28 protein-coding genes, 1 tRNA gene and 5 pseudogenes are annotated in these 52581 nt (G+C 71.2%); 22 read left to right on the top strand and 12 right to left on the bottom strand.

Annotated elements, in window-relative coordinates; translation table 11 throughout:
* Window positions 1-14: 14 nt before the first annotated feature.
* From ACFXPL_RS24730 to ACFXPL_RS24700, 7 genes are all read left to right on the top strand, one after another.
* Complete coding sequence (locus ACFXPL_RS24730) at window positions 15-10208, top strand: amino acid adenylation domain-containing protein (protein ID WP_384923477.1); 10194 nt, start codon at window positions 15-17, stop codon at window positions 10206-10208.
* Between the two features lie 79 nt (window positions 10209-10287).
* Window positions 10288-11499 (top strand): cytochrome P450, encoded by a 1212-nt coding sequence (locus ACFXPL_RS24725; protein ID WP_384923474.1) that lies wholly within the window; start codon window positions 10288-10290, stop codon window positions 11497-11499.
* 333 nt (window positions 11500-11832) lie between these two features.
* Window positions 11833-11979: a hypothetical protein gene (locus ACFXPL_RS24720; protein ID WP_384923471.1), complete on the top strand. Its 147-nt coding sequence runs from the start codon at window positions 11833-11835 to the stop codon at window positions 11977-11979.
* Window positions 11980-12045: 66 nt separating this feature from the next.
* The gene (locus ACFXPL_RS24715) at window positions 12046-15258 is read left to right on the top strand and encodes an amino acid adenylation domain-containing protein (RefSeq protein ID WP_384923468.1); all 3213 of its coding nucleotides are present in this window, start codon (window positions 12046-12048) and stop codon (window positions 15256-15258) included.
* Window positions 15255-16877 (top strand): condensation domain-containing protein, encoded by a 1623-nt coding sequence (locus ACFXPL_RS24710; protein ID WP_384923465.1) that lies wholly within the window; start codon window positions 15255-15257, stop codon window positions 16875-16877. The genes ACFXPL_RS24715 and ACFXPL_RS24710 overlap by 4 nt, the downstream gene beginning before the upstream one ends.
* A complete protein-coding gene (locus ACFXPL_RS24705) occupies window positions 16874-18361 on the top strand; it encodes a lyase family protein (RefSeq protein WP_384923462.1) in 1488 nt (495 codons plus the stop codon). The genes ACFXPL_RS24710 and ACFXPL_RS24705 overlap by 4 nt, the downstream gene beginning before the upstream one ends.
* Complete coding sequence (locus ACFXPL_RS24700; protein WP_384923459.1) at window positions 18358-19290, top strand: kinase; 933 nt, start codon at window positions 18358-18360, stop codon at window positions 19288-19290. The genes ACFXPL_RS24705 and ACFXPL_RS24700 overlap by 4 nt, the downstream gene beginning before the upstream one ends.
* A 91-nt stretch (window positions 19291-19381) precedes the next feature.
* On the opposite strand, the gene ACFXPL_RS24695 is transcribed toward ACFXPL_RS24700, so the two are convergent.
* Entirely contained in the window at window positions 19382-20806 is a 1425-nt protein-coding gene (locus tag ACFXPL_RS24695; RefSeq protein WP_384923456.1) for a tryptophan 7-halogenase, read from the bottom strand.
* Between the two features lie 530 nt (window positions 20807-21336).
* On the opposite strand from ACFXPL_RS24695, the gene ACFXPL_RS24690 reads away from it, so the two are divergent.
* Complete coding sequence (locus tag ACFXPL_RS24690) at window positions 21337-22542, top strand: cytochrome P450 (RefSeq protein WP_384923453.1); 1206 nt, start codon at window positions 21337-21339, stop codon at window positions 22540-22542.
* A gap of 111 nt (window positions 22543-22653) precedes the next feature.
* Here ACFXPL_RS24690 and ACFXPL_RS24685 read toward each other — a convergent pair whose 3' ends face one another.
* The 3 genes from ACFXPL_RS24685 to ACFXPL_RS24675 all read right to left on the bottom strand — a co-directional run bounded on the left by ACFXPL_RS24685 (window position 22654) and on the right by ACFXPL_RS24675 (window position 29382).
* A complete protein-coding gene (locus tag ACFXPL_RS24685) occupies window positions 22654-25491 on the bottom strand; it encodes an AAA family ATPase (RefSeq protein ID WP_384923450.1) in 2838 nt (945 codons plus the stop codon).
* Between the two features lie 366 nt (window positions 25492-25857).
* Window positions 25858-28623, bottom strand: a complete 2766-nt coding sequence (locus tag ACFXPL_RS24680) for an AAA family ATPase (protein ID WP_384923506.1) — start codon at window positions 28621-28623, stop codon at window positions 25858-25860.
* Window positions 28624-28782: 159 nt separating this feature from the next.
* Complete coding sequence (locus tag ACFXPL_RS24675; protein WP_384923447.1) at window positions 28783-29382, bottom strand: TetR/AcrR family transcriptional regulator; 600 nt, start codon at window positions 29380-29382, stop codon at window positions 28783-28785.
* Between the two features lie 566 nt (window positions 29383-29948).
* On the opposite strand from ACFXPL_RS24675, the gene ACFXPL_RS24670 reads away from it, so the two are divergent.
* Together ACFXPL_RS24670 and ACFXPL_RS24665 are read left to right on the top strand one after the other, a co-directional pair.
* Window positions 29949-30155, top strand: coding sequence for an MbtH family protein (locus ACFXPL_RS24670; protein ID WP_384923444.1), 207 nt, complete (start codon window positions 29949-29951; stop codon window positions 30153-30155).
* A 125-nt stretch (window positions 30156-30280) separates the two neighbouring features.
* Window positions 30281-32515 (top strand): pyridoxal-phosphate dependent enzyme, encoded by a 2235-nt coding sequence (locus ACFXPL_RS24665; protein ID WP_384923441.1) that lies wholly within the window; start codon window positions 30281-30283, stop codon window positions 32513-32515.
* An 80-nt stretch (window positions 32516-32595) separates the two neighbouring features.
* On the opposite strand, the gene ACFXPL_RS24660 is transcribed toward ACFXPL_RS24665, so the two are convergent.
* The 4 genes and pseudogenes from ACFXPL_RS24660 to ACFXPL_RS24645 all read right to left on the bottom strand — a co-directional run bounded on the left by ACFXPL_RS24660 (window position 32596) and on the right by ACFXPL_RS24645 (window position 37057).
* A complete protein-coding gene (locus tag ACFXPL_RS24660) occupies window positions 32596-35058 on the bottom strand; it encodes an ATP-binding protein (protein ID WP_384923438.1) in 2463 nt (820 codons plus the stop codon).
* Between the two features lie 489 nt (window positions 35059-35547).
* A complete protein-coding gene (locus ACFXPL_RS24655; RefSeq protein ID WP_384923436.1) occupies window positions 35548-35805 on the bottom strand; it encodes a hypothetical protein in 258 nt (85 codons plus the stop codon).
* A 419-nt stretch (window positions 35806-36224) separates the two neighbouring features.
* A pseudogene (locus ACFXPL_RS24650) lies at window positions 36225-36398 on the bottom strand (toxic cation resistance protein); the annotation flags it as partial.
* 293 nt (window positions 36399-36691) lie between these two features.
* Window positions 36692-37057 carry a hypothetical protein gene (locus ACFXPL_RS24645; RefSeq protein WP_384923433.1) on the bottom strand — a complete coding sequence of 122 codons (366 nt, stop codon included), beginning with the start codon at window positions 37055-37057 and terminating at the stop codon, window positions 36692-36694.
* Between the two features lie 657 nt (window positions 37058-37714).
* On the opposite strand from ACFXPL_RS24645, the gene ACFXPL_RS24640 reads away from it, so the two are divergent.
* Window positions 37715-37864 carry a hypothetical protein gene (locus tag ACFXPL_RS24640; protein WP_384923430.1) on the top strand — a complete coding sequence of 50 codons (150 nt, stop codon included), beginning with the start codon at window positions 37715-37717 and terminating at the stop codon, window positions 37862-37864.
* Between the two features lie 162 nt (window positions 37865-38026).
* Here ACFXPL_RS24640 and rph read toward each other — a convergent pair whose 3' ends face one another.
* Complete coding sequence (rph, locus tag ACFXPL_RS24635; RefSeq protein WP_384923427.1) at window positions 38027-40633, bottom strand: rifamycin-inactivating phosphotransferase; 2607 nt, start codon at window positions 40631-40633, stop codon at window positions 38027-38029.
* A 1053-nt stretch (window positions 40634-41686) separates the two neighbouring features.
* Here rph and ACFXPL_RS24630 point away from each other — a divergent pair.
* Both ACFXPL_RS24630 and ACFXPL_RS24625 read left to right on the top strand, forming a co-directional pair.
* Window positions 41687-41863 (top strand): hypothetical protein, encoded by a 177-nt coding sequence (locus ACFXPL_RS24630; RefSeq protein WP_384923424.1) that lies wholly within the window; start codon window positions 41687-41689, stop codon window positions 41861-41863.
* A 141-nt stretch (window positions 41864-42004) separates the two neighbouring features.
* Window positions 42005-42081 (top strand) — tRNA-Met (locus ACFXPL_RS24625).
* A 431-nt stretch (window positions 42082-42512) separates the two neighbouring features.
* Here the strand turns inward: ACFXPL_RS24625 and ACFXPL_RS24620 are convergent.
* Complete coding sequence (locus ACFXPL_RS24620; protein WP_384923503.1) at window positions 42513-43904, bottom strand: FAD-dependent oxidoreductase; 1392 nt, start codon at window positions 43902-43904, stop codon at window positions 42513-42515.
* A gap of 254 nt (window positions 43905-44158) precedes the next feature.
* Between ACFXPL_RS24620 and ACFXPL_RS24615 the strand changes: the two genes are divergently transcribed.
* Complete coding sequence (locus tag ACFXPL_RS24615) at window positions 44159-44425, top strand: hypothetical protein (protein WP_384923512.1); 267 nt, start codon at window positions 44159-44161, stop codon at window positions 44423-44425.
* Here ACFXPL_RS24615 and ACFXPL_RS24610 read toward each other — a convergent pair.
* Window positions 44418-45184, bottom strand: a pseudogene (locus ACFXPL_RS24610) (helix-turn-helix domain-containing protein); the annotation flags it as partial. The gene ACFXPL_RS24615 and the pseudogene ACFXPL_RS24610 sit on opposite strands and share 8 nt — an antisense overlap.
* Before the next feature lie 253 nt (window positions 45185-45437).
* Between ACFXPL_RS24610 and ACFXPL_RS24605 the strand changes: the two are divergent.
* The 4 genes and pseudogenes from ACFXPL_RS24605 (at window position 45438) to ACFXPL_RS24590 (ending at window position 47042) form a co-directional block, all read left to right on the top strand.
* Window positions 45438-46094 carry a hydrolase gene (locus ACFXPL_RS24605; protein ID WP_384923421.1) on the top strand — a complete coding sequence of 219 codons (657 nt, stop codon included), beginning with the start codon at window positions 45438-45440 and terminating at the stop codon, window positions 46092-46094.
* Window positions 45979-46266, top strand: a pseudogene (locus ACFXPL_RS24600) (ABC transporter substrate-binding protein); the annotation flags it as partial. The gene ACFXPL_RS24605 and the pseudogene ACFXPL_RS24600, both read left to right, overlap by 116 nt.
* Before the next feature lie 72 nt (window positions 46267-46338).
* Window positions 46339-46839, top strand: coding sequence for a hypothetical protein (locus ACFXPL_RS24595; RefSeq protein WP_384923509.1), 501 nt, complete (start codon window positions 46339-46341; stop codon window positions 46837-46839).
* Window positions 46840-46907: 68 nt separating this feature from the next.
* Window positions 46908-47042 (top strand): hypothetical protein, encoded by a 135-nt coding sequence (locus ACFXPL_RS24590; protein ID WP_384923418.1) that lies wholly within the window; start codon window positions 46908-46910, stop codon window positions 47040-47042.
* 578 nt (window positions 47043-47620) lie between these two features.
* Here ACFXPL_RS24590 and ACFXPL_RS24585 read toward each other — a convergent pair.
* Entirely contained in the window at window positions 47621-48742 is a 1122-nt protein-coding gene (locus tag ACFXPL_RS24585; protein ID WP_384923415.1) for an NADH:flavin oxidoreductase, read from the bottom strand.
* A 154-nt stretch (window positions 48743-48896) separates the two neighbouring features.
* Between ACFXPL_RS24585 and ACFXPL_RS24580 the strand changes: the two genes are divergently transcribed.
* The 4 genes and pseudogenes from ACFXPL_RS24580 (at window position 48897) to ACFXPL_RS24565 (ending at window position 51754) form a co-directional block, all read left to right on the top strand.
* A complete protein-coding gene (locus tag ACFXPL_RS24580; protein ID WP_384923413.1) occupies window positions 48897-49346 on the top strand; it encodes an RrF2 family transcriptional regulator in 450 nt (149 codons plus the stop codon).
* A 911-nt stretch (window positions 49347-50257) separates the two neighbouring features.
* A pseudogene (locus ACFXPL_RS24575) lies at window positions 50258-50540 on the top strand (AraC family transcriptional regulator); the annotation flags it as partial.
* Window positions 50540-51214 carry a glyoxalase gene (locus tag ACFXPL_RS24570; protein ID WP_384923410.1) on the top strand — a complete coding sequence of 225 codons (675 nt, stop codon included), beginning with the start codon at window positions 50540-50542 and terminating at the stop codon, window positions 51212-51214. The pseudogene ACFXPL_RS24575 and the gene ACFXPL_RS24570, both read left to right, overlap by 1 nt.
* A 142-nt stretch (window positions 51215-51356) precedes the next feature.
* A pseudogene (locus ACFXPL_RS24565) lies at window positions 51357-51754 on the top strand (iron chaperone).
* Window positions 51755-52581 lie beyond the last annotated feature (827 nt).

Genomic DNA, 52581 nt, shown 5'->3' with positions numbered 1-52581 from the left:
CGCGGTTCGGGCAGGTGGATGGGGAGCCGTATCAGGTGGTGGTGCCGGTGTCGGAGGCGGTGGTGGAGCTGCCGGTGGTGGCGGTGTCGGAGGCGTTGGTGGAGGGGCGGATCGAGGAGGCGTGTGGTCATGTTTTCGATCTGGCCGGTGAGCTGCCGTTGCGTGCGTCGTTGTTGAGGGTGGGTGAGGAGAGTTCTGTTCTGGTGTTGGTGGTGCATCACATCGCGGGTGACGGGTGGTCGATGGCGCCGTTGTGGCGGGATGTTTCGACGGCTTATGCGGCACGTCGGGAGGGCGGGGCGCCGGACTTCGCGCCGCTTCCGGTCCAGTACGCCGACTACACCCTCTGGCAGCAACGGCTGTTCGGCGACCGGGACGCCCCCGACAGTCTGCTCGCCGCGGAGGTCGAGCACTGGAGGGCCGCACTCGACGGCATTCCCCGAGAACTCGCCCTCCCGTTCGACCGGCCCCGCCCGGCGGTGCCCGGACGCGGCGGCGGCTGGGCCGGCATCGACGTTCCCGGGGAGTTGCACGGGCGGCTGGCGGAGCTGGCGCGGGCCGAGGGTGTGACGATGTTCATGGTGTGGCAGGCGGCGGTGGCGGTGCTGCTGTCCCGGCTGGGCGCGGGTGAGGACATTCCTTTGGGCAGTCCGGTCGCGGGCCGTACCGACGAATCGCTGGAGGACCTGGTCGGGTTCTTCGTCAACACCCTGGTGCTGCGCACCGACCTGTCCGGCGACCCGACGTTCACCGAAGTCCTCGCCCGGGTGCGCACCTCCGCGCTGGACGCCCTCGACCACCAGGAGGTCCCCTTCGACCGCCTCGTGGAGGAACTCGCACCCGCCCGCTACACCGACCGCGCCCCCTTCTTCCAGGTCATGATGGCCGTGCAGAACGTGCCCCAGGCGGACGTCGCGCTGCCCGGCCTCGTCGTGGACGCCCGCCCCGGCGAGCCCAACACGGCCAAGGTCGACCTCGACTTCCAGGTCGTCGAACTCCCTGACGAGGCCGATGCGCCCGGCGGCATGACCGGCGGCCTCACCTACGCCACCGACCTCTTCGACCACACCACCGCCGAGGCCCTCGTCGGCCGGCTGCTGCGCGTCCTGGACGCCGTCACCGCCGACCCCGCCCGGCCCGTCGCCCGTATCGACCTCCTCGACCACGCCGAGCGGCACCGTCTGCTCACCGAGTCGAACGGCGCCCGCAGCGACACCCTGGCGCTCACCGTCCCCGAACTGTTCGGCATCCGCGCGTCCCGCGCCCCCAAGGCCGTCGCCCTCGTCTCCGGCACCGAGCAGGTCACCTACGGCGAACTGGACACCCGCTCCAACCGGCTCGCCCACCACCTCGTCCACCTCGGCGTCGGCCCGGAATCCCCGGTCGGCGTCGTCATGGACCGCTCCCCCGACCTGGTCACCACCCTGCTCGCCGTCCTCAAGGCGGGCGGCGTCTACGTCACCGTCGACCCCGCCCAGCCGGCCTCCCGCACCGCCGAGACGCTCCACCGCGCCGGAGTCGACGTGTGCCTGACCGACGGCCGCCACACCGACGTGGTGCGCGCACACGTCGCCACCGTCGTCGTCGCCGACGCGGGCGACGCGGAGTGGGCCGGCCGGCCCACCACCGCCGTCGCCGGCCGCACCCTGCCCGACCAGCTCGCCTACATCATGTTCACCTCCGGCTCCACCGGCGAGCCCAAGGGCATCGGATGCACCCACCGCGATGTCGTCGACCTCGTAGGCGACCGCTGCTGGCAGTTCCCCGGCACCGCCCGCGGCTGGTTCGCCGCGCCCCACACCTTCGACGGCTCCACCGTCGAGCTGTGGGTACGACTGCTCAACGGCGGCGAACTCGTCATCGCCCCGCCCGGCCGGATCGACGCCGCCCGGCTGCGTACCCTGGTCACCACCCACGGACTCACCCACGTCCACCTGACCGCCGGCCTCTTCCGGGTCATCGCCGAGGAGGACCCCGGCGCCTTCACCGGCGTCCACGACGTGCTCACCGGCGCCGACGTGGTGCCCGGTAACGCGGTCCGCCGGATCATGCGGGCCGTCCCCGGCATCGTCATCCGCAGCAGCTACGGACCCACCGAGGCGACCGTCATCGCCACCCAGATCCCCCTGACCGACCCCGACGCCTTCGGCGAGAGCGTCCCCATCGGCCGCCCACTGGACAACACCGGCGTGTACGTCCTCGACACCGCCCTCGACCCCGTCCCGGTGGGCGTCACGGGCGAGCTGTACATCGCCGGCGCCGGACTCGCCCGCGGCTACGTCGGACGGGCCGGCCTGACCGCGGAACGGTTCGTCGCCTGCCCGTTCGAAGGCGCCGGCGCGCGCATGTACCGTACCGGCGACGTGGTGCGACGGCGCGCCGACGGCGCGCTGGAGTTCGTGGCCCGGGCCGACGACCAGGTGAAGATCCGCGGGTTCCGGGTGGAGCCCGGCGAGGTCGAGGCGCTGCTCGCCACCCACCCCGCGGTCGCACAGGTCGTTGTCACCGTCCGCGAGGACACCCCCGGGGACAAGCGCCTGGTCGCCTACGTGACGTCGGTGCCCGGCGAACCCGCCCCCGACGTGCGCGAGTTCGTCGCCCAACGGCTGCCCGAATACCTGGTGCCGACCGCCGTGGTGGCACTGGACCGGCTGCCGCTGACCGCCAACGGCAAGGTGGACCGCGCCGCGCTGCCCGCGCCCGAAGCGGTCACCGCCGGTGCGCTGCGCCGGCCGCCCTCCCTGCGCGAGGAACTCCTGTGCTCCGTCTTCGCCCAGATCCTGGGCGTGGCGCGGGTCGGCGTGGACGACGACTTCTTCGCGCTCGGCGGCCACTCGCTGCTCGCCGTGCGCCTCGTCAGCCGGATCCGCACCGTACTCGGCGTCGAGATTCCCGTCCACGCCGTCTTCGAGGCGTCCACCGTCGCCGGAGTGGCCGCCACCGTCGAGGCGGCCGGTGCTGTCGCGGCGCGGCCCGCCGTCACCCCGGGCCCCCGGCCCGAGCGGCTGCCCCTGTCGTACGCCCAGCGCCGCCTGTGGTTCGTGGACCGGCTGGAGGGTGCCGGATCCCTCTACAACATCCCGCTCGTGCTGCGCCTGACCGGGAGCCTCGACACCGGCGCGCTGCGTGCCGCCCTCACCGACCTGGTCGCCAGGCAGGAGAGCCTGCGCACCCGGTTCCCGCAGGACGAGGGCGACCCCTACCAGGACGTCGTGCCCGCCGACGCGTTCCACCTGGACCTCGACGTGGTGCGCGTCGACCGCGGGGAACTCGACGCGCGGATCGCCGAGGCCGCCGGGTACGCCTTCGACCTCGCCGGCGAACTACCCGTCAGGGCGACGCTGTTCGACATGGACGGCCCGGAGGCTGACGGGCCGGACGTGGACGAGGCGGTACTGGTCCTCGTCACCCACCACATCGTCGCCGACGGCTGGTCCATGGGCCCGCTGCTGCGCGACCTCTCCACCGCCTACGCCGCCCGCCGCGCCGGCCGGGCCCCTGGCTGGGAACCGCTGCCGGTGCAGTACGCCGACCACACCCTGTGGCAGCGCGAACTGCTCGGCGACGGCGACGACCCGGACAGTCTCCTCGGCCGGCAGGTCGCCTTCTGGAAGGACGCGCTGCGCGACAGCCCCGAGGAGCTGGCCCTCCCCACCGACCGGCCGCGGCCCGCCGTGGCGAGCCGGGACGGCGGCTGGGTGCCTCTCACCGCACCGGCCGGGCTGCACGAGCGGCTCGCCGAACTGGCCGTCGCGCAGGGCGCCACCACCTTCATGGTGTGGCAGGCCGCCCTCGCCGTGCTGCTCTCCCGGCTCGGCGCCGGCCAGGACATCGTGATCGGCAGCCCCGTCGCGGGCCGTACCGACGAGGCCGTCGACGACCTGGTCGGGTTCTTCGTCAACACCCTCGTGCTGCGCACCGATCTCTCCGGTGAGCCGACCTTCACCGAACTCCTCGCCCGGGTGCGCAGGTCGGCGCTGGGCGCCCTCGGGCACCAGGAGGTGCCGTTCGAACGGCTCGTCGAGGAGCTGGCACCGGCGCGGTCCCTGGCCCGCCACCCCCTCTTCCAGGTCATGCTCGCCGTCCAGAACGTGCCCCCCGCCTCCGTCGACCTGCCGGGCCTGGGAGCCGAGGGCCTGAGTACCGAGGTGACCCGGGCCAAGTTCGATCTCGACTTCCAGGTCGCCGAGCGGTTCGACGACGAGGGCCGGCCCGCCGGGGTCGACGGCGGCCTCACCTACTCCGCCGACCTCTTCGACCGTGCCACGGCCGAGGCACTCGCCGACCGCCTCCTGCACGTCCTGCGTGCCGTCGTCGCGGACCCCGACCGACCCGTCCGGGACATCGGGCTGCTCGGCGAGTCCGAACGCCGGCGCCTCCTCGTCGAGTGGAACGCCACGGAGCGGACCGCACCTGCCGCCACGGTGCCCGACCACTTCCGGGCCCAGGCCGCCCGTACCCCGGACACCCTCGCCCTGGTCGCCGACGGTACGCGGATGACGTACGCCGAACTCGACGCGGCCTCCGACCGGCTCGCCCGGTACCTCGCCGGGCACGGCGCGGGACCTGAGCGCCTCGTCGCCGTCGCCATGACCCGCTCGCCGGAGATGGTCGTCGCCCTCCTCGCCGTCCTGAAGTCCGGTAGCGCCTACCTGCCCCTCGACGTCGCCTACCCGGCCGCCCGCATCGAGCTGATGCTGGCCGACGCCGGCCCCGTCGCCCTCCTCACCACGAGCGACATCGCGACCCGGCTGCCGCGGACGGAGCCCGCACCGGTACGCATCGTCCTGGACGACCCGCGGACCAGGGCGGCGGTGGCCGCCGAGGACGCCGCACCGCCGGACACGCGGCCGCACCTCGACGGCGCCGCCTACACCGTCCACACCTCGGGCTCCGCGGGTGTCCCCAAGGGTGTCGCCGTCACCCACCGCGCCATCGACCGCCTGGTCCGCCCCGCCGACTACGCGCACGTGCACGCCGGGGACGTCGTCGCCCACCTGGCGTCGGTGTCGTTCGACTGCACCACCTTCGAGATCTGGATCACCCTGCTCAACGGCGCCACCCTGGCCGTCGGCCCGGCGGGCACGCCCTCGGTGGCCGTACTGCGCACCTTCCTGGCCGGGCACCACGTCACCGTCGCCGTGCTGCCCACCGGACTGCTGCACCAGGTGATCGACCTCGATGTCGAGGCGCTGCACGGTGTCCGCTCCCTGCTGACCGGCGGTGACGCGCTCTCCGTCGAGCACTGCCGCACCCTGCTCGACGCCTTGCCCGGCACCACGCTGATCAACGGCTACGGGCCCACCGAGAGCACCACCTACACCCACAGCCACCCGGTCACCCGCGCGGACGTCGACAGCGGCCGGCAGATCCCCATCGGCCTTCCGCTGGCCCGCACCCGGGCCTACGTCCTCGACGCCTCCCTGCACCCGGTACCCGTCGGCGTGCCGGGCGAGCTGTACCTCGCCGGTGAGGGACTGGCACGCGGTTACGCCCAGCGGCCGGGAGCGACCGCCGAACGCTTCGTGGCCTGCCCGTTCGAGGCGCGGGGCGGGCGGATGTACCGCACCGGCGACGTGGTGCGGTGGCGGGCGGACGGGGAGCTGGAGTTCGTCGGCCGGGTCGACGACCAGGCCAAGATCGGCGGCTTCCGCGTCGAACCCGGTGAGGTCGAGGCCGCCCTGTCCGCACACCCCGACGTGGCCCAGGGGGTGGTCGTGGTCCGTGAGGACACCCCCGGCGACAAGCGCCTCGCCGCCTACGTGGCACCCGCGGACCCCGCCGTGACCGGTCGCGAACTGGCCTCCCGGGTGCGGGAGTTCGTCGGCAGCCGGCTGCCGGACCACTTGGTGCCCTCCTTCGTGTCGGTCCTGGAGCGGCTGCCGCTCACCGTCAACGGAAAGGTCGACCGGGCCGCCCTGCCGGCCCCCGACCTCACGGCCGTGACCGGCACCGGACGCGCGCCGGCGACCCTGCGCGAGGAGCTTCTGTGCACGATCTTCGCCGATGTGCTGGGCGTGCCGCGGGTCGGTGTGGACGACGACTTCTTCGCGCTGGGCGGTCATTCCCTGCTGGCGGTACGGCTGGTCAGCCGCATCCGGGCGGTGCTCGGTGCGGAGATCTCCGTGGGAGCCGTGTTCGAGGCGCCGTCCGTGTCCGGTCTCGCCCGGCGGCTGACCCGGGCCGGCGGCCCGGCCCGGCCGCCGGTGCTGCCCATGCCGCGGCCGGCCGTGCTGCCGGTGTCCTACGGGCAGAGCCGGCTGTGGTTCGTGGACCGTCTTGAGGGCCCCAACCACCTCTACAACATCTGCCTGGTACTGCGACTGTCCGGCGACCTGGACATCGCGGCCCTCCGCGCGGCCCTGGCCGACGTGGTGGCCCGGCATGAGAGCCTGCGCACCACCTTCCCCCTGGTGGGCGATCGGCCCTCCCAGCGCGTCCGGCCCGTCGACGAGGCGGTCGTCGAGCTGCCGGTCACCGCCGTCGGGGACGAGGAGCTCCAGGAGTGCCTCGACCGGCTGGCCGTCCACTCCTTCGACCTGGCAGCCGAACTTCCGCTCAAGGCCGACCTGTTCGACCTGTCGGACGGAGCCGCGGCCGACGCCGCGTCACCCGGCGGTGTGTCACCCCGCAGCGGGGAGTGGGTGCTCTCGGTCGTCGTCCACCACATCGCGGGTGACGGATGGTCGATGGATCCGCTGTGGCGGGATCTGTCGGAGGCGTACGGGGCGCGGCGCGCGGGGCACGAACCGCGCTGGGAGCCGTTGCCGGTCCAGTACGCCGACCACACCCTGTGGCAGCGGGAGTTCCTCGGGGACGTGAACGATCCGCAGAGCGTGCTCGCCCGACAGGTGGCCTACTGGAAGGACCGGCTCCACGGGGCGCCCCAGGAGCTTGCCCTCCCGTTCGACCGGCCGCGGCCGGCGGTGGCCGGCCACCGTGCCGGTTGGGTGCCGCTGCAGGTGCCGGCGCGGCTGCACGCGCGCCTGGCCGAGCTGGCGCTCGGGCAGGGGGTGACGATGTTCATGCTGCTCCATGCGGCGGTCGCGGTGCTGTTGTCGAAGAGCGGCGCCGGACGGGACATCGTGATGGGCAGCCCGGTGGCCGGCCGGACGGACCAGTCCCTGGACGACCTGGTCGGCTTCTTCGCCAACACCCTGGTGCTGCGCACCGACCTGTCGGGCGACCCGGACTTCGTGGAACTGCTCGACCGGGTGCGCGCGGCCAGCCTGGAGGCCTTCGAGTACCAGGACGTTCCCTTCGAACGGCTGGTGGAGGAGCTGGCCCCGGCGCGTTCGATGGCCAGGAACCCGCTGTTCCAGGTTCTGCTCGCCGTGCAGAACCACCGTAGGTCCACGCTACGGCTGCCCGGTGTGCGGGTGACCGAGCATCCGGCCGGGTCGCTCTCCGCCAGGTTCGACCTGGACATCGAGGTCCAGGAGTGCTTCGACGCGGCGGGCGGACCGGCCGGGCTCGACGGCGGCATCATGTTCGCGGCCGAACTCTTCGACCGGTCCACCGTGGAGACACTGGTGGCCCGGCTGGTACGGGTCCTGGAGGCGGTCACCGCCGACCCCACCCGGCCGGTGGGCCGCGTCGACCTGCTGGAGGGTGCGGAACGGCGGCGGATGCTCACGGAGTGGAACGACACCGCCCGCCCGGTACCGGACACGACCCTCGCCGAGCTGTTCCACCGGCAGGCCGTCAGCACGCCGGACGCCGTCGCGCTGGTCTCCGAGGGAGAGCAGGTCTCCTACGCCGAACTGGAAGCGCGGTCCAACAGGCTGGCCCGCGCTCTGATCGCCCGCGGGGTGGGGCCCGAAGCCCTGGTCGGCGTGGTCCTCGACCGCTCGGTGGAACAGGTCGTCGCGCTGCTGGCCGTCGTCAAGAGCGGTGGCGCCTACCTGCCCGTCGACCCCGGCCAGCCGCTGCGGCGCATCGGCCTCATGCTCGCCGACGCCTCCCCGGTGGCCGTGCTGAGCACCGGAGAGATCACCGCCCGTCTCCGGGGCACCGCCGGCCGGCCCCCGTCGGCAGGGGTGGCGGCCGAGTGGATCGGGGTGGACGAACCGGCGGTGCGGGCGGCGGTGGCGGCGGCTTCCCCCGAGGCGGTGACCGACACCGACCGGGGCGCGCCGCTGCGGCCCGGTCATCCCGCCTACGTGATGTACACCTCCGGGTCCACCGGGACCCCGAAGGGAGTTGCCGTCCCGCACCACGGGGTGGTCAACCAACTGGATTGGATGCAGGAGGAGTTCTCCCTGGACTCGACGGACCGGATCCTGCAGAAGACCTCGTTCGGGTTCGACGTCTCGGTGTGGGAGCTGTTCTGGCCTTTGCTGAACGGTGCGGGGATGGTGCTGACCCGGCCGGGCGGACATCGGGACCCCGAGTACCTGACCGAGTTGATCGGCCGGGAACGGGTGACCGTCGTCCAGTTCGTCCCCTCCATGCTGCGGACGTTCCTGGACGGTGGCGCCGTGGAGCGGTGCACCGGCCTGCGGGCGGTCCTGTGCATCGGGGAGGCGCTCCCGGCGGTGGTACGCGACCGCTTCCAGGCGGCGCTGGCCGTGCCGCTGTACAACCTCTACGGCCCCACCGAAGCCTCGATCGCCGTCACCTCCTGGAGTTGCGACCCGGCAAGGGACGGCGCGACGGTGCCGATCGGACGCCCCATCCGGAACATCAGGGCGTACGTGCTCGATGACGGCCTGCTGCCCGTGCCACCGGGCATGACGGGTGAGCTGTACGTGGCCGGCGACGGGTTGGCCCGGGGCTATCTGGGGCGCCCGGAGCTGACCGCCGAGCGCTTCGTGGCCTGCCCGTTCGGGCCGGCGGGTGAACGCATGTACCGGACCGGCGATGTCGTGCGATGGGACGCCGAAGGCCTCCTGGAGTTCACCGGCCGCACGGACGACCAGGTGAAGCTCCGTGGATTCAGGATCGAGCCGGGCGAGATCGAGGCGTCGCTGACCGGCCACCGGCAGGTGGTGCAGGCGGCCGTCGTCACCCGTGAGGACCCCACCGGCGACCTGGGCCTGGTGGCCTACGTGGTCCCGGAGACCGGAGCGGACACCGGTGAGGGCGGGGCCCGGCTGGCGGCGGACGTACGGGAGTTCGTGGCGAACCGGCTTCCGGAGCACATGGTGCCGTCGGCGGTGGTGGTGCTGGAGACACTGCCGTTGACCCTGAACGGCAAGCTGGACCGGGCGGCACTGCCCGCGCCGGACCACTCCGCCGGTCCCCGCACGGGCGGCCGTCCACCGGTCACACTGCGGGAGCAGTTGCTGTGCTCGGTCTTCGAGCAGGTGCTCGGCGTGTCACCGGTCGGGGTCGACGAGAGCTTCTTCGAACTGGGCGGGCACTCGCTGCTCGCCGTGCGCCTGGTCAACCGCATCCGGGCGGTCCTCGACGCGGAGATCCCGATACGGGCGTTGTTCGAGGCGCCGACCGTGGCCGGTCTCCTGACCCGGATCGCCGGTGAAGGGCGGCAAGGGAACAACGGCGTACTGGTGCCCATGCGGTCGAGCGGCGACCGCGCTCCCTTCTTCTGCGCCCACACCGTGCTGGGACTCGGCTGGGAATACGGCTGGCTCGCCGACTCCGTGCCCGAGGACCGGCCGCTCTACGCCCTGCGGCCCCGGGGCATGGACCACGGAGAAGCCGAACTGCCCGACTCCCTGTCCCGGATGGCCGCCGACTATGTCGCGCAGATCCGCACCGTGCAGGCCACCGGCCCGTACCACCTGCTCGGCTGGTCCTTCGGCGGAAACGTCGTCCAGGAGATGGCCGCTCAGCTCCAGGACGCGGGCGAAGAGGTCGCGGCCCTGGTCGTACTGGACTCGGCCCCGGTGGACGGCCCCGCCACCGCCGAACAGCGGGCGGGCTTCGCCGAACAGGAGGACACGGTCGCCGGGGCGCTCACCGGTGCGGAGCACGAGGCGTACATCCGGATCGTGCGCAACAACACCAGGATCCTGCTGGCGCACCAGACACGGAAGACGTCCGGGACGCTGCTGCTGATCTCCGCAGGCTCGGAGGAGAAGGCCGGACTGTGGCGTCCGCTCGTCTCCGGCGAGGTGCGGGAGCACACGCTCGACTGCACACACCGCGAGATGCTCCTGAATCCGGACGTCGTCCGGGAGATCTGGGACATCGCGTCAGGAGAGCTGGGACTGACGGACACCGACCCGGCCGGGACCGAGTAAGCGCCGCCCCTACCCCTTTCGCCGGTCATCCGTTTCCGAGTTCGGTCACACACGCACTGTTGCGAGATGAGGATGGGGCATGGCTGAGTTCTTGCACACGGTCACGACATGGTCGACGGCGCGTCGGCCCGGCTGCCCCTTCGACCCGCCGACAGAGCTGCTCGAAGCCCGCCGGCACGGCCCCCTCAGCCGCTACACCTTCCCCGGCGGGAAAGCCGGGTGGCTGGTCACCGGATACGACCTGATCAGGACGGTGCTGGCCGATCCGCGATTCAGCTCGCGCAAGGAGCTCATGCTCCACCCGACCATCGACTACGGAGGCATCGAGTTCTCCCCGGCGCCGCCCGGCGAGTTCCTCTTCATGGACGAGCCCCGGCACGGCCGCTATCGGAAACCGCTGATGGGCAAGTTCACCGTACGGCGGATACGGCTGCTCGCCGAGCGCGTCGAGGAGATCACCGCGGAACAGCTGGACGCCATGGAGAAAGCCGGGCCGCCGGCCGACCTGGTGACCGCGTTCGCCAAGCCCGTCCCCACCATCATGATGTGCGGGCTCCTGGGGGTGGAGCACGGGGACCGGGACTTCTTCCAGGAACAGGTCGACGCGTTCCGGAACGTGGAGGCACCCCGCGAGGATCTGATGGCGGCCTACACCGCGACGCAGGAGCACTTGGCGGAGCTGGTGGCCGCGAAACGCGCGCGCCCCACCGACGATGTGCTCAGTGATCTCACCGGCGGTGATCTGACCGACGAGGAGTTGGTGGGGATCGCTCTGATCCTGCTCGCGGCCGGGCTCGACACCACCACGAACATGCTGGCGCTCGGTACTTTCGCGCTGCTGCGCAACCCTGGTCAACTGGCCGCGCTGCGTGACGATCCCGAGCTCACCGACCAGGCGGTGGAGGAGCTCCTGCGGTATCTGAGTGTCGGCAAGACGTTCATGAGGACGGCGCTGGAGGACGTCGAACTCGGCGGGCGGACCATCAGGGCCGGCTCGCCGCTGATCCTGTCGTACAACACCGCCAACCGTGATCCCGAGCGCTTCGCCGACCCGCACGTGCTCGACCTCCACCGCAAGGGCGGCGGGCATCTGGCCTTCGGCCACGGCATCCACCAGTGCCTGGGGCAGCAACTGGCCCGCGTCCAGATGCGGGTCGCGTTCCCCGCACTGCTCAACCGCTTCCCCACACTGCGCCTCGCCGTACCCGCCGAAGAGATCGTCCTGCGCCCGGAGGTGGACATCGCAGACGTCCACGGCGTGAAGAGCCTCCCGGTCACCTGGGACGCGTGAGCAGGAGGGTTCCGACGGACGGTGAAGGGTTCGGCCGGCGCCATGACGACGGCAAGGAGATCGTTCCGCCCTCGCCGAGAGCCGCTGAAGCGCGGGACACGGGCGTCGGCGGTGGTTGTAACTGCGGCTCCCACCGATGCCGGCGCACGGTGCTTGTCAGCACCATCGCAACTGCGCACGCGGGGCCGGAACGCGCCCGCGCAGAGGGCATGGACGGCCCGGTCCGCATGGAGGAGTGCACGTGATTCCCGCGTCGTACGCGCAACGCCGGCTGTGGCTCGTACACCGGCCGCACGGGAAGGGCGGCCCACGGAACCCCCGCGGGCCGAGGACATGACGATGCTCAGGGTGTGGCGGGCGGCGGTAGCGGTGCTGCCGTCCCGGGCGGGCGCGGGCGAGGACATCCCGCCGGGACTCGGCCGGGAACACGGCCGGCTCGCCGACACCGTGCCCAAGGGGCGGCGGGACCGGACCGCGTAGCTGCCGCCAGGACCTGTCCGGCAAAGCCGGCCCCGTGTCGATTCATCGATCAACAGGAGCGTCTCCATGCAGGAAGCAGCCCCCCGCCGGGCCGACAGGGAACAGACGGCGCCCGCGGGGCCGGAGGACGCCGTCGCCGCCCTGGCCCGGTCGTGCGGAACGGACGCCGGGACGGTACGGCTCGCCGCGCGGCTGAAGGTCGCCTCGGTGATGCTGGGCGTGTCCACGATGCCGAACGACGCCACCTGGCGCGACCTGGTGCACCACGTGGTCACCGCGGACGGGCGCGAGGAGGCGGAGGAGGCATGGGACGGCGCCCACGCACCGCCGGGCCCGGCGGCCGAGCGCCTCGACCGCTACGCCCTGCGCGTCCTGGACCTCATGACCGCGGCCCCCGACGAGCCGCACACCGGACACGGCCTGCTCTCGCCGGAGGAGACCGAAGCCGTCATCGCCGGCGGTGCGGGCCCCGTACGGCCGCTGCCAGGCCGCCGCTTCCACGAACTCTTCGAGGAGCGCGTCCGCCGGCACCCCGACGCCGTCGCCGTCGTCCACGGCACGACCACCCGGACCTACCGCGAGCTCAACGCGGAGGCCAACAGGATCGCCTGGTCGCTGCTCCGGGACGGGCTGGCCCCCGAGGACGTGGTGGCGGTCGTGACCGAGCGCCACGCGCAGTGGCCGGCCGCCGTACTGGCCGTGTTCAAGGCGGGCGGCTGCTACCTGCCGCTGGAGCCGGGCTTCCCCGCCTCGCGCATGGCCGGATCCCTCACCCGGAGCGAGTGCCGCTGGGTCCTCGCCGACCCCGACGTACCGACCCTCGACGAGGCCCTGCGGGGACGTGACACCATCCGCCGGAGGTCCGTCCAGGACCTCGTCCGGGCCGACGGCCCCACCCGTGACCCCGGCATCCCGGTCACCGGGGACCAGTTGGCGTACGTGTACTTCACCTCGGGCTCCACCGGTGAGCCCAAGGGAGCGATGTGCGAGCACGACGGCTTCCTCAACCACCTCTACGCCAAGATCGAGGACCTCGGCATCGAGGAGGGCGACACCGTCGCGCAGACCGCGCCGCAGTGCTTCGACATCTCCCTGTGGCAGCTCGTCTCCCCCCTCCTCGTCGGCGGCCGCGCCCTGCTGGTCGAGCAGGAGGCCCTGCTCGACGTGCGCCGGTTCGTCGACCTCATGAACCACCACGGCGTCCAGGTGGCCCAGTTGGTGCCGACCTATCTCGAACTCCTGCTGGCCGAGGCCGCCGACGGCCGCGCGGCCCTGCCGTACCTGCGGGTCATGGCCGTGACGGGGGAGGCGCTGAAGAAGGAACTGGTGCGCCGCTGGTTCGAGACGTTCCCCGGTGTCCCCCTCGTCAACTGCTACGGGCTGACCGAGGTGAGCGACGACTCCCACCACGGCGTCATGCACGCCTTGCCCGGCCACCGCTCCGTGCCGCTCGGTGACACCATCCGCAACTGCCGCGTCTACGTCATGGACGAACAACTCCACCTCGTACCCGACGGCGCGCCCGGCGAGATCGTCATCGCCGGGGTGTGCGTCGGCCGCGGCTACGTCAACGACCCCGACCGCACCACCGCCGTCTACGGCCAGGACCCCCACCGGCCTGCCGAGCGGCTCTACCGGTCCGGCGACTTCGGCCGCCGACTGCTCGACGGTGAACTGGAGTACCTCGGCCGACGTGACGCCCAGGTGAAGATCAGCGGCTTCCGTATCGAACTCGGCGAGATCGAGGACCGGTTGCTGCAGGTCCCCGGCGTCCGCGACGCCGCCGTCGTCGTCGCCGGCACCGACGACGAAGCCCAGCTCGTCGGCTACTACACGGGCGAGGACGCCCCCGACGCCGAGAGGGTCGCCCGCACCCTGGGGGCTGCCCTGCCCGACTACATGGTGCCGCCCCGCCTGTACCGCGCCCGCGAACTCCCGCTGTCCGGCAACGGAAAGATAGACAGGATCGCCCTCACCGCACGCGCCCGCGACACCGGTGGTACGGACACCCCGCAGCTCGCCGCCTCCGCCTCCGCCGCCACCGACACCGAACGCCGGGTCGCCGCCGTGTGGGCACGGCTGCTGCGGGTGCCGGAGCAGCGCATCGCGAGCGGCACCCGGTTCACCGACCTCGGCGGCACCTCCCTGTCCGCGATCCGCCTCGCGATCGAACTCGACCGGCAGGTGACTGTCGCGGAACTCCGGGACACCCCCACGGTCGCCGATGTCGCGGCCCTGCTCGATCGCAAGGCCGCCACCGTGCCGGCCCTCGCACCGCCCCGCCCGTACGGTGCCCCGGCCGAGCCGGCCAACGGTCCCGCCGCGCTGCGCGTCCTCGACGTCCGTGCCGGCGGTGTCGATCCCGTCGCCCGCGCCACCGCACACCGCGCCGCGGCCCTGGCCGCGCTCGCCGGGTCCGGCGCCGTCATGCTGCGCGGCCTCGAAGTCCGTACCCCCGCCGACGTCGCCGCCACAGCCGCCGCACTCGGCATCGAGCCGCTGACGGAGCGCGAGGGCTTCGCCCCCCGCACCGCCCTCGCCCCGGGCGTCCACTCCGGCAGCCACTGGCCCGCCGAAGAACCCATGTGCATGCACCACGAGTTGAGCCATGCCGCCACCGTTCCCGGCACCCTGCTCTTCGCCTGCCTCACCGCACCCGGCAGCGGCGGCCGCACCACCGTCGCCGACTCCCAGCAGGTCCTGGCCGCCCTGCCGTCCGACCTGACCGCCCCCTTCGAACAGCACGGCTGGCTGCTGCGCCGCACGTACCACGACATCGGCGTCGCCTGGCCCGACGCGTTCGGCAGCACCGACCGCGCGCACGTCGACGCCTACTGCGCCGGAGCCGGCATCGAGCACACCTGGCTCCCCGACGACCGGCTCCTGACCCGCCGGCGCCGTGCCGCCGTGGTACGCCACCCCCGCACCGGAGTGCCCGGGTGGTTCAACCAGATCGCCTTCCTCAACGGCCTCACCATGGACCCCACGGTCCGTGAGTACCTCACCGACGTCTACGGTCCCGACGGGCTGCCCTTCGACACCGCGGTCGGCGACGGCACCCCCGTCACAGCCGACACGATCGAGCGCGTCAACGCCGTCTACGACCGGTTCACCGTCGGCGAACCCTGGCAGACGGGCGACGTCCTCCTCGTCGACAACATCCGCACCGCACACGCCCGCGAACCGTACGAGGGCCCCCGGGACATCGCCGTCGTCCTCGGCGACCCCGTCGAACTGCCCGGCCACGTCCTGCCGCTGAGCGACGGCGAGCTTTCGTGACGAGAACCCGCCCCGCCGTCGCCGACGACCCGCCCGCCCGCACCGGCGGGCCGGTCACCACCGCACCGGCGTCGTACGCGCAGGAACGCGCCTGGCTCGCGTCCCGCCTCACCCACGACCCGCCGACGTACTGCGCGGTCGACGAGTTCCCCGTGCACGCGGGCATCACCGAGAACGATCTCGTGAACGCCCTCGCGGTACTGATGGAACGCCACGAACCGCTGCGTACCGTCCTGCGCTCCGTGGACGGGCGGCTCACCCAGGACGTGTACCCGCGGCTGGAACCGGACGTCGAGCGACTCGACCTGAGCGCATACGACCACGCCGCACAGACGGAGGAACGGCGGTCGCTGCGAGCCCGAATGGCCCGCCGCCCGTTCGGTCCGCTGCGGGTCCCCCTGTGGCGCGCCGCGGTCCTGAAGCTGGGGGAGGGGGCCTGGTCGGTACTCCTCGCCGCCCACCACACCGTCTACGACACCGCCTCCCGGTTCAACGTCCACGCCGAACTCACCGAACTCTGTGCCGCGGCCGAGGAGAACCGTGCCCCCCGCCTCCCCCAACTGCCGCTCGGCTACGGGGAGTACGCCCGGCGCGAACGCGAACAGCTGACCCCCGGCAGGCGCGACGCGCTCGCCGCACACTGGCGCGCCCGCCTCCACGGACTCCCGCCCGTGCACACCCTGCCGCTGGACCGGCCCCGCCCGCCGGCCCGCACCTTCCGCGGCGCCGAGGTGCGCACCGCCCTGCCGGTCGGCGTCACCGCCGCACTGACAGCCGCCGCCCGCCACCACGGCACCCGTCCCGTGATGCTGTTCCTCGCCGCCTACACCGCCCTGCTGCACCACCACTCCGGGGCCGACGACCTCGCCGTCGGCCTGCCCGTGGCGGGCCGCACCGAGCCCGGGACGCGGTCCATGGTCGGCACCTTCGTCAACATGCGCGTCCTGCGCGCCGACCTCACCGGCGACCCGGACATCACCGAACTCGTCCTCCGCACCACTGCCGCCGTCCGCGCGGGGGAGCGGCACGACATCCCCCTCCAGACACTCGTCGAACTCCTGCCGGCGCGGCGCCTGCCCGGCGTACCGCCCCTCTACCAGCTGGCCTTCAATCATGTGCCGACCGGCCCGCTCGGCGCCCCCGTCTCCTCCTGCGAGGAGGACCTGCTGCTGGACGTCGCAGACGGCACCGTACGCATCGTCTACGACGTCGCCCTCTTCGACCGGTCCACCGCCGACATCCTGCTCGCCGACTACCTCCGGCTGCTCGCCACCGTCCTGGACGCCCCCGGCACCCGCCTCTCCGCGCTCCGCCCCGCCCACCCCCCACGCCGCACACCGGGCCCCGCCGCCGAACCGCCGCCCGCCGCGACCGCCCCGCGCGGCGCGGCCGAGGCACGGGTGGCCGCCGTCTGGCGGGACCTGCTCGGCACCGACGTCGTCGACGTCCACCAGGACTTCTTCAGCCTCGGCGGCCACTCCCTCCAGGCTCTGCGACTGCTCGCCCGCCTCACCGCCGAGCACCGTACCGAGATCACCCTCCGGACCTTCTTCGCCGACCCGACGGTGGCCGGGCTCGCCACCGCACTCGACCGCACCCACCCCGGGAGAACGGCATGACGGTGACCGGCCGGATCGACGGCGTCCCCAGCGACGTGTGGCACGAGGAGGTACTCGCCCCGCAGTTCGCCTACGAGGCGGAGCACCTGCTGCCCCACTACCTCGCCATCGAGAAGGCGCTCCTCCTCGAATACCTGCGGATGGGCCTGGTGGACGCCGCCGGCGCGGCGTCCGTCGCCGCCCGCCTCGACACGCTCGCCGCCGACGCGATACGTGCCGAGCCCCGGGAGAACCTCTCCGACATCTCCTTCGCGGTGGAACGCCACGTGCAGTCCGGCGCCACCCCTCCCTTCGCCGCCTGGCACGTCGACCGCAGCCGCAACGACCTCCAGGTCTGCGCCCAGCTGATGGCGGCCCGCGAGAACTTCGGCGCCGTCGCGGTGGATCTGGTCGTCCTCGGCCGGGCCGTCACCGCACTTGCCGCCCGCTACACCGACACACCGATGCCCGGCCACACCCACGGCCAGGCCGCGCAGATCATCACGCCCGGCTACCACCTCGCCGCCCTCGCCGCCGAGACGACCGCGGCACTGCGCCGCATGCTGCACACGTACGACGAGACCGACGCCTGCCCACTGGGCTCGGGCGCCATGGCCGGACAGGAACTGCCCTGGGACCGCGCCCGGCTGGCCGGACTGCTCGGCTTCACCCGCGCCCAGCCGCACGCCCTGGTCGGTGTGGCCTCCCGCACCTGGACGACCGTCATCGCCGCGGACCTCGCCGCCTACGCCGCCGTACTGAGCCGCTTCACCACCGACCTCATGACCTGGAGCGGCAGCGGCTTCGGCTTCCTCGACCTGCCCGACGAACTGGCCGGAATCTCCGCCGCCATGCCGCAGAAGCGCAACTTCCCCGTCCTGGAACGCATCCGGGGGCGCTGCGCCCACGTCGTGGGCCGCTCCGCCGACATCACCGCAGGACAGCGCAACACCCCGTACACCAACACCGTCGAGGTGTCCAAGGAGACCGGCGCCCACCTGCACGTCCAGAGCGGTGCCATGCGTTCCCTGCTGCGCCTGGCCCACGCGGTCGTCACCGGCGCCACCTTCCATACCGACCGGATGCGCGCCGCCTGCGCCGAGGACCACCTGGGCGGCTTCACCCTCGCCAACCGCCTCACCCTCGACTGCGGCATCCCCTGGCGCACCGCCCAGGTCGTCGCCGGGCGCTACGTCAAGCACGCCGTCGACCGGGGACTGCGCGCGGACCGGCCCGACGCCGCGCTGCTGCGGACCTGCGCCGCCGAGGCCGGGTACGAGGCCGAGCCGGCCGGGGAACTGCTCACCGAGTCCTTCGACGTCGACCGCGGACTGCGTGCCAAGAACTCGGAGGGCTCGGCGCACCCCGACCGCGTCAAGGACCTGCTCGCCGACGAGGAGCGCGAACTCGACCGGCTCGGCGCGGAGTTCACCCGCGGAGCCGAACGCCGGGCGGCGGCGGCCCGGCGCCTCGACGCCCTGCTCGCCGTGCCGGACCGCCCATGACCGAACTGTTCTCCGCCGCCCGTCGCGTGGGCGTGGACCTGGACGAGGGAACCGGATCCGCCTGCGGCACCTTCGGTGAACTCCTCCAGGGCGTACTGCCCGACGGCACGGCCTTCCTTGTCACCTTCCCCATCGTTCTGGGCACCCGTGCCTGGTTCCGTTACGACCGGCACGGCCCGCTGCGGGTCTATCCCGCGCACAGGACCAAGTCGCTCGCGCTGGCGCGGACCATGCTCGACACCCGCGGGCCGGCCGGCGGCGGCTCCCTCGTCCTGGACAGCGACCTGCTCATCGGCAAGGGCCTCGCCAGCTCCTCCGCCGATCTCGTCGCCACCGCCCGGAGCGTCGGCACCGTTCTCGACCTGGACACCTCACCGGCCGCCGTCGAGGACTGGCTGCGCCCCATCGAACCCACCGACGGGGTCATGCACCCCGGCATCGTCGTCTTCGAACACCGGGCCGTCCGGCTCCGCGCCCGCCTCGGCACCCTGCCGCCCGTCACCGTCGTCGCCGTCGACGAGGGAGGACACCTCGACACCGTCGCCTACAACCGGCTCACCCGGCACGTCCCGCCCGGACTGACCGTCGAGTACGCGCGACTCGTCGACGACCTGGCCGTCGCGGTCGACGGCGCCGACCTGACGGGTGTCGGCGCCGTCACCACTCGCAGCGCGGTCCTCAACCAGCGCTGGCTGCCCAAACGCAATCTCGACGCCCTGACCCGCATCGCCGGCCGCATCGGCGCACCCGGCGTGGTGTGCGCGCACAGCGGCACCATGCTCGGCCTCCTGCTGGACGCCGCCGCACCCGACCACGATGAGACGCTCGTGGCCGCGCGGGCCGCCTGCGAGCGGCTGCCCGGCACGCTCTCCGTCTACCGCTCCGCCGCCCCGCCGGACGGCTCCTCAGGGAGCACGTACGCGCCATGACGCTCCTTGACGGTGCGATCGGTGACAACAGCCGTCGTCCGGGGCGCGTGGACGCCCCGGTACCCGGCGTGCCCGAGCACGTCCCGGGACGTCACTCCTTCTGCCAGTGCATGCCGTCCTGGCTGACGATCAGCCCGTCCGTGCCGACCGGGGCGTCGTCGACCGCCTCACCGAAGGCCGCCTGCAACTGGATGCGGTGTCCCTCCTGGTGAATGCCCCGGGACCGCTCCAGCAGATCCTTCTTGCGCTGGTCCCGGTAGGGCTCGGAGGTCAGCGCCACATCGTCCGAGGCGCCGCCGCCGACCAGACCGACGAACGCCTCCGCGCCGGGCGCGTTGTCCCGGGTGACCCGCCTGGCCTCGCTGAAGTACTCCTGCTCGTCCCGGTTCACGTCGTAGAAGGTGACGAGGAAGTCGTGGAAGGTCTGATATTCCTTGCGGTACCGGGCCTCGTACTCCGCGAAGCACTCCCGCTCCTCCAGGTCACCGCGCAGCACGGTGTTGAGGGAGCGGGCGGCCAGCAGGGAACTGAAGGTGGCCATATGGACGCCGGAGGAGAACAGCGGGTCGATGAAGCCCACGGAGTCGCCCACCAGGGTCATGCCCGGACGCCAGAAGTTGTCGTGAAGATAGGAGTAGTCCTTGCGGACGCGGACCTCGCCGTACGGTCCACCGGTCACCCGCCGGGCGTCGGAGAGGTAGTCGGAGACCACGTCACAGTCCGCGATCATCGCGGCCAGCGCCTTGTCGCGGTCGCCCCGCACGCGGTCCGCGCATTCCTTGCGCACCACGGCACCGACGGAGGTGAGTGTCTCGCTCAGCGGGATGTACCAGAACCAGCCCGACTCGAAGGCCACGCACGTGATGTTGCCGGTGGACGGCGCGGGCAGCCGCTTGCCGCCCTCGAAGTAGCCGTAGAGCGCGATGTTCTGGAAGAACTCCGAGTAGCGCCGCCGACCGCCGATGCGCCCCTGCAGCCGGCTCTGGTTGCCGGAGGCGTCGACGACGAACCGGGCCCGCGTCTCCTGCTCGACACCGTCCTCGTCCTCGTACCGCACCCCGCACACCCGGCCGTCGTGCTCGATGACGTCATGGACCGCACAGCGCTCACGCACCTCGACGCCCTTGCGGCGGGCGTTGTCGAGGAGCAGTTCGTCGAACTTCATGCGCTCGACCTGGTAGGCGTACGACGTGGGGCCCGCGAACTTCTCGGAGAGCGCGAAGTCGAACGACCACGGTTCGGTGTTGGAGCCCCAGCGGAAGGTGCCGCCGCGCTTCTTCATGAACCCGGCGCGGTCCAGTTCCTCCGTGACACCGAGGAGGCCGCATATCCCGTGCACCGTGGACGGCAGCAGGGATTCGCCGATCTGGTGCCGGGGGAACTCCTCCTTCTCCAGCAGCAGGACCTGGTGGCCCTGCATCGCCACGAACGTCGCCACCGACGACCCGGCGGGGCCGCCTCCGACGACTATCACGTCGAACGACTCTGCCAATTCCGGATCGCCGACAGTGGTCATGCGGGGCCTTCCGACCGAGGGATCCGGCCGGCGTCACCGGCCGGGGCAACCATTCACGCTGCCGCCGTACGGAATGGTCGCGAGCCGTGACCGGCGAAGCATCGGTGTGAGCCACCGTTACGTGTCACATGTACGAATCGGGCGCTTGTCGCCTGAATCCATGAAGCATTCCGTCCTGTTCGGTCAAGCAATTCTCCGCACGATTCCAAAACACTGTGGTTACGGGGTTCGGTGGTGCCGGCCACGGCGAGCGACGTATGCTGTGCGCTCGCTCGCCCGTTGGACGTCCTGGCGTGCGGACTCACTACCGGATGCGCCATCCGGAAATGGTGCCGTCCGGAAACGCCGATGATGCCGATCTCCGGTAACGATGGGTGTTGTTCCGCGGACCATTCGGGATGACGTCCGTCGCGGCGCGGCATCGAAATCGGCCCATGCGTCTCGGCGTCCGTCTTTCGCCGTGAACCTGGGAATTGCTCTCTGTTTCCAGTCGTTGCCGGCCCCGTACTATCGCGAGATGAGGAATGGCCGTGGGTGAACCCCCGCACACCGTGAAGACGCTGCCGACGGCGCGTCGGCCCGGCTGCCCCTTCGACCCGCCGACAGAGCTGCTCGAAGCCCGTCGGCACGGCCCCATCAGCCGCTACACCTTCCCGGGCGGGAAAGACGGGTGGCTGGTCACCGGATACGACCTGGCGAGGGCGATCCTGGCCGACCCGCGGTTCAGCTCGCGCAAGGAGCTCATGGTCCATCCGCTCGTCGACTACGGAGGCATGAAGATCCCCCCGGCGCCGCCCGGCGAGTTCCTCCTCATGGACGACCCCCGGCACAGCCGCTATCGGAAACCGCTGATGGGCAAGTTCACCGTACGGCGGATGCGGCTGCTCGCCGAGCGCGTCGAACAGGTCACCGACGACCACCTTGACGCGATGGAGAAGACCGGGCCGCCGGCCGACCTGGTGACCGCGTTCGCCAAGCCCGTCCCCGCCATCATGATCTGTGAACTGCTGGGGGTGCCGCACGAGGACCGGGACTCCTTCCAGGAGCAGGTCGACGCGTTCATGAACGGGGACGGGGACGACCTGGACCTGATGGCGGCCTACACCGCGACGCAGGAGCACTTGGCGGAGCTGGTGGCCGCGAAACGCGCGCGCCCCACCGACGATGTGCTCAGTGATCTCACCGGCGGTGATCTGACCGATGAGGAGTTGGTGGGGATCGCTCTGATCCTGCTCGCGGCCGGGCTCGACACCACCACGAACATGCTGGCGCTCGGTACTTTCGCGCTGCTGCGCAACCCTGGTCAACTGGCCGCGCTGCGTGACGATCCCGAGCTCACCGACCAGGCGGTGGAGGAGCTCCTGCGGTATCTGAGTGTCGGCAAGACGTTCATGAGGACGGCGCTGGAGGACGTCGAACTCGGCGGGCGGACCATCAGGGCCGGCTCGCCGCTGATCCTGTCGTACAACACCGCCAACCGTGATCCCGAGCGCTTCGCCGACCCGCACGTGCTCGACCTCCACCGCAAGGGCGGCGGGCATCTGGCCTTCGGCCACGGCATCCACCAGTGCCTGGGGCAGCAACTGGCCCGCGTCGAGATGCGGGTCGCGTTCCCCGCACTGCTCAACCGCTTCCCCACACTGCGCCTCGCCGTACCCGCCGAAGAGATCGTCCTGCGCCCGGAGATCGCGGACATCCACGGCGTGAAGAGCCTCCCGGTCACCTGGGACGCGTGACCCATGAGGCGTGCGTGGCGGTCGGCGACGCGGTGCGACGTACGACGCCCAACGGGGAGGCCGGCCTGACCCTAGCCTTGGCGAAGAGGCGCGGTCCAGCCGCGCCTCGCTTCAGGCATCGGGTCCGCGAAGGGTGGCCTCCGCGGCGGCCGGGGGCCCCAGTGTGCCCCGCAGCTCCTTGCGTCCCGACAGGCCGAACTTGCGGTAGACCGAGGTCAGATGCACTTCCACCGTGCGGCGGGTCACGAAGAGCGTCTCCGCGATCTGCAGGTTCGTCCGTCCCGCCGCTGCCAGCTGGGCGACCCTGGTCTCGCTCCGGGTGAGCTCGCCGGACCTGCGGGACGCGGCGGCCCGTGGCCGGGCTCCCGTCTTCAGCAGAAGCCCATGGGCTTCTTCGTGGAGGGAGCGGGCCCCGATCGCGTGGGACTCCTCCCACCCCTGACGCAGCACCGTCCGGGCCGTCCCGACGTGCCCGGCCTGCAACAGCGCACGGCCGCGGGCCACGCGGACCCGCGCCAGAGACAACGCGGAGCGGGTCCGCGTCAGTACGGACTCGGCCTCCTCGAACAGGACCAGCCGTTCGCGGTCGTCGACCGCTGCCGCGGCCAGTAACTCAAGTCCCGTACCCAGGGCGTTCGGGAGGCCGGCCGGGCGCGCCAGGTCGACGGCCCGGGTGCCCAGGCCGGTGGCCGCCGCGCGGTCGCCGAGGACGAGGTGGGTCTGTCCCGCCCAGTACCACCAGGACGAGGCGGCAGGATTCGTACGATGCCACGCCTTCTGTCTGCGGCCGCACTCCGCCAGATCCAGCAGGGCGGCAGAGGGCTCGTCCTGGACCAAGCGGAGGCGCCCCCGGGCGCCGAGGTACTCGTTCCACTGCCAGGCGTCGTCGATCCTGTCCTGCGGTACCGCGCCGGCCAGGGCGTCGGCGGCCGCGACGTCACCCCGGTCGAGCAGCGCGTGCAGCCGGACCGCCAGTGCCAGTGCCTGGTGGCGGGTGGCTCGCGCGACGGGCACCGTCTCCAGTGCCGTGGCCGTGGACAGGAGCGCCCGGTCGAGACGTCCGAGCCGGGCGCCGGCCTCCGCGTCGACTGCCAGCAGTTGGGCGTACAGGTGGTCGGGCACGGCGTCGGTGCCCTCGATGAGCTGCTGGTACACAGCCGCCGCCTCGTGCGGGCGGTCCGCGTACATCAGCGTGGAGGCCGCCGTCGCGAGGGAGACCAGGGAGTCGGTGATCGGCCCGCCCTTCAGTACCACCCTGTTCGCGGCGGCGAGGGCCTGCGGCAGATGTTCCGTGCGGGTCACCGAGATGAAGGCCCGGCAGGCGAGCAGCGCGCGTTCCTCCGGGGTGTCGCCGGGCAGGTCGAGGCGGAAGGAGACCGTTCCCAGAAGTTCCGTGTAGGCGTCACGGTTGTCGGTCCCGGCCATCAGCATCTGCGCCTCCAGGAGTTGGAGCAGCGCGGGACCGGAGTGTGACCCCGTGGCGGCCGCCGCGGCCAGCAGCTCGGTGGCGCGGCCCACCCGGCCCGTGCGGGTCAGGCCGCCGATCAACGCACCGATAACCGTGAGACGCAGGTCGGGACCGGTCACCCGGTTCAGAACCGAGGTCAGGTGCCCGATGCTGGCCTCCGTGTCCACCCTGCTCTCCGCGATGCCCAGTTCCACGACCAGAGCCGGGTCACAGGTGTCCTCGTCGCCGTGCGGAACACATGGCCTGAGCAGTTCCACCGCGTGCCTGGTCGCCCCGTGGAGCATCGCCTTGCGGGCCGCCTCCCGCAGCACGGCGCGCGCCCACGGCTGCCGTGCGACGGCCGGGTTCCGGAGCAGGTGCTCGGCGATGTCCGTCGCCGGCGCTCCACTGTCGTGCAGCAGGCGGGCCGCACGACCGTGCAGGTCCGTACGCGTCCGGGGCGGGGTGTCCGTCAGAACCGCGTTCCTGACGGCGGGGTCGGTGAACGACCACAGGTCGGGGTCCTCGGACGGCCGGACCAGCCCGAGCGTCTCCAGCCGGCGGAGGGACCGCGTGAAGGCGGTCGTCTCGACGCGTGCCAGCCCCGCACCGGTGGTGGTGTGCGCGTTGTCGCCGAGGACGGCCACGGCCTGGGCGGTCCGTACCGTGAGTGAGGGCTGCCGGCGCAGCAGGCGCCTCGTCCGCGGACCGAAGACGGGGATGTCGCCCTCACGTGCCGCGTCCAGGCCCGCGGTCGTCGGTGGCAGGCCCAACTCCCGCAGCCCGGCGAGCAATCCGGTCACCAACGACGGATTCCCGTTCGTCGCGACCAGACAACGTTCCTGGAACCCGGCCTCGACCGCGGTGCCGGTCAGCTGACGTGCGACCAGCCCGATCCCCGGGCCGGTGAGAGGCCGGGGCCGCAGGACCTGGAGCACCGACCGCGTCGCCCATTCACCCAGCGGGGCCGGCTCGTCGCCGTCACGCCAGCCGAGGGCCAGCAGGACAGGCAGGTCGCGGGTGGAGTGCATGACGCGGGTGAGGAGACGAATCGACTCGGGATCGGCCTCGTCGGCGTCGTCGACCGAGAGGAGCAGCGGGCGTGCCACCGCGGCGGAACTCACCGCCCTGCGCCATGCGAGGAGAGGGCCACGAGGCGGCGGGGCGGCGGTGCCGGGTGGAGAGAGCAGCGGCGGGCGTACGCGCTCGGTGCGAGCACGGTGCTGACCGGTCCGTCGTGGCCGCGCGGGCGTCCGGCTGTCGTTGCCGGCGGCCATCGCGTCGAACAACGCGGTCAGGGCGTCGAAGCGGGGCAACCGCGGGTACGCGCCCGCCGCTTCCACGACACGCAGACCACGGCGTCGTGCCTCCGCGGCGAGGGTGTGAAGGAGCGCGGTCCTGCCGACGCCGCCCTGCCCCTGCAGGACGACGAGGCCGGAGAGGCCCGCGGAGGTCCGCCGGACCAGGTCGCGCAGAACGGAGAGTTCGTGGTCGCGTTCCACCAGCTGTGGGTACGTCCGTCCGGCCGGCATGTCTTTCCGGGCGGAGTCACCCGAAGTGACGATATTCACCGCATCCCCTTTTCAGGTGGCGAGGGAGTGCTCGGCGTGGGAATTGCTCCTTCCGGGCGCGGGCCCTTCCCGGCAGGGCTCTGCCGGTGGAGGGCGCTCGGCCCCCGGGCGTCTCGTCGGATCTCGCGGGATGCCCGCGGGCGGTTGCGTCGCCCCGCGCTCCCGGTGCGCGTGCGGCTCGGTCGGGTGGTCTCTTCATGATCGAGTGTGACCGACCTTAGGAAGCGACCTCTTGTCCGGTCAAGCAATCCTTTGCCTGGTGCGAAAACACTGTGGTCCGGGGGTTCGGTCCGAATGTCACACCTCGCCGATGTCCGACGGAAGGGCGTGACGTCCGGGTATGTCGAGCTTTCGGTAGGAGTTCGTCAGGTACCTTTCCACCATTCGGGTGGATACGTCGAGTTGCCGTGCGATGTCCGTGTTGCGCAGGCCGGCGGCCGCCAGCCGGGCGACCCGTAACTCGGACGGCGTGAGCCCGGGCAATGGCGCGGCGACGGCAGGGCTTCTGCTCAGCCTCGCCCGGACCTTCTGCGCCACCCAGTCGGCCCCGCATTCCACGGACAGGGCATACGCCCGGTCGAGGACCTCTCCGGCCCGTCTGCTGCTGGTTCCCTTGCGGCTGCCGAAGGCGTACAGCGCCCGGCACAGTTCGTGACGGTTGGTGCTCTTCTCCAGTACGGACACAGCCTCCGCCAGGAGCTCCGTTCCCCGCCGACCGGGGGTGACGCGGCCCAGGGCCACGAGCGCCCGTCCCTCCACGGCGGGGGAGCCCCACCGGCGGGCCCGCTCCACTTCCAGCCGGCCGGCGGCCAGCGCCTGGTCCTGCTCGCCGAGACGATGGTGCATCAGGGCGGCGCAGGAGGACCACGGCAGCAGCGTGGGATTCGACCAGCCGATCCGCTCCATCCGCTCGCCGGCCGTGCGGAAGTGGTGGAGAGCGATGCGGTCGTGACCGCGTCGGGCCGCGAGCAGTCCGCGAGCCATGTGCAGGAGGGCGGCGACATACTGGTCCTCGTGGCTGAGCAGGTTGCGGGTGAGGAACTCCTCGGCCAGCTCGGGCTCGTCACTGTGCAGCGCGACGATGGCGAGAATGGCGGTACACACGGTCGGCAGACCACTTGCCTGCGGGCCCGCCATGATGTCGGTCCGCAGGATCGTCTGCTTGGCCTCGGCGACGTCGCCGTGGGCGAGGGCCACCAGGGCGCGTTCGGTCCGCATCATGGCCGCCTCCACGTCGGCGCCCTCGTCGCGGACGCCCTGGTCGACCGCCAGCAGCCAACGAGTCGTCTCCTCGGTCCGCTCCGCGGCGGCGAGGGCGTTCACGGCCAACGGCAGCGACGTGTGCGCGTGTCCTGGGTCCGGCGGCTCGTGCGCCAGCAGCAGGGCCCCCAGTTCCGCCGCGCGCTCGGCCGATGTGCTGTTGGTGACGAACGCGATGTGGAGCAGCGAGGCGAGCAGCTCCCGCTGGCCCGCCGTGCGGACCGGCGGTCGTGGCCCCAGCTCCGCCAGCCTGCGCAGGGCGGCCGGGAAGAGCGCGGGATCCTGGGCGCCCAGTGCGTACCGGCGTGCCTCCAGACGCAGCGCGAGTTCGTTCGCGGAGGTGTCGTCCGCGTCCGAACCGCGCAGGTCCGCGGCCACCTCGTCCGTCACCGTGGAAATGCCGGATTCCGACGGGTGGAAGAGGAGCGGGCCCAACTGGACCACCGCGGCGGCGCGGTCACGGGCTGAGTCGAACAGCGGAAGGGCCTCGACGACGTGACGCAGCGCGGCGACGGTCGCGAATCCGCGTTCCGCCGTGGCCAGATCGGCCAGCACCCGGGCGCGTACGGAGCCGGTGCACGAGCTGTCCAGCAAGGCCTGGCGCAGGTAGCGGGCCGCGTCCCGGGGCGCTCCACGCAGCAGTGCGCTGTCGGCGGCGGCGCGCAGGATGAGGACGGCTTGAGGGGCCTGCGGGGTGTGGACGGACATGAGTTGCCCGGCCGCGTCCTCCACGGGATGCCCGGCCCGGTGCAGCAGGACCGCGGCCCTGTTGCGCAGGACGGTGAGCTCCTGTGCCGGGATGCTGTCCGCCAGCGACTCCCACAGGACCGTGCCGTCCCATCGGCCCTCCGACCGGCTGAGCCCCGAGCGGTCCAGCACGGCGACCGCTTCGGAGTACCGGGACGCGTCGAGGCCGGCGAGTTGGGCCGCGAGCGACGAATCCGGGGTGTCGCCCAGGACGCACAACGCGTGTACGGCGCGGCGCACATGGTCGGGCTGAGACCGCAGGAACCCGGCCAGGTACTGGCACAGAGGGTCGGGGCGAAGCGTACGGGCGAGGTCGCTGTGGACCGCCTTCGGCGGCAGGCCGCGGGAGTACGCCTCGTCCAGCAGGGATCGCAGCAGCAGCGGATTGCCGCCGGAGCGTACCCGCATGCTGTCCACGAACTCTTCGTCGGCCTCGCCGCCGAAGGCGTCGCCGACCACCCGGCGTACGGCCGCGGAGCCGAGAGGGCCCAGCCTGACCTCGCGGTCCGCCGCTTCCACCAGCTCTCCCAGGAGGGAGCCCTGGGCAGGCGTGACCCCCGACGGGAGCGAGACGGCGAAGAGGATCCGACGGCTGTGCCGCCCGTCGACGCTCCGCGAGAGCTCCAGCAGGGATTCGGCGTCGGCCCATTGCAGGTCGTCGACCAGGACGAGCAGGGCGCTGTCGCGGGACGCGGTGTCCAGGAGGGACGACAGTGCCGGGGGCGTGTCACTCGGCCCGCCGTGCGGCCGGCCCCGGCCCGGTGCCCCCACCATCTGGCCGTTCGGGGCCGCTGCCGCCGTCGCGACCGCGTCGCAGCAGCCGGACTCCAGCAGTTGGTTCACCACACCCAGCGCGAAAGCCCGCTCGGACATGGACGCCTGGGCCTTGAGAACGCGAAACCGCTCGGCCCGCGCACGGTGGGAGAGGGCCTCCAGGAACGACGACCTGCCGGTCCCGAGCGAGCCTTCGACGACGAGCAGGGATCCGTCTCCCGCCGCGGCCCGCCGCAGATCGGCAGTTGCCCTCGCCAGTTCTGTCTCGCGTTCCAGTAGCACCAATGCCGTCCCGTTCCACATGAGATCCAGAGGCCGTCGCCGTCCGTACTTCTACCCATCCTCGGACCGACGATCACCGGGAAACCATCCAGCCGCCCCTCCCCGCGGATTCCGGCCCCGGGTACTCCGTCTCCGGCACGGGACACGCGAAGCGGGCCCCTACGCGGGCTGCGTGCAGCGGTCGAAGATGTCCGTCAACTCCCTTGCCCGGCCGCTGAGATCGGCCATGGAGAACAACTGGTGGTGACGGACGACATTGTCGATGGCCCCCTGGACGGCCAGGGCCAGCACCGGCGGATCCGATATCCGGAACTCACCCGCACGGCACCCCTCTTCGAGCAGGACGACCAGGCTCTCGACGGACAGCGCGCTGCGGGCGAGATCGTCCAGCCCCAGGGCCCGGCCCTCGCGGACCAGCTCGACGATCTCGGTCAGAGCCCGGGCGTGCGCCGGGTAGCAGGCCACGAAGTCGAAGTGCGACGTGATGTAGGCACTCAGTTTCCCCCGGTAGGTCGTCTCCTGCGCGATGCGCCGCGTCCTCGCCGTACAGGCCTTTTCGAGGATGGTCCGTGTGACCTCCCGCAGGAGTTGCGGCTTTCCCGTGAAGTGGTACGTGATCAGGCCGGTACTGCTCAGATTGGCGTGTCTGCAGATCGCGGTGAAGGACGTCTTCGTGTAGCCGATCTCGGCCAGGGTCTCGATCGTCGCCTCGACGATCTGAGCCCTTCGCGCGTCCTGGGTGAAGGTGCGGCCATGCACATGATGGGACGGCAATTCCCTCTACCTCATGTCCTCGGGAGTGATAACAGGGTCAGTTCTTTTTCCTGGCTCCGGGCGGCCGTCGGCCTGTCCCTCAGTCCTGGCGTCCCGAAGGCGTCGGGGGGCGGTTGCGCCGCCGCGCCCGTGTTCTGCTCCTGGCAGGACGAAGACGCGGCGGGAGGATCGGTGGGACTGTGTCGTCGGACAGGCTGCTCCTGCCGTGCCGCACCGCACACGGAGGGGGCAGCTGGGATGCGGGGCCAACGGAATCGGTTCACGGCACGGCACAGCACGGCGCCGGCTCGGGCGACGCTTCGCGTTCGGACCTGCCCCAGAGCTGTGCAGGGGATTCCCGCTACTGTGCCTGCCCCGCCCGGCTCCGGACAGGCGTATCGGGGAGAAACTCGCGAGATCCCCCTGGTTTCTCTACGGCGTCGCGAGCCCGCGCGCGATGTCCTGCCGTAACGGTGGATCACACCGACGACCGTGCGGCGCCGTGACACGAGGATGACGGCGCGGCGGTGGGCCGGCCACCGCGCGAAGAGCAGAGATGGGCGGTGCGCCAGGTGAACCCGTTCGACGATCCGGACGCCAGGTTCCAGGTCCTTGTCAACGGCGAGGGGCAGCATTCGCTGTGGCCCGCGTTCGCGGAGGTTCCCGACGGCTGGCACATCGCGCATGACGAGGACAGTCGCGAGGCATGCATGACCTACATCGAGGACAACTGGACCGACCTCCGGCCCAGGAGCCTGGTCGAGGCCATGGAAGGCTGACCGGACACACCGTTCCCGCTCGGCCGAGCCCCGTTCGTCCGGCCGCCGCCCGGGCCGTCCGCGCGCGGCCACCCGGCACCGTCCCCGTCTGCCGAACCGCTGCGGCACATCCCCAGGGAGCGCTCATGCGTCATGACACCCTCGTCGACGCCATCGGCAACACCCCGGTCGTCCGACTGCGCGTGGACGCCCCCGACGACGTCGAGGTCTACGCCAAACTCGAACTGCTCAACCCGTACGCCATGAAGGACCGCGTCGCCCGCCGCATCATCCTTGAAGCCCGCCGCACCGGCGTGCTGCGGGAAGGTGCGCCGATCGTGGAAAGCTCCTCGGGAACCATGGCCCTCGGTGTCGCCCTGGTCGGCACCTACCTCGGGCATCCCGTGCACATCGTCACCGACCCCCGCATCGACCCCGTCACCCTCGCCAAACTCAAGGCCATGGGCTGCAGCGTGCACGTCGTGGAGTCGATGACCGCGCAGGGCTGGCAGAGCGCCCGCCTCGAACGCCTCGCCGACCTCATGCGGGACCTGCCCGGAGCCTGGTGGCCGCAGCAGTACAGCAACCCGGACAACCCGGCCGCCTACCGCACCCTCGCCGCCGAACTCGTCGACGACCTGGGCACCGTGGACGTCCTGGTCGGCTCGGTCGGCAGTGGCGGCTCACTCTGCGGCACCTCGGCCGCGCTCCTGGAGCACCTGCCGGAGCTGAAGGTGGTAGGTGTCGACTGCGTCGGCAGCGTCCTGTTCGGCCAGCCCGACATCGCCACCCGCAAACAGAGCGGACTCGGCAACAGCCTCTACCCCGAGAACATCGAATACCGGCTCTTCGACGAGGTGCACTGGCTCTCCGACGACGAGGCGTTCGACGCGACGAAGAGCCTCGCCCGAGAGCAGAAGATCTTCGCCGGCAACACCTCCGGCTCCGTCTACCGCGTCCTCACCCACCTCGCCGCGCACGCCGCCCCCGGCAGCCGCCTCGTCGGCATCATGCCGGACCGCGGGGACCGCTACGCCGACAGCGTCTACCGGCACGAGGCGTCAGGACCGGTCGCCACCGCCCCCGCCGAGGTGCCCTTCGGCGCGACCGTCGACAGCTGGTCCTACGCGACACTGCCCCGCGCGGACCGCCCCGTCCTCGTGTTCGTGGAGTCCAACACCACCGGCACCGGCATGCTCGCCCTGCACACCGCGACCCGGCTCGGCTTCGCCCCGGTCCTGCTCACCAAGGACCCCGGCCGTTACCAGGGCCTGGACACCACCGGCTGCCCGGCCGTGATCTGCGACACCGAGGACGACACCGCCCTCCGCGCCGCCGCGAGTTCGGCAGCCGCCGGACGCACCATCGCCGGGGCGACCACGACCAGCGACTTCTACCTGGCGCACACGGCACGCCTGGCACTGGCCCTCGGCGTCCCCGGACACGCTCCTGACACCGTCGCCGCCTGCCGCGACAAAACCCTGACCCGGGCCGCCCTGCGCGACGCGGGCGTGCCGCAGCCCGCGCACGCCGTGGTCGACACCGATGACGGTGTCGCGACGGCTGTCGCCCGCGTGGGACTGCCCTGCGTGGTCAAACCGGCCGACGGCTCCGGCTCGCAGGACGTGCGCTGGTGCGCCGACGAGGCCACCGCCCTCGCACAGGCGGCGCGCGTACTCGCGGGCATCGAGAACGCGCGCGGTCAGGCCCGCGCCGGGAAGGCGCTCGTCGAGGAGTTCGTCGACGGCCCGGAGTACAGCGTGGAGATGTTCTGCGCCTACGGCGAGGCGGTGTGCGTGGGCGTCACCCAGCGGACCACCACGGAACTGCCGTACTTCGTCGAGACCGGCCACCTCTTCCCGGCCGTACTGCCGTCCGCGGCGCAGGCGCAGCTCGCCGAGACCGCACGGCAGGCACTCAAGGCCATCGGCTTCGAACGCGGACCGGCCCACGTCGAGGCCCGCCTGACACCGGCGGGCCCTGTCGTCATCGAGATCAACGGGCGCCTCGCCGGCGGGATGATCCCCGAACTGGTGCGCGCCGCCACCGGAATCGACCTGCTCGACCAGCAGGTGCGGGCCGCCACGGGGCGTCCCCTCAGGCTCACCGCGGACCGCGTCCGCCACGCCGGACTGCGGTTCCTCACCGCCGCGGACACCGGCCGGCTGACCGGCATCACCGGGACCGCCGAGGCCGCCCGCGTCCCCGGCGTCGAGGCCGTCGTCGTCACCGGCACCCCCGGCCGCGCGGTCCGCCCGCCCCAGGACGCGTACGACCGTCTCGGCCACGTCATCGCCGTCGCCTCCACACCGCGGGAGGTCGAGGCCGCACTCGACGCCGCGATGACCCTGCTCCGCGTGGAGACCGCCCCCGCGCGGTGAGCACGCTCGGCAGCCGCCCACGCAAAAGGCTCGGCCGGGAGAACCCGGCCGAGCTCTTGTCCGACCTACCCGCGGCCTGATCAACCGACCACGGGCTGCAACGTCCACTCGAATTCGCTGTGTACGGGGACCGCCGGGGAGCCCGGCCGCTGCCGCGCCGCCCACGCCGCGATGTGGGCCCGGGACCGCAGCCCCAGCGTGGTGCGGATGTGCCGGATGTGCGTCTCCACCGTGCGGACCGACACATGGATCCGAGCCGCTATCTGGCGGTTGGTCAGCCCCTCCACGACCAGCGCGGTCACGTCCCGCTCCCGCAGGCTCAGTGGATGCGCGGCCCCCTCGTCCCGCGGCCCCGCCGTGTCGTCCCCGAGCGCGAGCGACAGGACCTGCCGCCACGGCAGCGCACGTCCGGCCTCCAGCCAGGTATCGGCGCGACCGGCGGGCAACGCGCGCAGCGCGGCCTCACGCGTCGCCCGGACTCGTTGCCGCCACCATCTGCTGGCCCGCTGCCCACCGCCGCGGACCCGCTCCGCCGCACCGAGCAGCCGCAGCCCCCGGTCGAACCGGTAGCCGCGGGCCGCGACCAGCGCCAGGCCCTCAAGCGCCCGCGCGGCGTCCGCGTGAAGGTCCGTACCGCCCCGTAGCGACTCGGTGAAGTACTCCTCCGCCTGCGCCAGGTCGTCCTTCTCCAGCGCCAGCGCGCCGGCGGTGACCAGCACCGTGCTCAGCCATCGTGGTGCCACCCGTCGACGCAGCACCGGAAGTACCCGCTCGATCTCCCGTTCCGCGCTGCCCAGTTCTCCGTTCTCCACCTGATGCCGGGCGATCATGCCCAGGCTCAGCGCCGCCAGGGTGTCGTGCCGCAGCCGCAGCCCGATCTCCAGCGACTCCTCCAGATCACTGAGCGAGGCCTCCCGCTCGTCCCGCGTCTGGCGGATCGTGCCGCGTACCAGCAGCAGTCGGCCCAGCAGGGGTGAAGGGCCCCGCCCGCGTTCCACCCGCACCGCCTCGTCGGCGTGCTGCGCCGCTCGCTCGGGTTCGGTGTCCCGGCTCGCCAGTGCCATCGCTTCCAGCGCGACACCGCGGTAGACCGAGTCCGGCGCGGTGCGTTCCAGGGCATGTTCCACGAGCCCCGCCACCCCGACGCCTTGCCCCCGCGACACTTCCACCGCGGCCAGTGCCCCGGCCAGCAACAACTGGCGTTCGTCGGAACCCGATCCGAGCCGGTCCACGGCGTGGGCGAGATTGACGCGCTCCGCCTCCAGACGTTCCAGCGTCGCGACCGACACCACCGTCTCGCTGTGCACGGGCAGGGACATCGCCGTCAGCCAGGCGACCAGCCGTTCGTACGTCCCGGCGTCCTCGTCCTCGGCGACGAGCCGTTCCTGTCCGAAGCAGTGCATGGACTCCAGCAGCCCGAATCGTGTCGGACCGCCGGTGCGGGTCAGCGTCGTGATGACGGACTTCGACTCCAGGGCGACGAGGATCTCCGGCAGCACGCCCGCTGCCTCCGGGACGTCGGCCGTGACCGCGGCCGCCGCGGCCGGTCCGAATCCACCCGGCAGGACCGACAACCGCCGCAGCAACGCCTGTTCCACCGGGCTCAGCAGGCCGTAACCCCACTCCAGGGAGGCGCGCAGACTCTGGTGGCGGTCGTCGGCGAGCCGCCACCCGTTCGTCAGAAGCGCCAGCCGGTCGTGCAGCCGGGAGCGGATCTCCGCCGGCGGGAAGACCCGGATCAGCCGGGCGGCCATCTCGATGGGCAGCGGAAGCCCGTCCAGCCTCACGCAGATCTCTTCCACATGCTCCGCGTTGTCCCGGTTGAGCTGGAAGTCGGGAGCCACGGCCCGGGCCCGGTCCATGAACAGAGTGACCGCGTCCGAGCGCAGACAGTCGGCGAGCGTGTGGTCGGAGTCCGGGTCGCTCAGTGCGAGCCCGGTGACCGAGAACACCGACTCGCCCGGCAGGCGCAGCGGCTCCCTGCTGGTGGCCAGCACCCTCAAACGGGGCCGTCCGGGCAGCAGTTCGGTCAGCAGCGCTCCGCAGCTGTCCAGGACGTGTTCGCAGTCGTCGAGTACGAGGAGCCTGTTCCGGTCCGCCGGCCCCACCCCGTCGTCCGCGTCCCGCACCTCGTCGAGCGCGGCCAGGATCCGCTGCCGTATCTCACCGGACCCGGTGATCCCGCCGAGCTTCACCACCGAGACCTCGCAGCGCCGGCCGCGCGCCTCCTGGCCGGCCAGCTCCAGCGCCAGCCGGGACTTGCCGACCCCGGCGGGTCCGGTCAGCGTCAGCAGCCGCACCTCGTGCAACAGCCGTGTCAGCTCCACCAGTTCGTCGGTGCGACCGACGAAGCTGCTCAGCTGTGTCAGCGGACCACCGCCCAGGGCGGCTTCCACGCCCCCGGACTGCTGCCGCAGACGGTACGACCGTTGACGACAGGCGTTGGAGCAATAGCGGGCCCGGGGCGGCGATGTACGGGACTGTTTCGGACGGGGCAGCGGTTCGTCGCAGGTGTCGCACGTGGCAGTCGTGGGGGTGGACATGGCACACACACCTTTCGTGGTGTCGACAGGGCCAGCGGCGCGAGGTAACCCGACAGGCGAGGGCTCACACCCGTTCGGTGCGGACGGTGGTGGGCACACCTGGAAGCCGGGCCGCGCGGGAACACGTGTGGCTGTGACCTGTTGAGCGCGCGACGGGGTCACGTAAGGGGAACGGCGATGTGAGGGCCTGCCGAATCCTTACCCCGCCACGTCCTGGGGATCGGAAATCTCCCGGTGAACCAGAGGAATCCCTCGCCAGTATTCGTGTCACGCACGGCATGCCCGCACCGTGGGAAGTACGGCCGAGGGGTTGAGTGGAATGGGTGAGAAACTTTCCAGTGCGCGTCAATTCAGGGGGTCGTGGTTCGCGCACCCGTAGCGGGAGTGACGGATTCGACCCGGAACGACGACGACGGCCGGGCCGTAACAGAGCGCTGCCCGACCCGGGGCCGGTACTCCGGTGAGGCGGCGGGGAGCCTGTACCGGAGGCTACTTGATGAACTCCGGCTGCACCCGTGGCGGCCGCCGGCTCACCGCCGGTGTCCCCGTGGAGCGGGCGCGGGAGACCAGGGAGGCCCGGTCGGGAGCTCTGAACATGAGGGATATGAGCGCGGAGTGGTACTCGACGCCCTGCCTCAGGAGCCGCCCGCCGGGCGCCGTCGCGTCCTCGGCCGTGGTGGGCCACGCGCACGCGGAACGCCCGACCGCCTCGCCGTCGTTGTGGGTATCTGCAATGGGTTTGGTCACTACTGGATACCGTCTTTCTGTGCCGAGATGTGGGGGATCGTCGCCGTGGAGCGAATGATGACGATGCGGGGCCGCTGTCCCGCTCCCGTGCGATTATTTCGACCCTAAGGATGGTGTTGTCGGCGGGTCAAGCAATGTTTTGCACAGTGCCAAAAGACTGTGGTCCGGAGGTTCGGTTGCGGTGCGCCCGTTTCCTTGTCCAAGGGGCCCGATTCGGGCCCGTTTTGAAAACGTCTCTGAATATTCAGCAACAATTGGAATGATGCCCTGGAGCGTGTGACGCTTCTGGAAGCGACAGCCCATCACCGTCTTGACCCTGGCGGTCACGTGATGACCCGCGCGGTGCGAGCGGCGGACAGCCGGTGAGGGAACTCCTGCAGCAGTTGGCCGTACAACAGCCCGTCATTGAGGTGCGGGCCGGTGGACCCGTCGGCGTCGGTGGAGAAGACCGACACGGGTACGGTGCCGTCGTCGAGGTGGGCGGACAGGCAGAGAACCTGTTCGCCCAGGTGCTGCGTGGTGCCGTCTTTGTCGTAGGGTCGCATCGAGCTTACGAGCTCCGGAGCTTCGGCCTGCGTCGTGGACAGGCTGATCGCGGGGTTGGCGTCGGTTACCTGGGTCCTGGTCGCCGTTCCGTCATGGGCGCGCTCGCCACTGTGTGTGCTCAGGCAGCGCTCCGAGGCCGGTGGAGGATGTCTCCACGCTCACGTGGCGACGTGGACATCGATGACGTCAACCGCTGGTTGTCCCGGCCGCTCCCTCGAAGCGAGCGCCGGCAGCAAGCTCACCGACCGTTACGAGGCTACTGGCGAGCGCGTCCGCCGAGTCGGCAGGTCGGGGTCGCCTACGGGGGGAGAAAGGGCCCGTGCCGAGCCCGTTGCTGCGGCTACGACCGTTCCGCCACACTCCGCGTCTCGTGCCGCGGTGGTGCCGGGCGCTCCCTCCCGATGCGATGGCGTGCCCCGGCGAGGGTGCTGCGGAGCGGCTTCCCGTTCGTCCACCGGGCCGACTGCCCCCACGCGTACCGCGCTGAAGTGAGCGCCCCACCGCGGCAGGTGCGCAACTGGCTGCGGGAGAGCCGGGCACGTTGTCCCCCACTCGTGATCATGGCGTTGACCGACGCCATGGGGTCACCCCCGACGGCTCGCGAGGCCAGCGCCCCGACCACCAGGGGGAGCAGTACGACCGCGAGTGCCGAACCGGTGGTGGCCGCCGTGATGGTGGCGGTGCGCAGAAGACGGGCACGCGGCATGTCCTTGATCATGAAGACAGTTGAGCAGCCGTCGGGCTCTCAGACATCGGACGACCTACTCAGTCGGCTCGGCCGATGTACTCAGACCGTGCCCTCTGTGGTGAGTCGGACGAGTCGACTGTCAGGCCAGGGTGGACAGCTGCGCGTAGCTCGCACGGGGGACGGACCACACGGGCCGGCCCGGCGCAGCTCATCGGTTCACGCAGCGGTCCGGGAGGCCGGAGTCAGCTCGTGGAAAGCGGGCTTCCAGAGTGGGTGCGGAGGTCCATCCAGGCGCCGCCGGCCATCGGTTCTTTCGGCACAGGGTGTCCCGACAGGGCATCCAGGGCGATCTGGCGTGCCCCGCCGCTTCCCAGCGCAGCCCCGTTGATCCTGTGAGGGTCTGAGTCAGTCCTCGGGCTGTGTGCGGGCAGGGTGGTCCTGTGTTGTGCCGGGGCGTCAGTCCTTCTCCAGCACGGTGGCGAGGTCGGCCGGATTCCGGTTTGCCTCGGCGGGGTCGAAGGCGGCCGGTCGAACTGGTCGGCGGAGTCCGGGGCCGGCCGTTGCCACCACCGGCCCGGACTCGCATGCACGCGGTCGCCGCCGTGGTTCGCCCCCGGTCCGCCCGGACCCGCACCATGATCATCTGATGTGTCGAGACGAGAAAGAGGGTGGAGCATGGCGGTCGGCAGCCCGTTCACGGTGCGGTGGGACGCTGCCCGGCGCGGGATGCCGGAGCGGTCGGCGCACTCGCGGAGGGCCGCCTACGACGACGAAGCCCGCCCCTTCCGCTGGACCTACGACGCCACCCCCCTCAAGGCAGCATGACCCTCGCGGGATCAACGTAGCGGAAGAGGCACTTCCCAGGCGAAGAACAGCAACGGGTCGCATCCGCGTGTGCGCGTTGCGGGCGGCGGTCGTGGGGTGGTCATGAACTGCTTGGCGTTGTTTCAGCCGGACGCTACGGACGGGCCTTCTCGGCGTGGCCGGTCAAGGCAGGATCTCGACGTACCCGTCGGTTCCGTGCACACGGATCCGCTGCCCGTCGCGGATCAGCCGGGTGGCCTGCTCCACGCCCACGACGGCCGGCAGACCGTACTCCCGGGCGATCACTGCGCCGTGGGTCATCAAGCCGCCCACCTCCGTCACCAGCCCCGCGATGCCGACGAACAGCGGTGTCCAGCCGGGGTCCGTGCAGGCCGTGACCAGGATGTCGCCCGTCTCGAGATCGGCCTCCGCCAAGTCGAGGATGACGCGGGCCCTCCCCTCGACGGTCCCGGTGGAGACCGGTAGGCCGATCAGGGAGCCGGCCGGCACGTCGTCGCGCCGGTACGCGCCGGTGACGGCATCGCCGTCCGAGGTGAGGACCCGGGGCGGGGTGAGCGCGTGGTACGACCGGAACGCGTCCTTGCGCCGCTGGATGAGCCGGTCGTCCACCTGGTTCGAGCGTGCGGCGTCGTGGAACTCCTGGAACGTGAGGTAGAAGACGTCCTCCCGCTCGGAAACCACACCGACCTGCGCGAGGCGTTCTGCCTCCGCCAGCAGGGCCTGCTTGTAGACGAAGTAACGGCTGACGATGCCGTACTTCGGGTACTCCCGGTATCCGATGAAGGTTCGGACCCGGTCGATCATCCGCTTGGCCTCGTCGGCCTTCCGGTCCCCGTCCGGCAGGGCCCGCAAGCGTGACAGCACGTCCTGTTCCTTCTTCAGGGCTTCCTGCCGCCCGTGCTCGAAGCGCCGCGCGGCGGTGCCCGGCTCGAAGTTCCTGACGTTGTCGAGGATCGCGGGCAGGAGCGTGGAGGGGCGCTCACGCCAACGCGGCCTGGTGATGTCGATCTCGCCGACACAGCGCATGCCGTACCGGTCGAGGTAGGCCTCGATGGTGTCGCGCGCCTCGGTCCCGCCCGCGAGCTTCGCCAGCTCGTCCAGGAAGCCCTCGTCCTCGACGCCCTGCAGGAACGCCACCACCTCCGCATGCGGGCGGATCACGTCCGCGACCTCGAGCAGCGCCAGTCCCATCTCCGACGTGACGTTGCCGGGGGCGGACAGCGTGAGCGTGTCAGCGGCGTTCTTCTCGCCCAGCCACTCGTGCAGGTTGTCGTTCAGCCACCAGGTGGCCTCCATGCCCGCCATGATCGCCTGCATGCTCAGCGGATCACCGAGGACCCGCTTGTGCTCCGCGAATGCCTCCAGCAGGAAGTCGAACAGCGCCGGTCCGGTCTTCGTCCGGATGTCGCGCCCCAGGGCGGCGACGGATGCCCGGCTGCGCTCGATCAGCTCGCTGACGATGGCCGGATCGGTCACCACCGGAACGGACGCGCCGCCGGCCGGCGGCCCACCGGGAGCCTCGTCCGGGAGCGACGGGACGAAGGAGTCGTCACGGTCGAGAACGGTCTCCAGCGCGTCCCTGACCAGCGGATCGCCTCTTCCCAGGACGTCCAGGAGGCCGGCGCGGCTCGCGGGCGAGGCCAAGCGCCGGGTGACGTCGACGAACAGCCTCCCGCCGGCCTCGTGCATCGGCACCATGGCCGTCAGCTGCCACATGGAGAGACCCAGGGGCTTCATGGGGTCGGTCATCATCTGCCCATGACCGACGGAGACGTAGACGTGGTTCTCCTGACCGCCGCTCTCGGGGGCGGGAATGGGGAACAACGTCGTGATCGGCCGGCTCTGGACGATCTGGAAGTCATCATCGACCAGACACCATTCGATGTCCTGCGGGCAGCCGAAGTGCGCTTCGATCCGCCGCCCGAGCTGCACGAGCCGCACGGCCTGCGCATCCGTCAGCGCCGGCTGCTCCTGCCGCCGCGGGTCGATCGCCACTTCCCGCGTGCCGCCGGTCGGCAGGGCGTGAACGGCACGCCGTTTGACGGAAACCGTCTTGGCGACGACCTCGCCGTCGCGCACCTTGAAGACGTCCGGGTTCACCAGGCCGGAGACCAGGGCCTCGCCGAGGCCGAAGCCGGCGTCCGTGGTGGCGACCTTACGGTTACCCGTGAGAGGGTCCGCCGTGAACAGGATGCCGGACGCATGAGGGAAGACCATCCGCTGTACGACCACGGCCATGTGGACCGTACGGTGATCGATGCCGTTCCGCTGACGGTAGGTCACGGCCCGCTCGGTGAACAGCGAGGCCCAGCACCGGCGGACGTGCTGGAGGACCGTCGTCGGCCCCACGACGTTCAGGTACGTGTCCTGCTGGCCGGCGAAGGAGGCCGTCGGCAGGTCCTCGGCCGTCGCGCTGGACCGGACGGCGTAGCCGGACTGCTCGCCGAGCTGGGCGAGAGCGCTGGTGATCGCCGCCGCGAGAACGCCCGGGACGGCGATCCCTTCGACGGTCCGGCGAATCTGCGCGCTGAGCGTGCGGATCGCCTCCCGGTCATCCGGGTTCAGGCGTGACAGCCGATCGAGTCGACCGTCGATCGACGGCGCTTCCGCCATGATCCGCCGGAAGGCGTCCGTCGTCACGCAAAAGCCACCCGGCACGCGGATGCCTTCGATCCGCGACAGCCCGCCCAGGTGCGCGCCCTTGCCGCCAACGACCGCGACCTGCGACTCGTCGACCTCTTGAAGATCCAACACATACGGTTCGATCATTGCGCTCCCTCCGAAACAGCCGTGTCCCGTTGCACCGCGCCGGCCGATCGCATCACCGGCGCCTCCAGCTCTGTCGAACCTCTTGTCGGGGCACGTCCTCATCCCTCATCGCGTTCCCTCTGACGAGTCGGCCGGCCGCGCCGCCCAGCCGGGCGGCGCGCTCCCGCACCACCACCCCGAGCGCTCACGACCGCACTGCCGGCCCCACCGCTGGTTCGACGTCTCCGTATCCCCCGACGTCGACAGCGACACACGCACGTCGTTCCCTCATCGCCGCAGGTCGTAGCCTCGGCTGACGATTGTGCGCCATGACGGGGGTCTTGCCGCAAGCCCCCCAGTGCGCTATATCTTGAGAGTGGCAAGGAGGGATCTCCTTAGGCCGGCAACTACGTGGACGCTGCCGCCGACGGCATCACGTGGGCGCGAGCCCGGGAGCACGCCCCTGACTCGTACCGAGCGCACGTCTCGCCTGGCCAAGCGACCTTACGATCTCCGGCATGCCGGGGGATCTCCCTCTGGCTCTCGTCCGGAGTGGACCGGCCGAATGCGCCCGCCGCGCCGGCCAGAGCATCGAGGTTCTTTTCCGCCACTACGCCAAGTTCCTCGACGGCCTTCGAGAGCAGGCCAACCGTCTCATCGAGCGGGGCATGAACGCGTGGCAGCGCGTCAGCCAAGGCAACACACGCGAGGACCGAACCGGGGTCTTGGTCCGTGACTGGTCCGGAAGCACTCGTCAGGAAGGGCACAGCGGTGGGAGGACCGGGAGTCGGCGCGCAAGCCGGGCTCGGTCGAAAGCCCGCCGAGCGAAAGGCACCTGACCGCTGGAGACCCAGTTCAGGCGCCTTATTCGTGGGTCTACGAGGTCCGGCACCTCAGTGCCGTCCGCCCGGAGGGCCACCGGCTGGGCAGCGCCGAGGTAAAGAACACCTGCGTCGCCACGGCTGTCGTTCTGGCCAATCCGACCTGACGTTCTCACCGCACTGCCGTGTCACCAGCGGCGGGGGATCCGGCGCGCTGCGGCGTGACGGGCGCGTGCCGCTGAGCCTCGGAGCGGTGATCGTGGTTCTGCGGCTGCGCCGCCGCACCGAGGCGAGAAGCCGGCTCGACGAAAAGTTCACCGTCGTCATCGTGCTGGCCCTGGGCGTGCTGCTCGCCCCCACCTCGGTCGGCCAGGGAATCCTGGGTTTCCTGACCCAGCTCATCCAGGGCGTCTCGCAGTCCAGCTTCTGAACACCGGCTGTGCGAGCCGCCGCAAGGAACGCCGATTCCTCCGCGGGCGGGCCGGGCGCCGGAGACCGGCGTCGGCTTCGGCCCGGCTGCGGTGCTGTGGCCGGGGCCGACCGGCCGGTGCCGTAGAGTAGGCGTCACCGACGCGGGGTGGAGCAGCTCGGTAGCTCGCTGGGCTCATAACCCAGAGGTCGCAGGTTCAAATCCTGTCCCCGCTACCAACTCCGGCCCCGTCGACACATCGTCGAGGGGGCCGGAAGCGTGTTGAGGTCGGGCTACGGGCCGGCGACCGCGCACGAGCACCATCCAGTCGCCCGTGCAATGGACACGAACGACACCGTCCCCCGCATCTTTCCGAGTAGCGTGCACGGACATCTCGGACATGGCCGAACAGCTCGTACGCCCGTCCGGGCGCGGCGGAACATCTCGCCGCGCTGGGGGGCACCACCGCCCTGGACCTGCCTGTCGCCCCGGAGACCTGGGCCGCATCCCCTTCCCATGACGAGGCACAGCCCACCCCGGCCGCCCCGACGGAGTGGTCATCGCCGCCACCCTTCCGAAAGGCTGGGACGGTCGGCCGGTCCGCGTACCGGACCTCACTCCCTGACCGCCGCAGCCGAGGCAGGGCAGGCCCCCGATGCGTTGCTGCGGTTCATCGGACGGCGGGAGGTCTTCCCAGCCGGTGCCTGCTGCTTCGGCATTCTTCCGGTGTCGCCGGTGGCTCGGCGGGGGTCGTCGGGGGCGGGCGGAAAAGAACGGCCCGGGCCACGGACGGGGCGAACAGGGCAGTGACGGGAGCGGAGAGGGTCAGTACGGCGCGGAAGGCGCGCCCCACGACGGGGTCGCCGGGGTAGCACGCCTGGGCGCGCTGCAGATACCAGTCGGCAGCGCGGTCTGCGGGCCCGCCGCTGGCGGCGGTGCCGATCGCGCCGGGCATGTTGCGGTCGGCCCCGGCGGAGATGTTCCACGCCTGCCGGGACGCCGCGAGGAGTGCCCGCTGCACGCACCGCGTCGTAGAGGTCCGGCGCGGATCGGCCAGTGCATCGCGCAGGGCGACCGCGCTCATCGCGGCGACGGCCATGCCCTGCCCGTAGACCGGGTTGAAGGTGCACAGGGCGTCGCCTGTGGCGAGGAACCCGGCCGGGTGGCGGCCGGGCAGATCGTAGCGGCGGCGGACGTTCGCGGTCCGCCGGTATCCGAACGCCGGTGAGAGCGGTTCGGCCTCCTCCAGCCACCGATGCAGGAGTGGATGCGGCAGCCTCTTCGTATACGTCACGAACTCGTCGTCGGCCGTGGGCGGTTCGTCGCCGCGCAGCCCCGAGACGATGACCAGATGGGTACCGTCCTCCAGCGGCAGCGCACCGCCGGCGTGGATCTGGGCCGGGCTGGGATAGACGTAGTAGCCGGCTGTGTCGCCGTCGAGGAATCCGCTTGGGCCGCGGTAGACGCGCGATGCGTAAGCGAGCCCCGTGTCGATGGTCTCCTCGTACGGGGCCGCGGCCCCGATCGCCGTGAGCCATTGCGGGGCCTTCGTGCCGCTGCCCGACGCGTCGACGACCAGGTCGGCCTTGAGGACACGCTCCTCCCCGCGGGCCTCACCGGCGCGGTCCCGTAGCAGCACACCCCGTACACGCGATGCGTCACCGAGGAGCCCGAGAACATCGGTCGCCTGCACCACGCTGATCACTGGATTGGCGAGGACGCGCCGCCGCACCAGCTCTTCCAGCTGTGCGCGGGAACCGGTGTAGATGTGCGTGGTCGCGGGCAGCCGCCGGAACCAGCGCCCGTCCTGCCACAGCACCAAGTCCGCCGGCATACCCACCCGCGGCGCCCCCGCCGCCTCCAGCTCCGCGAGGAAGCCCGGCAGCAGCGACTCCAGGGCCGACTGCCCGCCCTCCAGCAGGACATGCGGATGCCGGCCCTGCGCCACCCCGGGTCGCGGCTTCACGCCCTCCGGGAACCTGTCGCGCTCGACGACGGTCACCCGGTCGGCGTGCCCGGCGAGGACGTGCGCGGCGAGGAGCCCTGCGAGACTCCCGCCCACGACGACGACATGCCGCTCATCCCGGCTGCCTTCCGTACCCCGACGGCTCTTCCCTCCGGCAGAGTTCACTGGCCCGCCCCCTTGGTCGCTGTGTCGTGAGAAGACACCAGTATCCGCCCCCGTCGGGCGGGTTGACCGCGTTCACCACATTCACGCCTCCTGAACACCCCCGTCACGCCCCTGCCGCACCGTCAGAGCACCCGCCACCCACCCGATCTCTGTCTCTCGCGACAGTGAACCCACAGTCCGACATCATGATCAGATCCGACGGGAGGGCGAAGGGCGTCGACTTCGGCATCACCAAGGGCAGCGAGGGCCGGTACGACGTCACCACCACCGGCGTCCTGATCGACGCCCCGGCCTGTACGGCGCCCGACTGCTTCGGCGGCACCTTCGACCACCGCGCCGACCTGTACTCGCTCGGACGCGTGCTCTACGAGATGGCCGCCGGCCCTTCAACGGAACGTCCCGGCACCTGGTCAACCAGCACATCGATGAGCGGCCCGCTTCGCTGCGCTTGACCGGTTCGATGTGTCCGTGGAGCTTGTCCTCGGCCAGGTCGTAGGCGGTGAACAGGTGCCGGACTCCGTGCGGGCGGGTGTGGGTCGCCCGCCGCCGGGGCCTGGGCCCGCGATCGGGGTCCTTGCCTTTCCCGCCGCGTTCGGCCCACGGCCGGCCCGGGTGCGGCTGGAGGTTGAGCGGCCCGAACTCGTCCATGCAGAAGACGACTTCGGGCTCACCCTTCTCTGGGATGACCTCGCCGTCGGCGATCGCGCAGAGGTGTTCGACGCGGGCCCTCTTGGCCGTGTGGTCGGGGTCGCGGGAGGCCTTCCAGGTCTTTACCCGTTGAAGGGTGACGCCTTCCTCGCGGAGCAGGATGCGCAGGCCCTCGTGGCTGGTGTCGTCGACCAAGCCGGCGACCAGGAAGTCCGCCGGCTTGGTCGGACTCCAGGTGGAGAACGGGAGGTCGTGCTCGGTGTGCCTGGACTTCACGATCTCCTTGATCTCGCGACGCTCGGGCACGGTGTACGTCTTCGGCCGTCCCCCCCCTTGTACTTCGGTAGAGCGAGTCGAAGCCGTCGGTGCTGAAGTTGTGGATCACATCGCGGATCCGGTCGGCACTGGTGAAGGTCGCCTCGGCGATCTTCACCACGGACATGCCCTGCGGGGACAGCAGAATCATCTGGGCCCGGTGCCAGGTCACCAGCCGGCCCCGTACCGAGGCGGATGATCCGCAGCAACCGCCGACCCTCGTCGTCATCGATCTCACGGACACGCACCCGCTTGCCACGAGAACGGCATGCCGTGTCCGCACCGACCGGACCGACACCCGGACGGCGCGTCACAACAGGGCAAACGTTGCCTGATACGGCACTAGTTGACGCGTCATAGGCCGACGCCTAATGTATGTGACGCGTCAACCAAATGGTTTGGGGTCGCAGTCGGTCAGCCCGTAGTGGGCTCACTGTCGGCATCGAGTTTTCGGTGCGCTGCCTGAGGTCCGTGGACGCGAAGCTCCAGCAAGGGAATCCCATGAGCACTGAGAACAAGGCCGGACTCGACGCGCTGCTGACGCCCGAGGAGAGCTTTCTCGTACTGATCGACCACCAGCCGTTTCAGTTCGCCAACCTGAACAGCCACGAACCGACGATGATCGTCAACAACGTCGTCGGACTCGCCAAGGCCGCCAAGGTGTTCGACGTTCCGACCATTCTGACGACCGTTCTGGAGGAGCGCGGCGGCTACCTCATCAAGGGACTGCAGGATGTGTTCCCGGAGCAGAAGCCGATCAACAGGACCTTCATCAACACCTGGGAGGACGAGCGCGTCGTCGATGCCGTCAAGGCGACCGGCCGCAAGAAGCTGATCATCGCCGGCCTCTGGACGGAGATGTGTGTCGCGATGCCGGCGATACAGGCAGCGGGCGAGGGCTTCGAGGTCTTCGCCGTCACCGACGCCTCGGGCGGTGCCTCGAAGGAAGCCCACGACATGGCCGTGCGGCGCATGGTTCAGGCGGGCGTCGTACCGATCACCTGGATGGCCGTGCTGGGCGAGTGGCAGCGCGACTGGGCCCGTGAGAAGACCGTGCCGGGCACCGCCGAGGTCCAGGCACAGCACGGCGGTGCCAGCGGTGTGGCCTTCGCCTGGGAGATGCAGCTCCTGGCCACGCCCACCGGAAGCGAGGGCTGACGTCGCTGCCGCGTCGGCACCGATCCGTATCGGGTACTGCCTGTCGCTGACCGGTTCCCTCGCGGACAACAGCCGGTCGGCCCGTCTCGCCCATGAGATCCGGCGCGAGGACATCAACAGTCGAGGCGGACTGCTCGGCCGTCCTGTCGAGTTAGTCCGCTACGACGACCAAGGGAACGCCGACCTTGTTCCCGGGATCTACGAGCTGGCGCGCACCATCCGGTCGCACCACTACCGGCCGAAGATGGTCGGCGGTGCGATGATCGGTCCGCAGAACACAGCGGTGAGGACGAAGCTCGGCCCGTTGCTCAACGGTTTCGTGAACTACGAGTACTGGGCGCCGGTGCCCAAAATGATGTCCCCGGGCGTTCAGGAGCTGCTGAACACCTACCAGGAACGGGCCGGTGAAGCCGGTGTCGACCTCCTGGGGCACTACATGGTGCCACTCGCCTACGCCCAGATGCAGGTGGTCGCCCAGGCGGTCGAAGCGACCGGCGGTTTCGACGACGCGAGCCTCTCGGCGTACACACGGGAGAAGACCTTCCCGACCGTCATGGGCGATGTCAGGTTCGGAGTCAAGGGCGAGTGGTCGGAGTCGCGCGTCCTGCAGGTCCAGTTCCAGGGAATTACCGGCCATGAGCTCGGTCAATTCCAGAACGGGTCAAGGCGGATCGTCGTGTCACCGCCGGAATCGTCCTCCGGAGAGCTCATCTTCCCCTACGCGGAAGCTCTCACCGACGGGTGACGGAGGCCGAGCGCAGCCCTACGACAACGGGTCGCCGGACATGCCGGCAGGGGAGTGGGTGCCGGGGCGTGTGCAGCGTCTTCGCCCTCCGGGCCGGCGACACGCACGGTCTCGCCAACCGCAGCCTCGCCCTCGGGTTGTTCGCGCTTCGGCTGAACGTGCTGCTCCGCGAAGTCCCGGTGAAGGCCGCCCCGTCCGCGTGAGCACTCCTGGGGGCACGCAGTCGCCGAGTGGGCGGACGGCACCCGGCACGGGGGATGGCTCCGCGCCGGCGACGGCATGGAGTTCACGGCCGATGTCACGCCGCCGTCACCGCACCGCTGGCCCATGGCGGGGCGGGCCCGGTGTCTGGGCGCCGGTATCTGCCCTCGGGGCGGAGCCGGCGACGGCTGCGGGCGGCGCGTTCGAACTGGACTGAGGAGCGCCGATGCCCGTCTTGCCTGAGGCTGCCGCAGGCGGGCTCGGTGAGTGCACGCGGTCCACCGTCCCGCGCGGGCGACGGTGGACCGGGCAGCCCCGGTCCACCGGGAGCCGGACGCACCGCGCTCAGGCGATCGCCGCGGCACGCGCCGACAAGCAGCAGGCCCGCCTCACGAGATGTGCGCCGACGAGGTGATCGGCTGTACGGCGGTGGACTTGAGCGAGGCGATCCGGGACGGCGTGTACGTGGTTCTGGACACGCGGTGATCTGCCCACTACCGCTGTGCGGCCGCCTGTGACGCTAAGGGCAGCCGGGCAGCGTGCTCAGGCACAGTGAGTGCACCGAATTTCCCGCGTTGGATCAGTGCAGGTTGCTGAGTGAGTCCTGGCTGAAGGGTGTCAGCTCGGTCTCCCTGCCTTCCAGGACCTTGTCCGCCCATTGCGGGTCGGCGAGCAGTGCGCGGCCGACGGCGACGAGGTCGAATTCGTCGCGCTGCAGGCGTTCCAGGAGACGCTCGACGCTTTCCACGCCGGCCCGTGCCCCGGGGGTGAAGGCGCTGGGGTCGAAGATGGCGTCGAGTCCTACCGAGCCGACGGTGATGACGGGCTTGCCGGTGAGCTTCTTGGTCCAGCCCGCCACGTTCAGGTCCAGGCCGGACGTGGGGAACTCAGGTTCCCAGTAGCGGCGGCCCGAGGCGTGGAAGGCGTCGACCCCGGCCTCGGCCAGCGGCTCCAGGAGCGCCTGGAGCTCGTCAGGGCCGGTGGCGAGCTTGGCGTCGTAGTTGTCGGCTTTCCACTGGGAGAAGCGCAGCACCACCGGGAAGTCCGGTGACACCCGTTCGCGCACCGCGGCGACGATGTCGGCGGCGAACTTCGTGCGTGAGATCGCGTCGCCTCCGTAGGCGTCGGTGCGCTGGTTGGTCCGGCCCCAGAGGAACTGGTCGATCAGGTAGCCATGTGCGCCGTGCAGTTCGATGCCGTCGAACCCGGTGCGTTCGGCTTCCTGGGCGGCGTCGGCGAAGGCCTGGATGATGTTGTCGATGTCGGTGAGGGACAGCGCCTCACCCGCGCCGGCGGTGCCGTCGAGCGCGATACCGGACGGGCCGACCGACGGTGCCTGGGGGAACGGTGGCTTTCCGGCCCGGCGCTGGATGCCGACGTGCCAGAGCTGCGGCATGATCCTGCCGCCTTCGGCGTGTACGGCGTCGACGACCCGGCGCCATCCGGCGAGCTGTTCCTCCCCGTGGAAGCGGGGCACGCTCGCGACGTCGCCCGCGCTCGGGTGGTCGACGTAGGTGCCCTCGGTGATGATGAGGCCGGTCCCCGCCGCGGCCCTGCGTGCGTAGTAGGCGGCGACGTTCTCGCCGGGTATGCCGCCGGGGGACTGGGCGCGGGTCATCGGAGCCATCACGATCCGGTTCCGCAGTTCCGCCGAGCCGAGTGTGAAGGGCCGGGCCAGGGACTGAGCCGCGCGAGTGGGCATGGTGCCGTCCTCCTGAGGTGAAGTTCGATCGAGTGATCTGTTCCTGTGAAAGGTACAGTTTCTCTGGATGTAAACGCAACAGTGATTGTTGCTATTATGGCGGTGGTGGTGCTGTTCGATACGCTGTGGCCGACCGGCGGAGGGGGTGTGCTGAGTGCTGGACGTCAGGTTCTCCAGCGCCCTGAAGGTGCTGCTGTTTCTCGCGGTCGCGGCCGAGAGCGGTTCCCCGGTGCTGAGTTCCGCGCAGCTCGCCGAGCGTCTGGACGCCAACCCCAGCCTGGTCCGCAAGCTTCTGGTGCCGCTCGTCAGGGAGGGGCTGGTGGAGTCGGTGAAGGGCCGCACGGGCGGTACGAAGCTGGCCCGGCCCGCTGAGGATGTCACGCTCGCCGAGGTCTACCGCTGTGCGGTCGGCGACAAGCCCTTGTGGGCGTGCCGCCCCGAGAGCCGGCACGTGTGCCTGGTGACCGCGCACACGAGCGACTACTTCACCCGGCTCACCCAGCAGGCCGAGCAGGCGGTGCTCGGGGCATTCGCCGACCAGACCCTCGCCGACGGCCTGCGCGAGTTGCGCAGCTTGGAGCGGAACGCCGTCCAGCAGAGCTGACCCCACTGCGGATGGGACGGCGCGAGGAGAATGTCGGCGTCCCCGTAGGGAGCCGGCCGCCCCGGTCCGGCCAGGACAGCGCGCCGCGCGGACCCGCGGGCAGCACGGCGTCGAGCACGCGATGAAACATCTCCCCGGCCAAGCCGTCCGGGACGATCACCGGCCGACGCTCCGAGGCCGACAGCAGGTGTGCGAGCGCCCGGCCGGCCGAAGTTTCCCACCGCGGGCTCCACGACCACCAGTGGTTCGCCCAGTGGCCCGCCCCCATCCGCGCCCCCCACGTGGCGATCGGCTCGAACGGGGCGTGCCCTTCCCCTCCGCCACCAGACCGTCCAGGAACGTGGTGCGACATCGGCGCCCTCCACGGGAAGGCGGCGCACGGTGTTCGGAGCGATCCACAACGCCTGCCAGAGCGAGCAGTCGTCGATCCGGCTCGCCGCGGGCCGGGCACACTGCATGCAGGCCACGTTGGGCCCGTCAGCCCCATCGAGGCCGCAACAGTAGCCGCCTCCGCCATTGTCCATGTTCGGCACGGTGCCGCGGGCGTCGCCGGGCGCGATGACGACAGCGCCGGGCGCGCCGTCGGACAGGGCGCAGACCGGCGCGTAAACACCTCGGCGGCCGCCTCGTCCGGATGGATCTCCTCCCACGCCCGCCACGGCGGCCCCAAGGGCTCCGGGTCCACGGCGAAAGTGCCCGACTCCATGAGCACCGGGAGCTGAACCCCGTTGACGTACTTCTGATGGGCGTGGACCGGCAGGGCAACCCGGGACAGCGGAGTGGTCAGCTCAGCGCCACACCCCTCCGTACACGAAAACGAACAGAGATCCTCCGCCTGGGAAACGGAGGCGTCATCGCAGCACGGCAGCAGCAAGCCAATCAGCGTCAGGCAGGGGATTCCACGACGTCAGCTGAGGCGTGGCGGCCTCAGCGTCGCCGAGGTCTGTTTCGCGGCCGGCTGCGCGGCGCTGGGCACATTCACCACCCGCTCCACCGAACTGGTCGGTATGCCGCCCGGGGCCTTCGTCCGCCGCGCGGCGGACACGGCGGCCGACCGTGCCGATGCCATCAGTACGGTCGGGTGAGACGGCACCCGTGGACACCGTGCAGGGAATGTCGGCGTGTGTGGCGAAGCAGGTGACCAGAACGGTCAGGAATCGAGAAGCCCTGGCCACCGAGCAGCCCCTAGCGTGATGTCCATGGCAACCACCGCAACCACCGTGTCCCTCACATCCGTCACCCTTGAGGTGGCCGACCTGCAGGCCGCCCATCACTTCCACACCGCCTTCGGCGTGGACCCGCACATACGCCTGCGCGCATCCGAGGCGCACTCCACCGGATTCCGAGGCTTCACCCTGGCGCTCACGGTGGCACAGCCGACCACCGTCGACAGCTTCCTCGGCGCCGCCTCGGACGCCGGCGCCACGGTGCTGATGCCCGCCGCGAAGTCGCTGTGGGGCTACGGCGGCGTCCTCCAGGCGCCGGACGGGACGATCTGGAAGATCGCGACCTCGGCGAAGAAGGACACCGGCCCGCCCACCCGTGAGATCGACGCGATCGTCCTCCTGCTCGGCGTCGAGGATGTGAAGGCCAGCAAGCGGTTCTACGTCGGCCAGGGCCTGACCGTGGCCAGGAGCTTCGGCGGCAAGTACGCCGAGTTCGCCTCCGGCGAGTCCAGCCCCGTCAAGCTGGCGCTGTACAAGCGCCGCGGCCTGGCCAAGGACCTCGGCGTCCCCGCCGAAGGCACCGGCTCGCACCGCATCATCCTCGGCAGCACTGCCGGCTCCTTCGCAGACCCTGACGGATTCGCCTGGGAGGCCGCCACATCGCTGGCCCCGACGCCGTCCACGGAGTCTGCGGCGGCCTGACTCCCGGCCCCGAACCACCGCCCCGACCTGCCTCATCCCTGTACGAGAGGAAACCGCCATGCAGCGCACGACGTCGTCCGCCGAGAACTCCGGCACCGCCGCCTAGGAGTGCGACGGATTCACCGTCGAGGAGCGGGCCGCGATGAAGGAGCACGCGCAGGGACAGAAGCAGGCTGCGGCCCGGCGCGGTTCGCGGGCGGAGAAAGACGCGGCAGCGGAGCGGGACGTGCTGGCGAAGATCGCCGAGATGCCGGAGGCGGACCGGGCCCTCGCCGAGCAGATTCGCGCCATCGTCAAGGCCGCCGCTCCGGATCTCACGCCCAAGCTCTGGTACGGGATGCCCGCCTACGCCAGAGGCGGCAAGGTCATCCGCCACTTCCAGGGCGCGCAGAAGTTCAAGTCGAGGTATGCCACGCTCGGATTCAGCGACCAGGCCGCGCTCCACGACGGCGCCATATGGCGATCGCCTACGCTCTGGCGGAGTTGACAGCAGCAGATGAGCAGCGCATCAGTGCGTTCGTCAAGAAAGCGGTGGGCTGAGACCGGCCGGGCGGAGTGACCGAGCCACGGACGATGCTCACCACCTGTCACACAGTGTGTCTCCAAGCGAGGTTCTCCGGCTCCCGTTCCCCTCTTCGGCCGACCTAAGAGGGGAATGGCGGCGGGTTCCATGTCCGTTCGTATCCGTAGCAGCCGACCGGGTGGCGCCACCGGCCGGAAGGATCCGGGGAGATGCCCACGGCGACCTCCGCGACGTCGTCCGGTCCGACCAGCTGTACCGCCGGATGCTCGCGCGCCTCTGGCCCCGCTGAAGGTCCGCCCGGTCCAGGGGGAGCGGTGCTGGGGGCCGGCGGCGACAGCGCGCCGCACGCTGGCGGAGCGCTCGGTGGTGCGGTCGGCGCAGTGGAGGCGACTGCCGGTGTCGAGGCCCGAGCAGGACGGTGACGGGCGTGCCCGTCGTACCGGACACCGCACCGGTGACGCCCTCGGCGGTGTGCCGCATCCGGTACGCGAGCCATCCACGCTCGTCGGAGACGTATCGCTGCCCCCCGATGGGTGACCAGCCCCTGCAGGTTCGGCGGTCGCCGCAGGAGCACGTCGACGGGCCGGCCCGGGGCGGGCGTGGACGGACACAGCGCGCACGGCGGCCGAAGGCCCCGCTCCGCCGATGTGGTTGCCAGTAGGAATCGTGTCACCAGCCACAACAGCGTCCTACGGGCATGGTCCGGTGCCGATCGGGGGTCGCACCGCCGCGTACTGGTCGTGGGGGGGGGGGGGTTGCAGATAGGGAAGCACAACCGCCAACCCGGCCACCCGGGGGGGGGGGGTGGGGGCGACTGGCACGGGGAGAGCCCCCCCACCCCCAC

This window comes from Streptomyces sp. NPDC059092 (assembly GCF_042756365.1).
Classification (GTDB): Bacteria; Actinomycetota; Actinomycetes; order Streptomycetales; family Streptomycetaceae; genus Streptomyces.
This window is presented reverse-complemented; position numbering and strand designations above follow the sequence as displayed.

Excerpts from the sequence above, each read along its gene's own strand:
- ACFXPL_RS24725 (WP_384923474.1), top strand. The coding sequence starts at position 10,288 with ATGGCTGAGTTCTTGCACACGGTCACGACATGGTCGACGGCGCGTCGG.
- ACFXPL_RS24720 (WP_384923471.1), top strand. The coding sequence starts at position 11,833 with ATGACGATGCTCAGGGTGTGGCGGGCGGCGGTAGCGGTGCTGCCGTCC.
- ACFXPL_RS24715 (WP_384923468.1), top strand. The coding sequence starts at position 12,046 with ATGCAGGAAGCAGCCCCCCGCCGGGCCGACAGGGAACAGACGGCGCCC.
- ACFXPL_RS24705 (WP_384923462.1), top strand. The coding sequence starts at position 16,874 with ATGACGGTGACCGGCCGGATCGACGGCGTCCCCAGCGACGTGTGGCAC.
- ACFXPL_RS24700 (WP_384923459.1), top strand. The coding sequence starts at position 18,358 with ATGACCGAACTGTTCTCCGCCGCCCGTCGCGTGGGCGTGGACCTGGAC.
- ACFXPL_RS24695 (WP_384923456.1), bottom strand. The coding sequence starts at position 20,806 with ATGACCACTGTCGGCGATCCGGAATTGGCAGAGTCGTTCGACGTGATA.
- ACFXPL_RS24665 (WP_384923441.1), top strand. The coding sequence starts at position 30,281 with ATGCGTCATGACACCCTCGTCGACGCCATCGGCAACACCCCGGTCGTC.
- ACFXPL_RS24660 (WP_384923438.1), bottom strand. The coding sequence starts at position 35,058 with ATGTCCACCCCCACGACTGCCACGTGCGACACCTGCGACGAACCGCTG.
- ACFXPL_RS24645 (WP_384923433.1), bottom strand. The coding sequence starts at position 37,057 with ATGCCGCGTGCCCGTCTTCTGCGCACCGCCACCATCACGGCGGCCACC.
- ACFXPL_RS24640 (WP_384923430.1), top strand. The coding sequence starts at position 37,715 with ATGGCGGTCGGCAGCCCGTTCACGGTGCGGTGGGACGCTGCCCGGCGC.
- rph (WP_384923427.1), bottom strand. The coding sequence starts at position 40,633 with ATGATCGAACCGTATGTGTTGGATCTTCAAGAGGTCGACGAGTCGCAG.
- ACFXPL_RS24615 (WP_384923512.1), top strand. The coding sequence starts at position 44,159 with ATGATCAGATCCGACGGGAGGGCGAAGGGCGTCGACTTCGGCATCACC.
- ACFXPL_RS24605 (WP_384923421.1), top strand. The coding sequence starts at position 45,438 with ATGAGCACTGAGAACAAGGCCGGACTCGACGCGCTGCTGACGCCCGAG.
- ACFXPL_RS24595 (WP_384923509.1), top strand. The coding sequence starts at position 46,339 with ATGGTCGGCGGTGCGATGATCGGTCCGCAGAACACAGCGGTGAGGACG.
- ACFXPL_RS24585 (WP_384923415.1), bottom strand. The coding sequence starts at position 48,742 with ATGCCCACTCGCGCGGCTCAGTCCCTGGCCCGGCCCTTCACACTCGGC.
- ACFXPL_RS24570 (WP_384923410.1), top strand. The coding sequence starts at position 50,540 with ATGTCCATGGCAACCACCGCAACCACCGTGTCCCTCACATCCGTCACC.